Annotated in this window: 44 protein-coding genes and 1 riboswitch; of the genes, 16 read left to right on the forward strand and 28 right to left on the reverse strand. The window is 62.7% G+C overall.

Going from position 1 to position 53716, the window contains the following annotated elements:
- Positions 1 to 70: 70 nt before the first annotated feature.
- A complete protein-coding gene (locus P0D70_RS25920; protein ID WP_408186552.1) occupies positions 71 to 1444 on the reverse strand; it encodes an MFS transporter in 1374 nt (457 codons plus the stop codon).
- 65 nt (positions 1445 to 1509) lie between these two features.
- Positions 1510 to 2682, reverse strand: a complete 1173-nt coding sequence (locus P0D70_RS25925; RefSeq protein WP_408186553.1) for a M20 aminoacylase family protein — start codon at positions 2680 to 2682, stop codon at positions 1510 to 1512.
- Between the two features lie 117 nt (positions 2683 to 2799).
- Here P0D70_RS25925 and P0D70_RS25930 point away from each other — a divergent pair, with 117 nt between their 5' ends.
- On the forward strand, positions 2800 to 3750 hold the full coding sequence (locus P0D70_RS25930; protein WP_091795156.1) for a LysR substrate-binding domain-containing protein: 951 nt from the start codon (positions 2800 to 2802) through the stop codon (positions 3748 to 3750).
- 35 nt (positions 3751 to 3785) lie between these two features.
- Here P0D70_RS25930 and P0D70_RS25935 read toward each other — a convergent pair whose 3' ends face one another.
- Entirely contained in the window at positions 3786 to 5231 is a 1446-nt protein-coding gene (locus P0D70_RS25935; RefSeq protein ID WP_408186554.1) for an aldehyde dehydrogenase family protein, read from the reverse strand.
- Between the two features lie 212 nt (positions 5232 to 5443).
- Here P0D70_RS25935 and P0D70_RS25940 point away from each other — a divergent pair, with 212 nt between their 5' ends.
- Positions 5444 to 5815 carry a cupin domain-containing protein gene (locus tag P0D70_RS25940; RefSeq protein WP_408186555.1) on the forward strand — a complete coding sequence of 124 codons (372 nt, stop codon included), beginning with the start codon at positions 5444 to 5446 and terminating at the stop codon, positions 5813 to 5815.
- Between the two features lie 136 nt (positions 5816 to 5951).
- Here the strand turns inward: P0D70_RS25940 and P0D70_RS25945 are convergent, their stop codons facing one another.
- From P0D70_RS25945 to P0D70_RS25955, 3 genes are all read right to left on the reverse strand, one after another.
- Complete coding sequence (locus P0D70_RS25945) at positions 5952 to 7343, reverse strand: NAD(P)/FAD-dependent oxidoreductase (RefSeq protein WP_408186556.1); 1392 nt, start codon at positions 7341 to 7343, stop codon at positions 5952 to 5954.
- Between the two features lie 68 nt (positions 7344 to 7411).
- Positions 7412 to 9013: a purine-cytosine permease family protein gene (locus P0D70_RS25950; protein WP_408186557.1), complete on the reverse strand. Its 1602-nt coding sequence runs from the start codon at positions 9011 to 9013 to the stop codon at positions 7412 to 7414.
- A gap of 269 nt (positions 9014 to 9282) precedes the next feature.
- The gene (locus P0D70_RS25955; protein ID WP_408186558.1) at positions 9283 to 10254 is read right to left on the reverse strand and encodes a LysR family transcriptional regulator; all 972 of its coding nucleotides are present in this window, start codon (positions 10252 to 10254) and stop codon (positions 9283 to 9285) included.
- Between the two features lie 207 nt (positions 10255 to 10461).
- On the opposite strand from P0D70_RS25955, the gene P0D70_RS25960 reads away from it, so the two are divergent.
- The 4 genes from P0D70_RS25960 (at position 10462) to P0D70_RS25975 (ending at position 14740) form a co-directional block, all read left to right on the forward strand.
- Entirely contained in the window at positions 10462 to 11808 is a 1347-nt protein-coding gene (locus P0D70_RS25960) for an NAD(P)/FAD-dependent oxidoreductase (protein ID WP_408186587.1), read from the forward strand.
- 360 nt (positions 11809 to 12168) lie between these two features.
- The gene (locus P0D70_RS25965; RefSeq protein ID WP_408186559.1) at positions 12169 to 12543 is read left to right on the forward strand and encodes a hypothetical protein; all 375 of its coding nucleotides are present in this window, start codon (positions 12169 to 12171) and stop codon (positions 12541 to 12543) included.
- 23 nt (positions 12544 to 12566) lie between these two features.
- Positions 12567 to 13250 (forward strand): heavy metal response regulator transcription factor IrlR, encoded by a 684-nt coding sequence (gene irlR, locus P0D70_RS25970; protein WP_091800626.1) that lies wholly within the window; start codon positions 12567 to 12569, stop codon positions 13248 to 13250.
- A 47-nt stretch (positions 13251 to 13297) separates the two neighbouring features.
- Entirely contained in the window at positions 13298 to 14740 is a 1443-nt protein-coding gene (locus P0D70_RS25975; RefSeq protein ID WP_408186560.1) for a heavy metal sensor histidine kinase, read from the forward strand.
- Between the two features lie 62 nt (positions 14741 to 14802).
- Here P0D70_RS25975 and P0D70_RS25980 read toward each other — a convergent pair whose 3' ends face one another.
- Positions 14803 to 15696 (reverse strand): LysR family transcriptional regulator ArgP, encoded by an 894-nt coding sequence (locus P0D70_RS25980; protein ID WP_408186561.1) that lies wholly within the window; start codon positions 15694 to 15696, stop codon positions 14803 to 14805.
- Between the two features lie 97 nt (positions 15697 to 15793).
- Here P0D70_RS25980 and P0D70_RS25985 point away from each other — a divergent pair, with 97 nt between their 5' ends.
- On the forward strand, positions 15794 to 16411 hold the full coding sequence (locus P0D70_RS25985) for a LysE/ArgO family amino acid transporter (protein ID WP_408186562.1): 618 nt from the start codon (positions 15794 to 15796) through the stop codon (positions 16409 to 16411).
- 8 nt (positions 16412 to 16419) lie between these two features.
- Here the strand turns inward: P0D70_RS25985 and P0D70_RS25990 are convergent, their stop codons facing one another.
- From P0D70_RS25990 to P0D70_RS26015, 6 genes are all read right to left on the reverse strand, one after another.
- The gene (locus tag P0D70_RS25990; protein WP_091795184.1) at positions 16420 to 16638 is read right to left on the reverse strand and encodes a DUF6566 family protein; all 219 of its coding nucleotides are present in this window, start codon (positions 16636 to 16638) and stop codon (positions 16420 to 16422) included.
- Positions 16638 to 16997 carry a hypothetical protein gene (locus P0D70_RS25995; protein ID WP_091795187.1) on the reverse strand — a complete coding sequence of 120 codons (360 nt, stop codon included), beginning with the start codon at positions 16995 to 16997 and terminating at the stop codon, positions 16638 to 16640. Before P0D70_RS25995 ends, P0D70_RS25990 begins: the two co-directional genes overlap by 1 nt.
- A 170-nt stretch (positions 16998 to 17167) precedes the next feature.
- Positions 17168 to 17992: a hypothetical protein gene (locus P0D70_RS26000; RefSeq protein ID WP_408186563.1), complete on the reverse strand. Its 825-nt coding sequence runs from the start codon at positions 17990 to 17992 to the stop codon at positions 17168 to 17170.
- Between the two features lie 162 nt (positions 17993 to 18154).
- Positions 18155 to 18556, reverse strand: a complete 402-nt coding sequence (locus P0D70_RS26005; RefSeq protein WP_091795193.1) for a hypothetical protein — start codon at positions 18554 to 18556, stop codon at positions 18155 to 18157.
- 359 nt (positions 18557 to 18915) lie between these two features.
- A complete protein-coding gene (locus P0D70_RS26010) occupies positions 18916 to 19902 on the reverse strand; it encodes an autotransporter domain-containing protein (RefSeq protein ID WP_091795196.1) in 987 nt (328 codons plus the stop codon).
- A 682-nt stretch (positions 19903 to 20584) separates the two neighbouring features.
- Entirely contained in the window at positions 20585 to 21616 is a 1032-nt protein-coding gene (locus P0D70_RS26015) for an NAD(P)H-quinone oxidoreductase (RefSeq protein ID WP_408186564.1), read from the reverse strand.
- A 151-nt stretch (positions 21617 to 21767) separates the two neighbouring features.
- On the opposite strand from P0D70_RS26015, the gene P0D70_RS26020 reads away from it, so the two are divergent.
- The 3 genes from P0D70_RS26020 to P0D70_RS26030 all read left to right on the forward strand — a co-directional run bounded on the left by P0D70_RS26020 (position 21768) and on the right by P0D70_RS26030 (position 25049).
- A complete protein-coding gene (locus P0D70_RS26020; RefSeq protein WP_408186565.1) occupies positions 21768 to 22664 on the forward strand; it encodes a LysR family transcriptional regulator in 897 nt (298 codons plus the stop codon).
- A gap of 287 nt (positions 22665 to 22951) precedes the next feature.
- Complete coding sequence (locus P0D70_RS26025) at positions 22952 to 23407, forward strand: hypothetical protein (protein WP_408186566.1); 456 nt, start codon at positions 22952 to 22954, stop codon at positions 23405 to 23407.
- A gap of 496 nt (positions 23408 to 23903) precedes the next feature.
- Entirely contained in the window at positions 23904 to 25049 is a 1146-nt protein-coding gene (locus P0D70_RS26030; RefSeq protein WP_408186567.1) for an aromatic ring-hydroxylating dioxygenase subunit alpha, read from the forward strand.
- A 221-nt stretch (positions 25050 to 25270) separates the two neighbouring features.
- Here P0D70_RS26030 and glmS read toward each other — a convergent pair whose 3' ends face one another.
- The 11 genes from glmS to P0D70_RS26085 all read right to left on the reverse strand — a co-directional run bounded on the left by glmS (position 25271) and on the right by P0D70_RS26085 (position 43468).
- Entirely contained in the window at positions 25271 to 27088 is a 1818-nt protein-coding gene (glmS, locus tag P0D70_RS26035) for a glutamine--fructose-6-phosphate transaminase (isomerizing) (protein ID WP_408186568.1), read from the reverse strand.
- Between the two features lie 63 nt (positions 27089 to 27151).
- The gene (gene galE, locus P0D70_RS26040; protein WP_408186569.1) at positions 27152 to 28174 is read right to left on the reverse strand and encodes a UDP-glucose 4-epimerase GalE; all 1023 of its coding nucleotides are present in this window, start codon (positions 28172 to 28174) and stop codon (positions 27152 to 27154) included.
- 75 nt (positions 28175 to 28249) lie between these two features.
- On the reverse strand, positions 28250 to 29182 hold the full coding sequence (locus tag P0D70_RS26045; RefSeq protein ID WP_408186570.1) for an endo alpha-1,4 polygalactosaminidase: 933 nt from the start codon (positions 29180 to 29182) through the stop codon (positions 28250 to 28252).
- Between the two features lie 38 nt (positions 29183 to 29220).
- Positions 29221 to 30414 carry a glycoside hydrolase family 191 protein gene (locus P0D70_RS26050; protein ID WP_408186571.1) on the reverse strand — a complete coding sequence of 398 codons (1194 nt, stop codon included), beginning with the start codon at positions 30412 to 30414 and terminating at the stop codon, positions 29221 to 29223.
- A 138-nt stretch (positions 30415 to 30552) separates the two neighbouring features.
- Entirely contained in the window at positions 30553 to 31926 is a 1374-nt protein-coding gene (pelG, locus tag P0D70_RS26055) for an exopolysaccharide Pel transporter PelG (RefSeq protein WP_408186572.1), read from the reverse strand.
- Complete coding sequence (gene pelF / locus P0D70_RS26060) at positions 31926 to 33578, reverse strand: GT4 family glycosyltransferase PelF (RefSeq protein ID WP_408186573.1); 1653 nt, start codon at positions 33576 to 33578, stop codon at positions 31926 to 31928. The genes pelG and pelF overlap by 1 nt, the downstream gene beginning before the upstream one ends.
- Positions 33575 to 34585 carry a hypothetical protein gene (locus P0D70_RS26065; protein ID WP_408186574.1) on the reverse strand — a complete coding sequence of 337 codons (1011 nt, stop codon included), beginning with the start codon at positions 34583 to 34585 and terminating at the stop codon, positions 33575 to 33577. The genes pelF and P0D70_RS26065 overlap by 4 nt, the downstream gene beginning before the upstream one ends.
- A complete protein-coding gene (locus P0D70_RS26070; RefSeq protein ID WP_408186575.1) occupies positions 34578 to 35990 on the reverse strand; it encodes a PelD GGDEF domain-containing protein in 1413 nt (470 codons plus the stop codon). Before P0D70_RS26070 ends, P0D70_RS26065 begins: the two co-directional genes overlap by 8 nt.
- A 78-nt stretch (positions 35991 to 36068) precedes the next feature.
- Positions 36069 to 36620 carry an LpoB-related protein gene (locus P0D70_RS26075; RefSeq protein ID WP_408186576.1) on the reverse strand — a complete coding sequence of 184 codons (552 nt, stop codon included), beginning with the start codon at positions 36618 to 36620 and terminating at the stop codon, positions 36069 to 36071.
- Between the two features lie 37 nt (positions 36621 to 36657).
- Complete coding sequence (locus P0D70_RS26080) at positions 36658 to 40695, reverse strand: tetratricopeptide repeat protein (protein ID WP_408186577.1); 4038 nt, start codon at positions 40693 to 40695, stop codon at positions 36658 to 36660.
- Positions 40685 to 43468, reverse strand: a complete 2784-nt coding sequence (locus P0D70_RS26085; RefSeq protein WP_408186578.1) for a polysaccharide deacetylase family protein — start codon at positions 43466 to 43468, stop codon at positions 40685 to 40687. Before P0D70_RS26085 ends, P0D70_RS26080 begins: the two co-directional genes overlap by 11 nt.
- A gap of 617 nt (positions 43469 to 44085) precedes the next feature.
- Positions 44086 to 44165: riboswitch (cyclic di-GMP riboswitch) on the forward strand.
- Between the two features lie 56 nt (positions 44166 to 44221).
- Between P0D70_RS26085 and P0D70_RS26090 the strand changes: the two genes are divergently transcribed.
- Complete coding sequence (locus tag P0D70_RS26090; RefSeq protein WP_408186579.1) at positions 44222 to 45094, forward strand: spherulation-specific family 4 protein; 873 nt, start codon at positions 44222 to 44224, stop codon at positions 45092 to 45094.
- Positions 45095 to 45260: 166 nt separating this feature from the next.
- On the opposite strand, the gene P0D70_RS26095 is transcribed toward P0D70_RS26090, so the two are convergent.
- The 3 genes from P0D70_RS26095 to P0D70_RS26105 all read right to left on the reverse strand — a co-directional run bounded on the left by P0D70_RS26095 (position 45261) and on the right by P0D70_RS26105 (position 48488).
- Entirely contained in the window at positions 45261 to 45554 is a 294-nt protein-coding gene (locus tag P0D70_RS26095) for a GYD domain-containing protein (RefSeq protein WP_408186580.1), read from the reverse strand.
- 248 nt (positions 45555 to 45802) lie between these two features.
- Positions 45803 to 47158 carry a C4-dicarboxylate transporter DctA gene (dctA, locus tag P0D70_RS26100; protein ID WP_408186581.1) on the reverse strand — a complete coding sequence of 452 codons (1356 nt, stop codon included), beginning with the start codon at positions 47156 to 47158 and terminating at the stop codon, positions 45803 to 45805.
- 163 nt (positions 47159 to 47321) lie between these two features.
- Entirely contained in the window at positions 47322 to 48488 is a 1167-nt protein-coding gene (locus P0D70_RS26105; RefSeq protein WP_408186582.1) for a mandelate racemase/muconate lactonizing enzyme family protein, read from the reverse strand.
- Between the two features lie 130 nt (positions 48489 to 48618).
- On the opposite strand from P0D70_RS26105, the gene P0D70_RS26110 reads away from it, so the two are divergent.
- The 5 genes from P0D70_RS26110 (at position 48619) to P0D70_RS26130 (ending at position 53002) form a co-directional block, all read left to right on the forward strand.
- Positions 48619 to 49578: a LysR family transcriptional regulator gene (locus P0D70_RS26110; RefSeq protein ID WP_091795239.1), complete on the forward strand. Its 960-nt coding sequence runs from the start codon at positions 48619 to 48621 to the stop codon at positions 49576 to 49578.
- Between the two features lie 239 nt (positions 49579 to 49817).
- A complete protein-coding gene (locus P0D70_RS26115) occupies positions 49818 to 49979 on the forward strand; it encodes a DUF1328 domain-containing protein (RefSeq protein ID WP_091795242.1) in 162 nt (53 codons plus the stop codon).
- 285 nt (positions 49980 to 50264) lie between these two features.
- Positions 50265 to 51317, forward strand: coding sequence for an aliphatic sulfonate ABC transporter substrate-binding protein (locus P0D70_RS26120; RefSeq protein ID WP_408186583.1), 1053 nt, complete (start codon positions 50265 to 50267; stop codon positions 51315 to 51317).
- Positions 51318 to 51371: 54 nt separating this feature from the next.
- Positions 51372 to 52238, forward strand: a complete 867-nt coding sequence (locus P0D70_RS26125; RefSeq protein WP_408186584.1) for an ABC transporter permease — start codon at positions 51372 to 51374, stop codon at positions 52236 to 52238.
- A complete protein-coding gene (locus tag P0D70_RS26130) occupies positions 52235 to 53002 on the forward strand; it encodes an ABC transporter ATP-binding protein (RefSeq protein ID WP_408186585.1) in 768 nt (255 codons plus the stop codon). The genes P0D70_RS26125 and P0D70_RS26130 overlap by 4 nt, the downstream gene beginning before the upstream one ends.
- A 97-nt stretch (positions 53003 to 53099) precedes the next feature.
- On the opposite strand, the gene P0D70_RS26135 is transcribed toward P0D70_RS26130, so the two are convergent.
- Positions 53100 to 53716 (reverse strand): GNAT family N-acetyltransferase (locus P0D70_RS26135; RefSeq protein ID WP_408186586.1); only part of this gene is annotated, 617 nt, incomplete at its 5' end.

Genomic DNA, 53716 nt, shown 5'->3' on the forward strand with positions numbered 1-53716 from the left:
TAAGAAAGCAAGGAAAGGCCAACAACCAGAAGCCCACAGCCCCGAAAACCAAAACCAAAAGAAAAAACCACTACCCAATATCCCGCCCAGCAGTCTCCCGCATAAACGGCAACGGCAACAAGGAAACCACCCCACACCCAATCAGATACCAAGCCGGCGCGAGATTACTCCCGGAAACCTGAATCAACCAGGTAGCAAAAAACTGCGCAAACCCACCAAAAATAGAAACCCCGAGACAATAAACAATCGACATCCCGGTAGCACGAATCTCACGCGGAAACATTTCCGGCAACATGACGATATTAGGCACCGCGGTAAACGCAACCAGCACACCCAGCACCGCCACCACCGATAACAAAACCGGCACCGTGGGCGAAGCATTGATAATCATGAACGCCGGATAAACAGCCACGATCAGCAACACACGAGAAACCCACAGCACGCGCTTACGCCCAACACGATCCGACAACGCCCCTGCAAAAGGCGAACAGATCACCGTCACTACCGCAGCAGTCCACGCGGCCCAGAGCGCCGACGACATCGGCAAATGCAGAATCCGGATCGCGTACGTGGACAGATAAAACAGCACGATATAGTTCGCCGCCGTACCGCCGATCGTCGTCAGAACGCCCGTCGTAATCACGCCGGAATGCTCGCGAAACAGCTTGCGCACCGGCTGCGAGGCGGGCTGTAAAGCCGCCGCACTCCCGCCTGAGTGCGGCGCCGAGCCGTCTTCGATACCCGGCAGCGTCTCATCCAGATGCCGCCGGATATAGATGCCGATCGGCCCCATCGCCATGCCGATCACGAACGGCACGCGCCAGCCCCAGCTCTCCAGCGCCGCGGTCGAAAGCGCCGCCGCCAACGCGACACCCAGCAGCGATCCGCACACCGTGTTCAAGCCCTGGCTCACGAACTGCCAACTGCCGTAGAAGCCGCGCGTTTTATTGCTACCGTATTCAAGCAGCAGCGACGTCGATGCACCAATCTCACCACCCAGAGCAAAGCCCTGAATCAGCCGCGCGAGAATCACCAGCAGCGGCGCAGCGACACCAATCGCCGCATAAGTCGGCGCGAACGCGATGATCGCGGAACCGAGCGTCATCAGCCACAGGGTGAGGCTCATCGCGGCCTTGCGGCCCGCGCGATCGGCATACGCCCCGAGCACGATGCCGCCCACCGGCCGCATGATGAAACCCACGCCGAACGTGCCGACCGCAAGCATCAGTTGCGCAAGTTGCCCTTCCACCGGGAAATACAGCTTGCCGATGATCGTCGCGAAGAAGCTGTAGATCGTGAAGTCGAAAAACTCGAGACCGTTGCCGAGCGTAATCGCGGCAATCGCTTTAGCGTGGCTCGCGCGCCTCGCCGGTTGCGCTGCCGTCGCACTCTGCATGCTCAACGCTTCGGTGCCCGCGGGTTGCGGTGTGGCGGAATAGTCCATCTGTGTCTCCGTGATGTGCTTCCTGCAGATGCGCGGCTTGACCCGCCCATGCAAACGCTGCTGCGTCAGACCAGAAACGCCTGCGCGAGTCTCACCCAGTAAGCCGCGCCAGTGGCGAGGCAATCGTCGTTGAAGTCGTAGCCGGGGTTGTGGACCATGCAGCCGCCCTCGCCGTCACCATTGCCGATGATGAGGTAGCTGCCGGCGCAACGCTCCAGCAGGAACGCGAAGTCTTCGCTGCCGGTGAGCGGCTGCATATCGGCGATCAGGCCGCCTTCGCCGAGCCAGTCGAGCGCGACTTGCCGCGCAAGACCGGTCATTGCCGCGTCGTTGACGAGAACCGGATAGCGGCGCTGATAGTCCACATGCGCCTGCGCGCCGAACACGGCTGCCTGTCCGCACGCCACCGCCGTGATGCGCTCCTGCAAGTAATCACGTACCTCGGGTTTCAACGCGCGCACCGAAAGACGCATCTCGGCCGTCTCCGGAATCACGTTCGGCGCTTCGCCCGCGTGAATCGCACCGACGGTAATGATCGCCATATCGAGCGGCGCGATGTTGCGCGAGACGATGGACTGCAACGCGAGCACGATTTGCGCGCACACCACCACCGGATCGACCGCCTTATGCGGCACCGCGCCATGACCGCCGCGCCCGGTCACCTTGATGATCACCGTATCCGACGAAGCCATGAAAGACCCGGGCAGGAAGCCGAACTTGCCCGTCGGGAAACCCGGCATGTTGTGCATCGCAAACACGGCGTCGCACGGAAATTTGTCGAACAGGCCGTCTTCGAGCATTTTTTTCGCGCCGGCGAGGCCTTCTTCAGCGGGCTGGAAAATCAGATTCAACGTACCGTCGAAGCACTTTTCCTGAGCCAGATGTTTGGCCGCCGCGAGCAGCATGGCCGTGTGACCGTCATGGCCGCATGCGTGCATCTTGCCGGGCACCTTGCTCGCGTACGGCAGGCCGGTGGTCTCGTGAATCGGCAGCGCATCCATGTCGGCGCGCAGACCCAGTTTGCGCGTGCCGGCGCCAACTTTCAGTTGCCCGACAACACCCGTTTGACCCAGCCCGCGATGCACGGTATAGCCCCAGTCCTGCAAGCGTTCGGCGACCAGGTCGCCGGTGGCGAACTCTTCGTAAGCCAGTTCGGGCTGCGCGTGAATGCGGCGGCGCAGCGCGATCATTTCGTCTTCGAGTTCGGCGATGCCCGCCGGAATGGCCATGGTGTTCACGTCGTGTCTCCATCAATGAAAGCGTGAACCCAGCATAACGACGCCGATTTTCCAGCGGCAGGCGTAGAATCGTTGCGGCAGCAACCGCTGGTTGCCACCCTATTCGCTCATTGTCAGATGAAACTGCATCAACTCAGCACATTAGCGGCGATTGCCGATACTGGAAGTATCCGGGCCGCCGCCCGTTCGCTCGACCTGTCGCCCGCCGCCGTGACCAAGGCCATGCGCGAACTGGAAGCCGATCTACAGGCGCCGCTGGTGGTGCGCAGCGCAAGCGGCGTCGCGTTTACCGAGTTCGGCCGCGCGCTGGTCGTGCATGCGCGCGTGGTGCTCGGGCAATTGCAGCGGGCGCAAGCCGAGATCGAAGCGCTACGCGGCGCCGCCGCGGGCAAACTGTCGATCGGCGTCACGCCGTGGGTCGCGCTGACGTTTCTGCCGCCTACCGTGCAGCGGTTCCGCCAGCGCATGCCGGAAGTGCAACTGGAATTCTTCGAAGGCTTGCTCGCGGTCGTGCAGCCGCGTCTGCGCGACGGCAGCCTCGATTTTTCGATTGGTCGGCCGCCGCCCGCGTCGCCGCAATCGGAGTTTCACAACGTGCCGCTGTTCTCCACGCATTCGGCCGTGGTCGCGCGGCGCGATCATCCGAAAGCCGGTTGCCGCACGCTGCTCGAACTGGAAGACGCGGAGTGGGTATTGAACTGGGACCCGGCAAGCCGCGAGTCGATCTCGGACAATGTGTTCCGCAAGCGCGGCATGCAGGTGCCGCACACCATTCATCTGGCGCACTCGCTGGCGGTCGTGCTGGGTTTGCTCGCGCACACGGACATGCTCAGCATTTTTCCGTGGCCGCTCGTTGAAGTGACGCTCGCGAAGGAGCAGTTGTGGGCGCTGCCGCTGCGAGAGACGGTGGACGAAACCATCGTCAGCATCACGTCACGCCGCGGCGCGCCGACGAGTCCGGCGGCCGCGTGCTTTCTCGAATGCCTGCGTGAAGTCATCGACGAAGGAGCGCGCTCGCAAGATGCCGAGCAGCGCCGGTTGTTTCATTCGATCGAATTGCTGCTTTAGTCGCGGCATGCGTGGGAGCATGCCGCTGCGCACACTCAAGCGCCGTAACCGACCACGCCCTTGATCTCCAGGAAGTCTTCCAGACCGAACTCGCCGTACTCGCGGCCATTGCCCGATTGCTTGAAGCCGCCGAACGGCGCGTCGGGATTGTAGTCCGCGTAGTTCAGATAGATCGTGCCGGTGCGCAGGCGCTTCGCCACCGCGCGGGCGTGCTCGAGCGAGCCGGATTGCACGTAGCCGGCGAGACCGTAGAGGCTGTCGTTGGCCATCGCGATGGCTTCATCTTCAGAGTCGTATGCGAGGATCGACAGGACGGGCCCGAAGATTTCCTCACGCGCGATCGTCATCTCCGGCGTGACCTTGCCGAATACCGTCGGCCGCACGAAGTAGCCGTTCTTCAATCCTTCCGGACGGCCCAAGCCGCCGGCCACCAGCGTGGCGCCCTCTTCCATGCCCACGCCGATCAGCCGCTGGATCTTGTCGAACTGCTGCTCGCTGATCACCGGCCCGAGATCCGTATCCGCCGCATTGGCAGGACCGACGCGCAGCGCTTCGGCGGCCTCTTTCGCATAGGCCAGCGCTTCGGCTTCATGCGCACGCGGCACGAACATGCGCGTGGGCGCATCACACGATTGGCCGCTGTTGTCGAAACAGGCACGCGTGCCGCGCATGACGGCTTCTTTCAGGTCGGCGTCTTCGAGAATCAGGTTGGCCGATTTGCCGCCCAGTTCCTGATGCACGCGCTTGACCGTATCCGCCGCGGCCTTCGCGACCAGCACGCCCGCGCGCGTCGAACCGGTGAACGACATCATGTCGATGTCAGGATGCGACGACATCGCTTCGCCCACAGTGCGGCCCTCGCCGTTCACGAGGTTGAACACGCCGGCCGGCACGCCCGCTTCGTCAAGGATCTCGGCGAAGATGATCCCCGACAGCGGCGCCAGTTCCGACGGCTTGAGCACCATCGTGCAGCCTGCCGCGAGCGCGGGCGCAAGCTTGGTGGTGATCTGCAAAGCCGGCCAGTTCCACGGCGTGATCAGCCCGCACACGCCCACGGCTTCCTTGCGGATCAGAATGCCGTTTTTCAGAGACTCGAACTCGAATGTGTCGAGCGTGCGGATCATCGTTTCCAGATGCGCGACGCCGGTCCAGGCCTGCGCGTCGTTCGCGTACTGGAGCGGCGCGCCCATCTCGCGGCTGATCGCATGCACCATGTCGTCGTAGCGCTTGCGATAGACGTCGAGGATCGCTTGCAGCAGATCGATGCGCTCCGCGATCGTCGTTTCGCTGTAGGCGGGAAACGCGCGCTTCGCGGCCGCGACGGCGCGATCGACATCCGCCGCGCTGCCGAGCGAGATCTGCGCGAACGCGGTGGCGGTGGACGGATCGATAACGTCGAGCGTGGCGGCGTTGGCCTGCTCGATCGACCCGAGCGGCTCGACCCATTGACCGTCGATATAGAACTGCTTGGCGTGTTGCATGAGGCTTGTCCTTTACGTGAATGTTTCAGGTCAGACGGGGGGCCAATCGCACCCGCGGCGGCGTCACCCGCTTTACATCGACGCCGCTCAATCTGAATGTCTTCAAATCGAAATTCATCGCTACGCAGCTTTGGCTCAGACTCCGGCTTCGAATCCATTTTTCGCATCGACTCAACGATAGCGACATCGATCCATTCCACCAGGAGAGACACATGAGCACCATCACTTTCACCCGCATCGACGCTAAAGGCCCAGGCGCATCCGGCCTGAACCCGGCCCTGCACGATCCGGCCGACGTCATTCTCGAAGGCGCCAAGGCGCCGCACGCCCTCAATGCTTACTCCGACGCCACCAACATGTTGTCCGCCGGCGTGTGGCAATGCGATGCGGGCACGCTGAAGCTGGCCGACCTGCCGATCCACGAAGTCTGCGTGCTGATCGAAGGCGAAGTCGTGATCACCAGCGACGACGGCCGCAGCGAACGCTATGCAGCCGGCGACGCCTTCATCCTGCACAAAGGCTTCTCGGGCACGTGGCACATGCCGGTGGCGACCAAGAAGTACAGCATCGTGTACTGCGGTTGATTCACACTGCATCGCTGCATTGCTTCGTTGCTTCACCCGCAACCGCACCCGCACCTGTACCCGCTAAGGTGCGGTTTTTTTATTCCGGCGGCAACACAAAAAAACGCGTCCGCCACCACTGCGCGGAAGCCATGGGCTACATCGGAAAACCCAGCGCCTTGATCGAATTGATCCACAGACGCCGCCAGCCGCCGCGATCGTCCGCGCCGTCGAACGCATTGAAAGTGATCTTCGCGGCGATCCAGCGCACGGGTTCCGGCGGTATATACGACGGCCCCTTGCGCGAGATGTCGAGCGACGTGATCACCGTATCGCGATGCCATAGCATGTCGAGCCCCATCTTCGCGCCGAAGCGGCTGCCCGCCACGCCGAAGCCCGTATAACCGGCGACGAACACGCTCTTGCCGCCGTGATAGCGGCGCGCGAACACGGCTCCGCGCGAGCAGTAGTCGATCGGGCCGCCCCATGCATGCGTGAAACGCACGTCGTCGAGTTGCGGGAAGGTGCGGTAGAACGCTTCGGCGAGTTTGTAATAGGTGCTTTCGTCGCGATCGGCTGCGGGATTCGGATCGCCGCCGAAGTGATAGCTCACCCGGCCGCCAAAGATGATGCGATTGTCTTGGGTGAGCCGGAAATAATTGAGCTGCGTGCGCGTGTCGTAAATGCCCTGGCGATTCTTCCAGCCGATGCGCGCCATCTGTTCTTCGCTCAACGGCGCGGTCGCGATGATGTGATCGCGCACCTGCATCACCCGGCGCTTGATGTCGGTCACGCCGACGTCCGCGGTGCCGGTGCCGAGCAGCACGCGCGGCGTCTCGATGCGGCCCGCCTGCGTGTGCACGATCATCGTCGCGCCGCGGTCTTCGAGGCGCGTGAGCGGCGAATGTTCATGCAGGCGCACGCCGAGTTTCAGCGCCGCGGCCTTCAGCCCCCAAGCGAGCTTGGCCGGATGAATCGTGCCGCTGCGGTTGCGTGACCACATCGCACCCGCGAAGAGCGGCGAATCGAGCTGCTCGCGCGCGCCTTTACTGTCGAGCAACACCACGTCGTGTCCATGCGCGACATGCAGTTCGTAGTCACCCTTCAGGTGACCCAGGTGGCCCGGGTCGACCGCGACGGTCATCTCGCCGTTCCATTCGACATCCGCTTCAATGCCGTAGCGCGTCAACGACGCCTTGAAGCCGTCGAGATTCTCCTGCCCCAGCTTTTCGAGCACGTCGAGGTCTTGCGGAAAGACCCGTGTCGCATTCGGCAGACCGTGCATCACCGAAGTCGAGATGATGCCGCCCGGACGGCCCGAAGCGCCGTAAGCCACCTTGCCCGCCTCGATCAGCACGACGTCGAGCGACGGGTCGGCTTCTTTCGCCTGAATCGCGGCCCATAAACCGGTAAAGCCGCCGCCCACCACGACCAGATCCGCGCAAGTCGGACCGATCAGTTCCCGTTCGACAGCCGGCGCGCGCGGATTGTCCAGCCAGAACGGAAATAGCTTTACCCCTTCAAACGCGCGCTTTACTGACTCGCTCATGCTGTTTGCCTGCCTGATTTGAAAACCATTACTCGTACCGCACGATTCTGCACGCATCGGCGCGCGCTTCAACCTGCGTCCTGCGTGTCCAGCACCGCCTCTTCACGTTCCGCACGCGTGGCGCGCTGCGCTTTCGCCTGCCCTTGCGCGGCTGCTTTGAGCCGGCTCGCCGGGACCACCGGATGCACGTTCATATTGCGCTGCGAACCCGCACGCAACCAGCGTCGGCCTTGCGGACCGTACACGCCGTCCGGCTCCGGGAAACACTGCAGCAACGTGAGGTAGAGCGTGCAGGCCAGCGTCAGCGAAACCGGCATGCTGATGTCGAGGCCGCCGGCGAGCTGCCCGAGCGGGCCCACGAACTGATCCGGCAGATTGACGAAGCACAGGCCGATCACCGCGCTTGGAATCCACGCGCCCATCGCGCGCCAGTTCCAGCCGTGCGTGAACCAGTAGTGGCCGCCACGACCGCCGCGATTGAACACCTGTAAATCGTCGGACAGGTAGAAGCCGCGCCGGGTCACGAAACCGATGATCATGATCATCATCCACGGGGAACTGCAGACGTTGATCAGCACCGAGAACGTCGACACGCTTTCCACCAGATTAAACGCGAAGCGGCCGAGAAAAATGAAGCCGATTGCGAGACTGCCGATCAGCAACGTGGCGCGCACGCGGTTCAGGAATGTCGGAAACATGCTCGACATGTCGAGCCCGGTGCCGTACAGCGCCGTCGTGCCCGTCGACATGCCGCCGATGATCGCAATCAGGCACACCGGCAGAAAGAACCAGTTCGGCGAGATCGCCAGCAAACCGCCCACATAGTTATTCGACGCGATGAAATCCGGCGCCTTGCCGGCGATGATCGTCGCCGTGGCGAGGCCGAAGAAGAACGGCACGAAGGTGGCGAGTTGCGCGAGCATCACGGCGAGAATCGTGTTCTTTTTCGGAGTGTCCCGCGGAATATAGCGGGTCCAGTCGCCAAGCGTCGAGGCGAACGACACGGGATTGCTCATCGCGACCAGCACGGCGCTCACGAACGCCGGCCAGAAACCCGCCGAACCGAGCGCGACCTTGCCGGCATACGCGCTGTCGAATGGGCCGGCGAACGCGGCGATACCGACCACGAACAGCAGGCTCGCGGCCCACACCGCAATCTTGTTGACCCACAGCATGAAGCGAAAACCGTAGATGCACACCGTCAGCACCAGCACCGCGAAAAGACCGTAAGCGAAGCTCAACGTCATCCCGTTGACCGGCAGGCCGAGCAGATGATTCGCGCCGCCCACCAGCGCATCGCCCGAACTCCACACCGCCAGCGAGAAGAACGCGACCGAGGTCAGCAACGCGAGAAACGAGCCGACGATCCGCCCATGAATGCCGAAATGCGCGCCGGAGGAAACCGGGTCACTGGTGCCGTTACGCGGACCGAACAGGCTCATTGGCGCGAGGATGCACGAACCGATCAATACGCCGATCACGATGGAATAGACGCCCGCCTTGAACGACAGGCCGAGCAGCACTGGAAAGCTGCCGAGCACCGAGGTGGAAAAGGTATTGCAGCCGCCGAACAGCAAGCGGAACAGATCGATCGGCCGCGCATATCGCGAGCGATCCGGAATGCGTTCGAAACCAAATGTTTCGACTTGAGTGATGCTGTTGCTGCTCATTGTCTCCGACTCCTGTAACGGCCAGGTCAATCACAATGGCTCGCCACAAGGGTGCGGCGTCCACTTTTCTCAGATGTCTGGACGCCACTGTAAAGACAATCGCCGCGGGCAAAAATATCGTCCGCCCAACCTTTACTTCGATCGCCGGCGATGTAACGGAAAAGCCTTTTCCCATAAGGCTCTACGGGTACGCTGGAAGGTCGCCTCGCGACTCGCCAGGCGGCACGGCCGGCGCAAACGTCGAAGCGAATAGCGAGAATCGATGCGTGTTACGCGCCGCCCGCCTGACGCGCCTGGCGGCGCTTTTTTGCCGCAGCGACGGTTGGCAGCGGCACCGGCACCGCGCCGGACATGCCGTGCTCGATCAAAAAATCGCGGAACAGACCGGCGACGTGCGGCAAGCGTTTGTCCGACATATGCATCACGTACCAGTCGCGTTCGATCGGATTGGCGGGCAGCGGCAGCAACGCGAGCAGGCCCGCCTGAAACTCCAGCGAACAGGCGTGCAGCGACAGGAACGCGATACCCAATCCAGCCTCCACCAGTTGCTTGATAGCCTCGTTGCTCGACAACTCGGAGCCGATGTGCAGCTTGAGCCCGGCGAGGCGAAACAGATTCTCGACGGTCGAGCGCGTGCCCGAACCTCGCTCCCGCACGAAAAGATTCGCGCTTTGCAGGTCGTCGAGCGACAAACGTTTTTTCTTCATCAACGCGTGCGCGGGCGAGGCGACGAATGCCATTGGATGCCTCGCGAACGCGGTCGCCGCCGTGCGCAATTCGCGCGGCGCACTGCCCATCACCGCGAGATCGATCTCATGCGTGGCCAGCATGCGGATGATGTCGGCGCGATTGCCGACCTTGAACTGCACTTTCACTTGCGGACGCGCTTCGGTAAAACGCACGAGAAACGGCGGGATCAGATACTCGGCCGTGGTGATCGCGCCGATGCGCAGCGTGCCGCCCTGCTCGCCGTGCAACGCGGCCAGATCGTCCGCCGCGCCGTTCCACAGGTCGAGGATTTCCAGCGCATAGCGGGCGAGAATCTCGCCGGCCGCGGTCAACTGCACGCCACGTCCCACGCGCTGCAAGAGCGGCGCGCCCGCGGCCTCTTCCAGCAAACGCACCTGGAGCGAAACGGCCGGCTGCGTGAGCCGCAATTCCTCGGCCGCGCGCGACACGCTGCCGAGCTTCGCAACCGTATGCAAGGCCTTCAACTGACGAAACGTGGCGGTTTTTAACATAAGTGAAAACCTATATGTTCTTCATAAACATTAAATTGTGCTGCGGTTTCCGCAGATTTTATACTGGCCTCACAGATCAACCGGAAATCTTCGGTATCGCGCTCCACGCAGCGCCATCACCGGCCCGGCAGAAATAACGTTCGGAGGAAAGCGATCATGGTCGAAATCGATCAGCAGGCAAGCGCAACAACGCAGCGTGCGCAGCATATGCAACACGCGCAGCGGACGGACAACACGGCGGCGCATCGGATCGTCATCGTTGGTGGCGGCGTGGGCGGACTCGGGCTCGCCACGCGTCTGTGCGAATCGCTCGGGCGCGCCGGTCTCGCGCACATCGTGCTGGTCGACCGCTGGCCCACGCACTTCTGGAAGCCGCTGCTGCACGAAGCCGCTTCGGGCCAGCTCGATCCCGCCACGCATCAACTGCAATATGCGGTACAGGCGCAACGGCACGGCTTCGAATTCGAACAGGGCGAGCTCACCGCGCTCGATCGCACACAGCGTCATATCACCCTGAGCGCGCTGCGCGATGCCAACGGCCGCGAAATCCTGCCGTCACGGCAGATCGCCTTCGACACATTGGTGCTGGCCATGGGCAGCGTCACGCAATATTTCGGCGTGCCCGGCGCCGCTGAACATGCATTGCCGCTCGAATCGGTCGCGCATGCCGAAGCCTTCCGCCGCAAGCTGCTCGACGCCTGCCTGCGCGCCAACCACGCACGCCGGGCACGGACCGCGCAAGCGGACACGCCGGTGTCGATCAACATCATCGGTGCTGGCGCGACCGGCGTCGAACTCGCCGCGGCGCTGCGCGACACGGTGCGCTTGCTGAATCGCTACAGCCCGTTTTCGCTCGATCCGGTGCGCGACTTTCGCATCCGCCTGATCGAAAGCAGCGGGCGCGTACTGCCCGCGCTGTCCGAAACGATTTCGGCGCGCGCGCAGCGGATGCTCGACAGCCTCGGCGTGGAAGTGTTGAGCGCGACACGTGTCACCGAAGTACGCGCCGACGCCGTGCTGACTGAAGGCGGTGCGCCGCTCGCCAGCGACATCGCGATCTGGACAGCGGGTATCGCGGGGCCGCCAGTATTGCGCACGCTCGACGGCATCGCGGTGAACCGCAACGCGCAAGTGAACGTGAATCGCACACTGCAGTGCACGAACGACGCGAACGTGTTTGGTCTGGGCGATTGCGCGGCCTGCCCCGCCGACAACCCAGGCGCGTTCCTCGCGCCGCGTGCGCAGGTCGCGCACCAGCAGGCGCTGTTTCTCGCGCGCGCATTGAAGTGCCGCGTGGCGGGTGAAGCGCTGCCGGAGTTCATCTATCGGGACGCCGGTACGCTGGTCGGCTTCGGGCGTGAAGGCGCGATTGGCAGCCTCAGCAGCAGCCTGCTGACGCAGCCGGTGTTCGTCGACGGTTGGCTCGCTACTGCCGTCTACAAGCTCATTTATCGGCGCCACGTCATGACACTGACCGGTTTCGCACGCATGGCGCTCGACACGGCGAGCCACTGGCTGCGCAGACGCGTGCATCCGGTGATCCGTCTGCACTGAGCGAAACGAGGCGACTCACGGGTATCGTGAGTCGCCACAGGCCATCGTCCACCGACACCCTTCACCGTGGCGCAATCCGGCGCCTACCGCGCAAGCCACTCTGCATCCCCGTGCAATTCTCCGTTCGATCGAGTCCTCGTGCTCGCTCCCACGCGGCTCGATAAACGCTAGATAACCATCCGCGTGTCATGCGGAAGCCACCATGCGCGTGAAGTACTGCAACCGAGGATGCATGCGCGATATATGACGAAATTGTCATCTTGCTCTCATCTTGAAATCGAGCAGCAAATCGTACGATGAGGCCGTTTCACTTTCGACTCGTACCGTATGCGGCATTTTCAAAGAATGCGAAGCCTGACAATGCGCATCGCCCATTTCGGCGCGGGCTTCCCGGCGCAATGGGAACGGCTTCAGATCGAACGGCCGGTCTCGCTGGCGGCCGCCCTGGTTGTCATTGCGATCAGCTCCCTGGCGTTCTGGTGGAATCAGCCTGACGGGTTGTTCGACGGCGGCCAGCCGTCCTGCGCATCCTCGTCCGCATCCGCATCATTATCCGGGAAGCCGGGTGGCCAGGACGGCGCGTTGTTCACGCGCGGCCTGCTCTCGCTCGAAGTGTTTTCCGCCATGGCGCGCACGTCGCCCCGCCCGTCGAACCCTCTGCCCGCAGTAGATCAGAGCCTGGAGGCATCCCATGCCTCCCTGTCATGCAGTCCCGTCACGCGCATGGGCCGCTGAAAAGCGTCACCGGAGAAAACACCATGCGTATCCTGATCGTCGAAGACGAAATCAAAACCGGCACGTACCTGCGAAAGGGATTGACCGAGGCGGGCTTTACCGTCGACTGGGTGGAAGACGGCGTGACGGGCCAGCATCGCGCGCTGACGGAAGACTACGACCTGATCATCCTCGACGTCATGCTGCCCGGCCAGGACGGCTGGACGGTGCTGAAAAACCTGCGCCGCACGCATTCGACTTCGGTGCTGCTGCTCACCGCGCGAGACGAGGTGGACGACAAGGTGCGCGGCCTCGAAATGGGCGGCGACGACTATCTCGGCAAACCGTTCGACTTCGCCGAACTGCTGGCCCGTGTCCGCAGCATCCTGCGGCGCGGACAAGCCCGCGACGCCGCCTCGTTGCAAGTGTCGAATCTGGTGCTCGATCTGACGCGCCGCAAGGCCACGCGCCAGGGCGACACGATCCTGCTCACGGCCAAGGAATTTGCGTTGCTGTGGCTGCTGATGCGTCGTCAGGGAGAAATCCTGCCTCGCTCGACCATCGCCTCCCAGGTGTGGGACATGAACTTCGACAGCGACACGAACGTCGTGGACGCCGCGATCCGGCGCCTGCGCGCGAAAGTCGACGACCACTACGAACCGCGGTTGATCCACACCGTACGGGGCATGGGCTACGTACTGGAAGAGCGCTACACGTCCCTGCCATGATGCGAAGTCTATTCGCGGCAATGCGTCCGCGCGCGACAGCGCGGATCATGAAGCCGCCCGTGCGACTCCTGCCACGCACCTTGCGCGGCAGGCTGTCGATCCTGTTCGCCCTGTCGACCTCGGCAGTGCTGGTTTTCAACGGCCTGTTGCTGTACCACGGCCTGAAAACGCGCCTCGAAGCGACGTCGGGTCACGAGATGGCCACCACCCTCGCCACGCTGCAAACGCGCCTGCGCACCATGCCCGATCTCGCGACGGTCAGCGCCGATCGTGCGACCTGGCACAACCAGTTGCACGGTCACAAGAACCTCGATATCGCATTGTTCGACACGCGCAGCGCACCGCTCATCCGCACCAGTGGCTATTGGCCGAATGCGGAAACGATGACCGTGCGCGCCGGCGCCGCTCCCGTACCCGTGTCAGCGAGGACACAGCCGCTGCGCTTTCTGGTGGCGACGGCGCCGCTCGGCGACCTGTCCGGCACCGAGGTGCGCGTGGTCGTGCAATACGATGCGACTAGCGAACACGCGTTATTGCGTGCCTACGCGCTCAACGTGCTGTTTGTCATCGCGACCGGGACGCTTGTGAATGCGCTGCTCGCGTGGTCGATCGCCCGTTTGGGCCTGCGGCCGCTAGCCTGTTTGACGGCGCGTGCCGAACGGATTTCCAGCAGCCATCTTGCGCGGCCGTTGCCCGAGCACGACATGCCGGGTGAACTGAAGGAGTTGAGCCGCGCCTTCAACCGGATGCTGGCCCGCCTGCACGAGTCCTTCACGCGCCTCACGCAGTTTTCTTCGGATCTCGCGCACGACATGCGCACGCCGCTCACCAACTTGCTGGCCGAAGCACAGGTGGCGCTATCGCAACCGCGTTCCGCGGATGAATATCGCGACGTGATCGAATCGAGCGTGGACGAATTCCAGCGGCTCGCGCGTCTGATCGACAGCATGTTGTTTCTCGCGCGCGCGGATAGCGGTCACCACCGGCTGACGCTGCAGTCTGTCGACGCGCGCAGCGAGGCGATGCGGATCGCCGGCTACTACGAAACCATGGCTGCGGATGCCGGCGTCGAGATCGTCGTATCGGGCGATGCACACTTTCAAGGCGATGTGCCGCTGGTGCAACGGGCGCTGAGCAATCTGATTTCAAACGCGTTGAGCCACGCGCCGCGCGGCAGTGTTGTCAACGTGCAGTGCGACGAGCGCCGGCGCTATGCTCTGCTGTCGGTGTCGGATAGCGGGGCGGGTATCGCCAGTCCGCATCTGGAGCGGATCTTCGACCGGTTCTACCGGGTCGATCCATCGCGCCATAACTCGGCGAGCGGCACCGGTCTTGGACTTGCCATCGTCAAGTCGATCATGGACGAACATCAAGGCGAATGCAGCGTGGAAAGCGTGGCGCACGTGCGCACCACCTTCAGTCTGCGCTTTCCGAAGCACCCGCCTCATCCCTTTTATCCCTCTCATCCCCCTCATCCGCCTGGTATTTGAGCGAAACGCAGGTCGGCTTGCGTCGGCGATTCGCCGCGAGTCGGGTTACGCCGGGCGGACTTTCAGTCCAGAAACTCTGCCGCCCGCTTGCGCAGCACCGCGCCGAAGTCGTCGAGCCAACCGATCGACAAACGCCAGCTCTGCCAGTACAGGTCGACATCGATCGGCTTGCCGGGCGCCATTTCCACCAGTTCGCCGTTGGCCAGATGCGGGGCGATCATGCGCTCGGGGCACATGCCCCAGCCGAGGCCCGTCACGCAGGCGCGCAAAAAACCGGCGACATGCGGAATCCAGTGCAACGGCGGATCGAGTTCCGCGCGCGTGATGCGGCGCATGAAGCGCTTTTGCAACTGGTCCTTGGGATTGAAGTCGACGCACGGCGTGTGGCGCAAGCTCTCGCGCGTCACGCCGCCTGCAAAGTGACGTGCGAGAAAGTCCGGTGAACAGACCGCCAGATAACGCATCCGCCCAAGACGCGTGGAGCGGCAACCTTGCACCGGCTCGGCTTGCGTAGTGACCGCGCCTTGCACGCTGCCGTCGCGAATCCGCTCCGCCGTATGGTCCTGATCGTCGATTACCAGATCGAGCAACATCTCCCGCTCTACGCAAAATTGCGCGACCGCATCGATAAACCAGGTGCCGACGCTGTCGTCGTTGACGGCCACGCGCAGCGCCGGCCATGGTTCGACCAGCGCGCCGGGCAGCGCCGGCAGGCGGCCGGTCAACTCCGCTTCCAGCAATTGCACGCGTTCGGTGTGCCGGCACAGCAGCGCGCCCGAAGTGGTCGCGACGCAGGGCTGGCCGCGTTTCACCAGCACGCTGCCCACGCGCTCTTCGAGCAGCTTGACCCGCTGCGACACCGCGGACGGCGTCACGTTCAGTTCGCTGGCGGCGCGGTCGAACGAGCCGTGACGTACCACGGCGGCCAGCGCGTCGAGCAACGCATAATCGAGCATTAGCGTTCCTTAATCGGCGTTAAGTAAATTAGCTTCTCTTATTCCAAGCGAACCCGCAGACTAGCCCCGTTCGCTTCTCCCGTCTACTGGATCGATTATGAACTGGCTGTCTTTTTCCCATGGCGCCGCTTTGTGCGCATCCCTGATCGTCACCATCGGCGCGCAAAACGCCTTCGTACTGCGTCAGGGCATCATGCGTTCGCACGTCGGCAAGATCGTCGCGCTGTGTGCGCTGTCGGACTTCATTCTGATCGGCGCGGGCGTCGGCGGCGCATCGGTGCTGGTCGAGCGTTATCCGGTGTTCGTGCACGCCATGCTGTATGTCGGGCTCGCCTATCTGGCGTGGTTCGGAGTCAACGCATTGCGGCGCGCGGTGCGGCCGGAACACGCGGTGCTGGAAAGCGACGGCGGTGGGGCGGCACCCGTGCAGCGCGCCGTACCGATCATTCTGATGACGCTCGCCTTCACGTGGCTCAATCCGCACGTGTATCTCGACACGTTCCTGCTGATCGGCACGGCCGGCGCACGCGAACCCGAAGGCGCGCGGGTTGCCTTCGCGCTGGGCGCGATGGCGGTCAGCGGAATCTGGTTCATCGGGCTGGGTTACGGCGCGCGCGCCCTCGCGCCGCTCTTCAAGCGGGCGACGGCCTGGCGTGTGCTGGATGGCGCGATCGGCAGCATGGTGTTGCTGCTCGCGGTGACGCAACTGCGGTGAAGGCCGGGTTACCCGTGACTGTCGATCCAGGCGCGCGCCCATTCCAGACCTGCGCGTTGCGCTTCTTCTTCAGTATCGAAGTGGGCGAGAATGCCCGACGCCTCGATCAGCTTGCCGGCTTGCGTAATGGTTCCGCTCGCTCCATACCGCTCGGGCTGCAATATGCCCTCCTGCTGCAGGATGGCATGCCCCCAGACGGTGTAGCCGTGATAAGTCTCGGATTCCATTAGCGCATGACCTCAGCCGTAGCACCGCGGGAATCCACACGCAATACATTGCCCTCCGGCGTTATCTGCCGTGGAATCTCGGTCATGTCCGGTACGTGCACGGGCACGTTTTCTCGCGTATCCGCCTTCGCGGCGAGCTTCGTAACTGCTGCCGGCGCTGCCGGCGAACGCCGCGCATGCACCGCCACGGCATGCGGACCAACGTGTCTGCCCGCTGCCGGCTTGCGTGCTCCAGCCGGGCGGTGCGGCATGCTCGCTCGCGCTTCTGGCGGGTTCCAGATCTCGACGTAGTGCTCCGCGGCGATTCCCGTCGAAGCCACCGTGAGCAGCATTGCGCCCAAGCCGAAAATTCGAAACATGATCTCTCCGTATGCTCTTTCGCGCGGTTCACGCCCGGCGTGAAGAATATCGCGAAATAGTACCTGCTCGCCGTGACGAAACGCACTGCGAGCTACTGTACATCCATACAGGTATTTGCGCAATCGGATGAGTGTGCGAACTTTTCAAGCTTGTGAAAAACGCGTCCGGATCAGATGGGTTTGTCGCTCGCCGGTTTGCCGAAACGGGTCGGCGCTTTCTCGCCGTCTTTTTCGAAGTCGCTATAGGTCCAGTCGAATTTCGCGGTCGACGTCGCGAGCGAACGGCTCACTCCAATACCGTATTCGGTCAGATACGTACGACGCGTCTTGTTCTGGATGATGCCGTCCTTGGTGTCCTCGCAGTCGAAGTCGATCGCCTTGCCGGTAAGCGTGGCATTGACCTGCGAAGCCGGATAGTAGTGGCCCGTGTGACAGCGCGACACGGTCGTGCGGAAGTTGGTGATCTGCACCGTCGTGCCGACCTTGAAGGTTGTCGCGTACGTCGTATCTTCCTTCGGCGCATCGAACGCGAACTGGTTGTTGTCGCTGTCATGCACGACGAACGGAATGAACGCCATTGTCTGCGAGTAGGAAGCCGTCTCCTGTTTCAGGCTGTACACGTTCAGGTACGAAAGGCTGAACGTCGCGCCGCTCGGTACGTCGTTAGACGACGTCTCGAGCACCTGCTGGACCAAACCCGTGTCCTTGGCGTTGATCAGTGTGGCTTTGAAATCGCTCTTCATCGCGACGGCGCCGACGTGCCCTGACAGCGTGCCCGACATCGTCAGAATCTTGAACGGCAGCGTGTGCTCGCCTGGAGCGGGCAGTTTGTCGCGCACCCCGGAAGGCAACGATTCGATGCTGAAATGCGTTGCGAGATACCCCGGCTTGTCCCGGGCTATGTCCTTGACCGGCACGAACTGGGCGCACCCGGACAACAGGGCGATGGACACCAATGACACGCCGGTCAGCACGCTGGTCTTCTTGATCTGCATACTCTTTCAATCCCCTATCGACTTATCGCAACCCGAGTGTTCCCGTGCCCGTCGGCTAACGCGCCGCAAGATGGGCGTGCCGATCTGCATATCGGCGTCCGGGAATGAATCTTTAGCGCGTATTCGGTTCGAGCGTGAGGATTCAGAGAGTCGACGGACAAGCTATCCGACAACCCACGCCCACGCCGCCCGCAGGCGACGCGCGCGGTTTTCGAAGAGATAGGAGGCAATCAACGCCAGGAGACCGGAAATAGCACCCGTCACGATGTGCTCGACATACGGGATGCGGTAATGACTCGCGTGCGAATAAGCGTCGCCTATCGTCGTCAGAACGCCGACGACAAGCGCATTGCCGTATCGATGCGTGTAGAGCTTCGCCGCAGGTGTGAAGGTCAGGAGTACGGCGAGGAGTCCGGTGAGCAGACCAGTATGGAATGCAATTGCCCAGTGGGCAAAACTCATGACATTGCCCCAACTCCCTGGCATGCAGGTCATGCACGCGCTGGTCGGCTGCCAGAAACGCTGGATAAAGAGCCTGGCGCGGCGCTTCCACTCGGTTGACATGATGTTTCCCCACCGATGCCGTTGACATGGCCGACGCCGCCATGCGTTTCGTTGGAGCGGTGTCCAGACCGTTTAACCAGATTGCCGTCAACGTCATGGATGCATGAAATCCGCAAGCCGTCGAGGCCGGGCGAGAACGCCCGCATGGTCGAATACTACACCGCGACTGGACGGCCGGCGTTAGGTCCGGAACCAGAATCCGGCGCTTGCGTTTATCGCTGCGACTCTGCAGCCGGGTTTGGCGACATGGGTTTGGCCACATGCGCTTGGCCACATTTCCTGCTTGGCGGAAAAACAGCCAGGCGCTAGCGCGTGGCTACGCGCAACCAGAATCCGCGCACCGTGCGGTCCGCAAAAAGCTAAAAACTCATTGCAAACCCGAGCGACACACCGTGCACGTTGTGTCCGAACACGTATCGCACCATCGCGCGAGTGCGAGTGATGAAGATCGGATATTTGCTGCTATCGAGTTCCAGTCCGACGCCCAACGACGTGAGGTCGTTGAACCCCAGCACGCCGGCGCTGTCGCCAAAGTAGTGGGAATAAGCGGCTTCCAGCACATAGCGGATCGGCCGGTCCAGTGCATGCCAGCCGGTAGGCGCGCGCCAGCGGGTCCACAGGCTCACTTGCTGCGCCATGGCCGAACCCTGAACGGCCTCCGACGAACCGCCGAAGCTGCGCAGGTAGATGTCGGTGGCACGCAATTCGGCATCGATTTCATAGTTCTCGCGGTAGTGCTCGTAGTCGAGCATGAGTGAGCCACCGTAGCCGTACGCGTCAAGCGAGCCGTTTTCGAGGAATTGCAGGTTGCGGTCAGTGACGTGATTGAAGATGGACTGCCCCACTTTCAGATCGCTTGAAACACGTCCAATCGTGCCATTCAGGATCGGACGGAACACCAGTTCATCCGTGATCCGGAAATCCCAGCCGATGCCCACCGTGCCGCTGAACGTGTTCCATCTTGTCGGCACCGCACGCTGCTCGGCGCCATTCGTAGCGATAAAGATAGGATCGTAACGACTGTAGGCGAGCGTGCCCTCCAGGTACAACGGGACGGATTTGCTGATGGTGAAACCGCCGCCAAACTGCGTCTGACCGAAACCGGGATTGCCGGTGGTGCCGCTATTGACCGACAGGTTACTGGTCGTAACGTCCGGAACCGTTGTGTAGGTCATGATCGCGAGCACGGCGTTGGCATGTTGCTTCACATCGCCGCCGACCACGGTATTGCGCGTCGATTGGCCCGGCCCGGCCTGTGCATTCGACAGACAGGGCAACAGGGTGAAGGCCAGGGCGGCGCACGCCGATGACGCGCCGCAGGACCAATGCATCCGGAGCGCGGGCATGGTCAAACGACCTCGTCATTTGTCTGCGCGATTGCAAGCTGCCACACAGCGTACCGAACGCACATGACCCACTCCTGTCGATCTGATCGCTTTGTTTGTCTTCCACGAGACTGGCATTGCGTGCCAGTACAACACTTCCGGACAACCGATCTGGCGCGAGACGACCGCGCCACCTTTCGCGGCACTTCGAGTGGATTACATTGAGAGCCGCCCAATTGTATCGTTGATACGAGGCGATACTTTTCGGCGAAGTTCTACTGTAGTCGGTGAAGATGGTTGAGCGACAGCGGTGACTGCCGATCTGCGACCGGCGGAAACAGTCAAACTACTTCGTTCTCTCGCCACGAGATAGTGGCAGGGGCCATTTTCAAACTGTATGGACCGCCGGTGCCGGCCTTCGAGTTCAGCCATCGCTTCACGGTCTGCCCGTGGCATGGGCTTGCAGCGGACCCTCATTGGTATCGAATGACTGCGGTCCGTGGCGCCTTGCCAGGAAGAATGCTGGGCGCTTTGTTCTGGTGGCGCTTCAACACTATCTTCTGGAGCCGGCCAGACTTCGTCCTCCTGAAGACCCGTCCGAGTCATTCAGATGCGATCCACCTCCCTCCCGTTACAAACCCTCTTCGGCCGATCGTCGAGGACGATCATGAGACCGACCGCGACCTTTAAAAACAGCGCTCCTTCAGCCAATGAGATCGGCGCCTGTCGTAAGAACAATTTTTCCGAAGTGTGTACCGGAATCGATCAGCTCGTGAGCGCCGCGAGCGTCGGCAAGCGCAAAAGTCTGGTAGACAACCGGCTTGATCCTGCCGCTCTCGATGAGCGGCCAGACCTGCCGCTCCAGTTCATTGATGATGGTCGCCTTGTCCGCGGACGTGCGTGATCGCAAAGTCGAGCCCATATGCGTCAGACGCTTCGTCAACATCGGCACGAGGTTGAGATCCTTCGCCGGCCCCTTGATCACGCCCACCTGGAGGATCCGCCCAACCATCGCCGCGGCGTCATAATTTCTGGCCACGTAGTCACCGGCAATGATGTCGAGGATCACGTCGGCGCCTCGTCCGTCGGTAGACCGCTTCGTTTCGGCGACGAAATCGTCCTCGCGGTAATTGATCGCGACGTCCGCACCCAACGCCAGGCTCGCCTCCCGATGCGCCTCGGAACCCACCGTCGTGATGATTTTCGCAGCGCCGAATGCCTTCGCCAGCATGGTCGCCGTGGCGCCGATACCGGACGCACCGCCATGGATCAGCACCGATTCGCCGGCAACCAGCTTGCCGCGCTGGAACAGGTTCAGCCATACGGTCATAAACGTTTCGGGCATCGCCCCCGCTTCCACCAACGTCAGGCCTTTGGGAATGTGCATCGTGTTGCAGGCGTGCGCGACCGCGTATTCTGCGTAGCCACCACCGGGAATCAATGCACACACCAGTTCGCCGATCTGGAATTGGGACACGTCGGAGCCTAGTGCAACCACCTGACCTGCCACTTCCAGCCCCGGAATGTCCGACGCGCCGGCGGGCGGATCATAAAGCCCCTTGCGCTGGAAAACATCTGGGCCGTTCACGGCCGCCGCGTGGATGCGAATCAGAACCTGATCGGAGGCCGGCATCGGAACCGGGCGCGTAGTCGGCACGAGGACCTCAGGACCTCCGGGCTGTTTGATCTCGATGGCCGTCATCGACGACGGTACGCGAAAAGTTGAAGCAGACATGGATACCACCCCTTCTATGGATGAGGCTCGTTTAATCCGGGAGGATCAGCGAACGAGCAACGCCTGAAATCAGTATAGGCCTCGACATTGATGAATTCGCGCAGCATTATTCACACTGACAGATGCAAATTTGCATCAGGAGAGCAGCACGATGAACTGGGATGACGCGCGAGTGTTTCTCGCGGTGGAGCGCGAAAAAACGCTCCGTGGAGCGGCCAGGACACTCAATCTCGATCAGGCCACGGTCGGCAGACGGATTGCGGCACTGGAGCACGCCCTACGTGCAACGCTCTTCCTGCGCACCTCTGAGGGTTACGCGTTGACCGCCGCAGGGGAGGCAGCGCTGAAATCGGCGGAGAAAATGGAGCACTCCGCACACGAACTCGTCAGACGAACTCAAGGTACGGATACGCGCCTTGCGGGGGATGTAAGAGTCACCAGCACCGACTCGATCGCGCTCGAATTCCTGTTGCCCGCCATCGAACGCCTGCATGCCGCGCATCCCGAAGTGCGCGTCCTGCTCGACACGTCGACGCGCATGCTGAATCTGGCAAAGCGTGAAGCGGATATCGCGGTCCGCTCAGTCAGGCCGGATAATCCCGATCTTGTTGCGCGGCGCCTCGCTCGCTGGCCGATGGCGCTCTTTGCATCGAACGCTTATCTGGAGCAGCACGGCAAGCCGGTTGCCGGCTCCGCATTCGCGGGCCACGATCTTGTCGTCTATCAGGGAAGCTGGACAGGTAGTCGCTCACCGACGCTTGCTGGCGCTCTTGCTGGCGAACCGATACATGCCGGGCGCATTGTATCGACCTTCAATTCCAGCCTGATGCTGCGTACCGCGGTAAAGGCCGGCCTCGGCATCGGTGAGCTTCCGATACATCTGGCTGAACACGACGGCCTCGTCCAGCTATGGCCTGAACCCGCACGTGGGGCGGTCTACGAAATCTGGCTCGTCACGCATCAGGACCTTCGGCATACCGCGCGCATCGCAGCGATGATTGACGGCATCGTCTCCGCATTCGAAGATCACACAACCCACACGAGATAGCCATCCACGACCTGGCTCCGGCTCCGGCGTCGGCGTGTCGCGTTACGTGCCCGAGCGGCCATTTTATGCAAACCGTCAGCCCTTCAATGCACCACCGCGCAACACCGCGGCCGTCGCCGTTTGGCACGACAAAACTCCTTTAGCCGCGGCTCCTTCAAAATACTTTCGTAATTTCCGTCTTGCTTTCGGAAGGGCATCGCGCCGTGGGTCCAGCACCTTCCAGATGGTGCACCTATCACGAGTGCGTCGGAATCGTCGCCCACTTCCGCAGGTAGGAGAGAACGGCAATGAAGCGCTCAAATCGACGTGCCGCAATGATCACGGCCACCCTGGCAGCGTTGATGTCTGCAACGTATGGTCAGATCACTTTCGCCGCCACCGACGGCGAGCCCGCTCATGAAGCAAGCATAGCGACCACGACGGGGTACGACGCGGCGGCGCCCTGTAAAGCGCAGGCGAGCAATGCGAATTCCCCGCTCACCCTGGTCGTCCAGCCTCCCGCAGGCGGCACCATGCGGCTCACGTATGTTCCGGCTGACGGTTGGAAGCTCGACGCCGCAGATGCGGCGCCCAAGGCGGCCAAGGGCCGGGTCACACCAGTGGGAACGTCGCGACGTGAGGATAACCGAGGTACGAGCCAGCCGATCACCGTGTTTATCGACGGCCCGACCGGCTATACCTACATCTGGAGACAGGATCAGGGCTGGACGTTTGCCGGCCGGGTCACGGACCGGATTCAATGAGCGATGCGCAGGATAGAGACTTGATGGGCCACGCCGATGGGACAATCCGGCTAAAGTCTCGCCCTCAGCGGTAGGGCTACCGAGGAATACATATCGCACGAAACCCCGCTGCAATGCGGGGTTTTTCGATTTTGCGATGCGGCATTAGTGTCTGTGCCGGTGCAGCCAGCCCATGTGGTGCGAATCAAGCCAATGGGTCATTCCATCCGCAGGGTGATCACGCCTGTATCGTCGCGCAACCATCAACACAGCCGCCAACACGACCGCCAGGCCGACAACGAAGTAGATCATGGACTGAGTCATGGTAGCCTCCTTATCAGGTCGCGACCATCCTTATATTGTAGGTCAGTGATTACCGAAATGGAGTGCGGTGCAAGCGCACGATTTCACCGCTTGCATCAACACGCGAGCTTGCGTCGATACACGGCGTTGGCTGCCATTCGGAATTCCGACCGACCTCCACGGCACCGTGTGGTGCTCTGACGAAACATTGCTCATGCTCAAGAATCTCTGGTACGTCGTCGCCCCTTCCACGCAACTGACCGACGCGCTGATGCCGGTGCGACTGCTCGGCCAGCCTTTCGTCGCGTTTCGTGACGCTACAGGCCAGCCGCGCCTGCTCTCCGACATCTGCGTGCATCGCGGCGGCTCGCTGTCGGCGGGCGTCAAAGTCGGTGAGACAGTTCAATGTCCCTATCACGGCTGGCGCTTCGGTGGCGACGGCGTCTGCACCCACATCCCCGCGCAGCCCGACTTGCGGATTCCCGCCAAGGCACGTGTCGACGCATATCCCGTGCAGGAACGCTTCGGCTGGATCTGGGCGTTCATCGGCGATCTGCCGGAACATGAACGGCCGCCGCTGCCTGCGCTGGATTGGGTCGATGATCCCGCTGTGCGCGTCGTGCGCGGCCATTTCGACTGGGACGCCAGCTGGGACCGGGTGGTCGAAAACGGTCTGGACTTCGCACACGCGCCATTCGTTCACGGTTCGACGTTCGGCGACCCGGATCACCCGGAGATCGCCGCGTTCGACATTGAAAGCCACGAATGGAGCGCGATCGCGCGAATGACGATGCGCCGCCCGGTTCGCAGCGGCTGGCTGCGCCGCAAGCCGACCGGCGAACATGTCGAGGTCGCGACGACACCCGGCTTCCACCTGTCCGGACCGTGCGCAACGCTCGAACTGAAGCCGCGCGACGGCTGGACGATCCATATCGTCTCGGCACACGTCCCCGTCGACGCGAACCGCACGCGCACCTGGTGGATGATGGGTCGCACCTTCCTGCGCTCGCCGCTGTTCGACCGGAACACCATCGCGCGCAATCTGCGGATTTTCGAACAGGATCACGAAGTCCTGAAGCGCGTGCGTCCCGAGCGCGTGCCGGATACGTGGCAGCAGGAAGTGTCGGTCAAATCCGACGCCTTGCAGATCGCGTTTCGAAAGCGCGTGAAAGAACTCGAAGCGCGCGGCTGGCGGATCGACGAAGAACGGCTGGCGCGCGAGTACACGGGGCGCGTCGCGTGCGCGGTGCCCGGTCCGGCGCGCCGCGAGGTGGTCAGCTGGGCAATCGATGCGATTCCGTTGCGCCCCGCTTCATCGCGCGACGCGGATAGCCAGAACCGTCAAACGGAAACCGCCTGAAGGCGGGTGCGGCATTGAACGAATTTCGTGAGCCAAACCGAACCCGTTGACCGCGCGCCGTGCGTCAGTCGAAACGAAAAAGGCAACTGGGCTACAGGAGTTGCGGACACGCGCCATTTGGCAGAAGTCGAAGCAGTTCGCAGCAGCCCGATCCAGACCGGGACAAGCTCCGTGCTCCAATGATTCAGAAGCAACAGAACCCCGCCCCGGTCAACGGCGCCCTACTCCACCGTAACGGACTTCGCCAGATTTCTCGGCTTGTCGACATCGGTCCCACGCGCGCACGCCGTATGGTAAGCAAGCAACTGCAACGGCACCACATGCAGAAGCGGTGACAACGGCCCATAGTGCTCCGGCATTCTGATGACGTGAATGCCGGGTTCACTGCCGATGCGCGTGTCGGCGTCGGCGAACACATACAGTTCGCCCCCACGCGCCTTCACTTCCTGAAGATTCGACTTCAGCTTTTCGAGCAGCGTGTCGTTCGGTGCGATCGTCACGACCGGCATCGCATCCGTAACAAGCGCCAATGGCCCATGCTTCAACTCACCGGCCGGATAAGCCTCCGCATGAATGTACGAAATCTCCTTGAGCTTGAGCGCTCCTTCCAACGCGATCGGATAGTGCGAACCGCGTCCGAGGAACAGCGCGCTTTCCTTCCCGGAAAACTTCTCCGACCACGCGATGATCTGCGGCTCCAGCGCCAGCACGGCGTTCAACGCAGCCGGCAGATGGCGCAACTGGCGCACATAGTCGGCTTCCTGCGCGGCGCTCACCGTGCCGCGGATCTTGCCCAACGTCGCGGCAAGCACGAACAGGCCGACCAGCTGCGTGGTGAACGCCTTCGTGGATGCCACACCGATCTCGCGGCCCGCGTGCGTATGAAACGACAGTGACGTGAGTCGCACCATCGCGCTAGTCGCCACGTTGCAAACCGACAGCGTATGGGTATGCCCCAGCGACTGCGCATGCTTCAAGGCTGCGAGCGTGTCGGCCGTTTCGCCGGATTGGGAAATCACCACCACCAGCGCCTTCGGATTGGGCACCGAATCCCGGTAGCGGTATTCGCTGGCGATTTCGACCTGCGTCGGAATCTTCGCGATCGATTCGAGCCAGTACTTGGCCGTCAGTCCCGAGTAATAGCTCGTACCGCAAGCGAGAATCAACAGGCTGTCGATATTCGCAAACACGTCCGCCGCCTGTTCGCCGAATAGCGAGGCATCGAGCGACTCGCCTTGCGGCACCGTGTCGGCGATCGCGCGCGGCTGCTCGAAAATTTCCTTCTGCATGAAATGCCGGTACGGCCCGAGTTCCACGCCGCCGCCATAGGCTGCGACCGTGCGCACTTCACGCCGCACGTCGGCGCCTTCGCGGCTCACGACCCGCACGCCTTCAAGCGTCAACTCGCACACGTCGCCCTCTTCCAGGAAGATGAAGCGCTCGGTCTCGCCGGCCAAAGCCAATGCGTCGGAAGCGAGAAAATTCTCGCCTTCACCGAGGCCGACGACCAGCGGCGAACCTTGCCGCGCGCCCACCACGAGATGCGGATGAGCCTTGTGCTCGACCGCGATCGCATACGCGCCGTCCAGCTGCTTCACCGCTTCGCGAACCGCCTCGAACAGATTGCCGCGATACAGGCTATGCACGAGGTGCGCGACCACTTCGGTGTCGGTCTGCGAAACGAACACATAGCCCTTGGCGCGCAGCATCTCGCGCAACGGCTCGTAGTTTTCGATGATGCCGTTGTGCACCAGCGCCAGTTCGTCCTTGGAAAAGATCGGATGCGCGTTGTCCGTGACCGGCGCGCCGTGCGTCGCCCAACGGGTGTGCGCGACGCCCGTGCCGCCTTCGAGATGCGTCTCGCGCGCCTGCGTATCGAGGTCCGCGACCCGCGCGGTGCTGCGCGCGCGGCGCGGACCGGCCGCGGCCAGCACGGCGACGCCGCACGAGTCGTAGCCGCGATACTCCAGACGACGCAGTCCTTCGATCAGAACCGGGACGATGTTGCGTTGCGCTACCGCGCCGACAATGCCACACATAAAATTGCTTTCCCACGAGATGTTGTATCGGATGGGGCGAGCCGCCCCGGATCGAGCTGAGCCTCAGGCGTAACCGGCAGGATTGGTCGACTGCCAGCGCCAGTGGTCCGCGCACATACGTTCGATGCCGTACTGCACGCGCCAGCCGAGCAGCTTTTCAGCGGCGGCCGGGTCGGCGAAACAGGACGCCACGTCGCCTGGACGGCGCGCCACGATTTCATAAGGCACCGGTCGCGCCGACGCCTTTTCGAACGAACGCACCACGTCCAGCACGCTATAGCCCTGCCCCGTGCCGAGATTCACGACGAAGCTCGCATCGCGTTCGACCAGCGCGTCGAGCGCGGCCAGGTGTCCGCGCGCGAGATCCACCACGTGGATGTAATCACGCACGCCGGTGCCGTCCGGAGTGTCGTAATCGCCGCCGAACACCCGCAGCTTCTCCAGCTTGCCCACCGCCACTTGCGCGACATACGGCATGAGGTTGTTCGGAACGCCGCCCGGATCTTCGCCGATCAGACCGCTTTCGTGCGCACCAACCGGATTGAAATAGCGCAACGTGGCGATACGCCACGACGGATCCGACACTTCCAGATCGCGCAGCACCTGTTCGGCAATCAGCTTGGTCTGGCCGTACGGATTGGTGGCCGACAGCGGAAACGATTCGTCGATCGGCGAGGTCTTCGGCACGCCGTACACGGTGGCCGACGAACTGAACACGAACTGCTTCACATTGCGTGCACGCATGACCGCGAGCAGCGTCAGCAGACTGCCGAGATTGTTGTCGTAATACTCGATCGGTTTCGAGACCGACTCACCCACCGCTTTGAGCGCCGCGAAGTGAATCGCGCCGGTCACGGGATGGGCGTCGAAAATGCGTTGCAACGCGGCTTCATCGCGCGAATCCGTTTCGTAGAACGCCACGCGCTTGCCGGTGATCTGCTCGACGCGCTGGAGCGATTCGCGGTTGCTATTGACGAGGTTATCGACCACGACCACGTCGTAGCCGCCGTTCAGCAATTCGACACAGGTATGCGAGCCGATAAAGCCGGCGCCGCCGGTTACCAGAATCGTGCCTTTCAAAGCCATGCGAAAATCCCCTTTATATCGATTCAACTCGAGCGGCTCGACCGCTCAGTGCCGCTCATTGCCGCTCATTGCCGCTCATTGCCGTTCGGCCGGACCCACGCCGACGGTTGCGAGTCCGCCGTCCGTCACGTAAGGCACGATCCCGGCTTCGGTAATACGCGCGGCAGTGGCGGCCGCGCATGATTCGTCGGCGGGATCGCAGTAGTCGATGGCGAGCACCGGCAGCCTGTACTGATCGCGGATGATCGCGGCCTGCTTCAACAGCCAGTCGCGATCGGCCTGCGGCACGTCCGTATAGCGCTGCTTGCCTGCGTCCCAACCGCGATACAGCGATTCGAACGCCACCACGTAGGCGAGATCATGGACCTGAGGCAACACCTCGAAGCCGCGGTTGAAGATCAGCTTCGCGCGCGGATAACGCGTCTTGATCGCACGGATGACCCGCACTAGCCCCGCTTCCTGCGCGGCTCGCGTGGCGTCGGTTTTGGCAATCAGGTGGTAGGAGTCGAGCGTATCGAGGAAAAAGCCGCGATAGCCTTTTTTCCATAGCGGCGCGATTACCTTGTCCACGAAGAACGCCGGCCAATCGGCCGCCGTCTGATCGACCACATGCGAAGCCCACGCCTCATTGACACCCGGCATCCACGCTGACGGCATCGCGCTGTAATACGAGCGATGCGGGTTCACCTCACCCACGCTCACATAGGCGAACCACGCCGGATGCGCCTTCGCATGCGCACGTGGATCGAAGCGCGCGTCGGGTTCGATCACCACGACGTCGAATGGCGCCAGGTCTTCGACGGGCGGATTCGCGCCGTAGTACAGCGCCACCGAAGGCCCCACTGGCGCGTTCGCCGCGCCCTGCGCGTGCGCCACCGAAGCCAGCGCGCCGAGCGCGGCCATGCGCGCGAGCCGGCTCACACGCCGCAGCAATGCGCGCAAGGGAGAACAACGTCGGTCGTGGTCGTGGTCGTGATCGTGCTCAGGCAAAGCCAGGTCCTCTTTCATGTTGTATGGGCGAAGCCGCCCGCATCAGACCGCGGGCGCTAACTGCCTGACGGCAGGAACGACCACCAGCAGATGCTGTCGAGCGACACCGTCGAGATCGACGGACTGAATCCCGCCTGCTGCGCGGCCGTCCACGCGGTTTGCGCGGTCGAACTCGCCGTGCATGACGACGTGTAGTCGAGCGATCCCGCAAAGAACCCGCTGCGCCCAAGGTTCTGCTCGGTGCTTTGCCACGACTTCAACTGTTGCACCACGGACGTGCTCGTCGACGGCAGGAAGACCTGCTCGGCGATCACGCCGTCGATCAGCCACGGAAACGATACGCCTCCCGTGGTCCCGCCGATAGCCTCTACCGGCGCGGCGTTGGGCACCAGCGCGAGATCCGGAAAACGGTCACGCAGTTGCTTGACGAGATCGAGCCCGCCCTGCGCACACGTCGCATCGCATGGAGCGGCGGACGAACTGGCGCCGTGTCCGACGATCTCGAAGTTATCCAGCATGAACCCGTCGACACCGGTTGCCGCAAGACGCGCCGCCACGTAGTTGACGATCAGATTCTGATAGTCGGCGTTGGCGGGGTTCATCCAGTATTCCTGGTAGCCCTGATATTTGCTGATTTGCGCCGAGGTATTCGCGCCGCACGACACGAAGCCCGAGGGCACCGTGTTCCAGTAAGTCCGCGATTTCTCGCAAGCGCCGAAATTCAGATAGCTGAGGACTTTCGCGCCATTCGCCTTCAACGCCGCGATCTGCGCGGCGGAAAAGGCAGGCGTGCCCGTGCCCGGATCCGCGTCGATCACGATCAGCTTGAACATGGCCGCGGCCTGCCCGATGTCGATCGCGCTGCCCCACCCGTAATAGACCGCCCAAACCGGCGAGACCGGCAACGCGCGGGCGGACGAGATCACCGGCGCGGGACTCATCGGTTGGGTGGTGGTGCCGGTATTGGTATTCGCGTTCGTCGAACCTGTTGAACCGATCGAGTTGGTCGAGTTGGTCGAGTTGGCGGCGTTAGTCCCACTGCCGCTCGCCGGCGACGCCGATGCCGCAGTCGAGCCACCCGAGCCGGACGCACCGCCCCCGCCTCCGCCGCAAGCGGCCATCAAGCCGGAAGCGGCGACGACGGCAGCCGTGCTGATCCATCGGCGCGCTACACGATCGCTAGAATGGGCATGGAAGGCAAGGCGCGCGCGGGCGGCCCGCAAAAGCGGGCCAAGGTGATACTGATGCATGGTGGAATCCGGAGTCGAACGGTGTCAGCCTGAGGGTTCGGGCGCGCCGGCTCGACTCGCGAAGCGCGCCACGTTCTCACCGTTTTGCAACAGCAGGCCGAGCGCGAGGCTGAGTCGAAAACAGCAACGCCTTTTTCTTCAACCCCGCAACATATACGTTTCGTATTCCAAAGACATGAATTTGCGGTCGAGCACCTTCACGGCTGCCACCACCACGACCAGCAACGCCAGTGCAAATCCGTAGCCGTAGAAGTCCGGCCCGAGTCGCAGCGTAATGCCCGTGAACAGTCCGTTCAGCACGACGAATGCGCCGGTGAGCCGCAGCACGACGCGCCGCCCGTCGAGATAGAAGAACACGTTGAGCAGGCCCAGCAGCAGCACCTGCAAGCTCGCCGACACCACGTCGACGACCAGCAGCGGCATATACAGCGGCGAAATGCCGAGCGAGCCCAGCACGCGCTCGCCGAAGGCGATGATCAGCAACAGCACGACTGCCTGCACCTTGATGATTTCGTACAGACCGGCACGCACGCTGCCCACCATCATGTCGCGCATTTCGTTGATATGGCGCAGGGTCGCGCCGCTGCGCACCGCGTCGTAGAAGGCGTCGTAGTACTCGACGAAATCCGCCTCGATACGCACGAGGAACGTCGCCATGCCGGGCATCACGCACACGTAGGCGATAAAAATCGGAATGTCGTAAATCACCGAGGCGCGCAGCGGCCCGATGACCGCGGCGCCCGTACCCGGCGCATACCAGAACATGAACTTGTCGAGCCACACGCCGATGTTGAACAACAAGCCGACCAGCGCCAGGCTCGGATAGGCGAAGCGCCGCTCGAACACTTCAAACGAAACGAAACGCTCGCTGCGGTAATTGCGGTAGATGAGGCCGGACAATCCGGCGAGCAGAACGATGTGTCCCGCCACGAAGCCGCCGAGCAGACCAACGAGTCCATAGCCGTTCAACGCGAGCGCGAGGCACACCACGCACGCATAGCCCACGGCGAACACCAGCAGGATTTGCCGATACTGCTTCACGCTCGACAGGAAAATCACGGCGATCCAGATATTGCTGACCACGACAAAACCCGTGATCATCAGCAAGCGGTAGATCAGCGGCTCCGCGCGGAAGCCCACCAGCATCGCGATCACCGCGACCACGCTGGCGAGAATCGACGACACCAGCACCACGCCGTTATAGTTCGACAGCACGAGGTCATCGCGCTTTTCGAACAGGCGATCGGAAATGAACCGCGTGAACGACAGTTGCAGCGGCCCGGTCAGAATCAGACTGAGCGCGATCAGATACGTGACCGACACCTGAAACTGCACGATCGCGAAGGTCGGAATCACCGAGGTGAGACTGATCAAGCCGATGATCAGGATGCCGAAGATCGACAGGATCAGCGGTCCGGAACTGATCAGGCCCGCGTACGCATAAGCGCGCGCCACGCCCGCGAGCGTGTCGCGGCGCATGATCTTGCGCAATTCGAAGCCAATACCCGCCATCAGCGTGTCTCCTGCGATTGAACGGGCTGCACCGGCTGCACGCGCGGCTCGGCCTTGGATTGATTGCCATGGTGCATCGGGCAGCGCGCCGCGTCGGCGGCCTTGCCGTTGCGCTCGCGATCCGGCATGGCGGCAAGGCGCTCATACAGCGTGCGATAGCGGTCGATCATCTGCTTCTTGGTGTAATAACGGCGCACGCGCGCCAGTCCTGCCTGCTGCGCGGCATGCCAGCGGGTCTCGTCGGCGAGCAGCGACAGCACCGCCTGGGCGAATGCCGCCGGATCCGCGAGTTGAACCACCATGCCGGCCGAACCCAGCGCGCGATCTTCCGGATCCATGCCTTCGATCAGTTGACGGCACGAACCCACATCCGTCGTGATGGCCGGCACGCCGGCCGCGAAACCCTCCAGCACCACCAGCGGCAGCGCCTCGCTGATCGAGGTCAGCGCGATCACGTCGACTTGCGGCAGCATGTCGTCGATACGCTGAAAGCCGAGGAACTTCACATTGCGGCCGAGCCCGAGACTCTCCACGAGCGCACGGCATTCGAGCGCATACGCGGGATCCTCTTCTTCCGGTCCGATGATCCAGCCTTCGAGATCCGGCATGGTGCGCGACGCAATGAAGATCGCGCGAATGAAAGTCTTGATGTCCTTGATCGGCACGACGCGCCCGATCAGCGCCACCACGCGGTGCGAACGCGGCTTGCGTTGCGCGACCAGCGGGCCCAGCGCGTCGACGTCGATCCCGTTCGGAATGCATTGCGTACGCTCGGCGCGCGCGCCGTCGGTGACCTGGCGCAAACGGTTCGCTTCGTACAGCGCAACGATGTCGTCCGCGGCGTCGTACGCGAGCTTGCCGATCGCTTCGAAGAAACGCACCCACAGTTCGCGGAAATAGCTGACGCGTGAAATATCGCGTTCGAACACACCCCGGTTATCGCGAATCCACTGGCTTTGCAGCAAGTCGATCTTGCGTTCCTTCGTATAGATGCCGTGTTCGGAGATCAGCAACGGACGGCCCGTGCGGTAATGCATCAGCGCGCCGAGAAAACCGCCATATCCTGTCGATACGGTGTGATAGACACGCGCGGGCAGCAACTGCTCGGCGACGCGCGCGAGTTGCCACAACGGCTTGTGCATGATCCGCACGGTCCAGAAGTAGTCGGTAAACGACGGATCCGTACAGTACTTCTGATACTGATCGACGATGGTGTCCCATGCCGCGCGGCTCGACAGGAACTGTTCCTCGTTCAGCGCGCCGTGCGCGCCGAGCATCGGGATCATGCTCGCCATCAGTTCGCCGGCGTCGTGGGCCTTGCGCGGATCGCGCAGGGCGTCGTGCAAGGCCTGCGAGCGCGCGAACGCGGCGGCGTCGCCAGCCACCGCGCGCGGTTGAAAGTCCGCCACGGCCTGCTCGTACAGGTAGTGCGTTTCGAGATGCACGACGTTGTCCGGCAGCGCATACGCCACGCCGTTGTAGTCCTGTTCCCGGCTGCCGATAAAGACAATCGCGAAGCGCGTCTCGGGATACGAGCGGATCATTTCATTGACCCAGCTCGACACGCCGCCCCGCACGAACGGGAACGTGCCTTCGAGCAGCAGGCAGACATCGGCATCGGCGGCACGCCGGATCGGGAGTTCTTTCATCATGACCAGTACTTCACAACCGGTTTGAGTGTGGGCAACGCGGCAGCATTGCCCAGCGATGCGAGAAGCTGCGAGACACGCGCGTAGTCGCCGCGCAGGAAGTCGGCTTCCGCGAGCCACGGCACCAGCCGTTCACGCGGAAAGCCGAGTTCGAGCGCATGCGCGATGTATTCGTGCGCGGCATTGGGCAACGCGTTCGCCAATGCGAGACGGCCGCGGATCAGCCACAGCGCGGCATCGGTCGGATCGGTTTCTAGCGCCGTCTGCGCATAGCGGTCGGCCTGTTGCAGCGTGTGGCGGTAGACCGCGCCCTGCACCAGGTTCTGGTACACGAGTTCGAAATAGAGCTCGGCCAGCATGCGGTTGAGCGCGTGGCGCTCGGTGTCGTTGCCGGTCACCTCCAGCGCTTTGCTGGTGCGGAAGATCTTCTGCATGATTTCGTTTTCGGCGTGATCCAGCGTGCCGTAAGCGATCAGGCGAATGTCTTCGAGCGGGTCGGCCAGCAACTCACGCAACAGCGTGCCGGTGGTGCGGGTCGGCATGCTCTGGATCGCCACGAGGGCGGACAGGCGGTCGGTCGGCGAGACCTGGGTATTCGCGAGGCGCGCCTGCAGCCGCGCGCCGCCGCCATGCGACACGCGCGACACCAGGTACGTGACGAATTCCGGGCGCGGCACGTCGGTGAGTTGATCGCTCTCCTTGCCGGCCGGAAAGAGCGCCGCCCAGATGCAACTGGTCAGCACCACGAGGCCGCCGAACAGCGGCACGAACGTGCAGGCGAACCACAGGAACAGCAACGACAGCGCCCGCGGCTCGCGATAATTCAGCGGCAACCACAAGCGGAACGCGACCGCCTCGGCGAGTCCGGCCACCGCCTGCAGCGCCAGAAAGCGCAGCAGCGGATCGATCGCGCCGGCCGGTTGCAGCAGGCTCGCGATCGCCAGGTATTGCACGATCACGGCCACCACGGCCGCCAGCACGCTGACGATGAGAGAAAGTGTCTTAGACATCGAGGCCGCTTCGTTTGAGAAGACGCACCAGCGCCGCGCCCGGATCGTCGCCCTCGAGGTGGAGCGTATGAACGCCCACGCGCGCGCGTTCCAGGTCGGTGTTGAACTGTGCCGTCAGGCTGGCTTCGATACGGGCCAGATAGCCGTCGATACCGGTCGTGTCGGTGGCGGGCATCAGATTCACCAGCACCGACTGCCTGGCTGTTTGCACCGGCCACATCACGTCGAGCGAACGACGGCGGCGCATGACGTGCTCGAACAGCGAGTCGCCCTCTTCATCGCGCGGGAACGCCAGCGCGACGAGCGACGACGCCACGCCCGCCTTTTGCTGCAGACGTGCGAGACGGCTCAGATCGAGCGCGAATTCATACGGGCAGTTCGGCACACGGTCGAGAATGCGCTGCACGAATGCCGAATGCTCGACGCCGTCCGCGTAATAGCCGAGCAGCACCAGCAACAGTTGCAGATTGTCGAAATTGAGCGACAGGAACGGCATGCGCTTGACCACCAGCAGCGCGCGCAGCTCGCCGTCCGCCGACACCAGCGGCGCGCAGACCAGGTACTGGCTGACCGGCACGACCGTGTCTTCGTTCTTCAGGTGCGCGACGCTCAGCGTGTTGAGCGCGTGCATCACGAGTTCGTCGTGCATTTCGAGTTCGAATGCGTCGCCGATCCGTGCGATCGCCTCGGCGCCGAGCTTGCCGTCACGCACCGGATACAGCGCCGCGACCTCGATCTGGCAGGCCTGCGCGACGAATTCGAGCAACCCGCTCGCGCCGCCCAGCGGGTGGCCTTCCTTGGCGACCGCCGGCACGGCGAGCGCCGTATCGTTGGAGACGGACAGGCGGCGCAGTTCGGTAATCGAGTCGCGCAGCGTGGTCGGGCGCGAAAGCAGGTCCTTTTCGAGCCGCTCGTGGGACAGCCGCATCAGATAGTGGCTGTTGGTCAATGCGACGAGACGGTCGTTCAGGTAATCGTTCAGCGAGGACGCGCGCTCGGCGCGGCTGCCCCACGTATCGCCGAAGTGCCCGGCGAGAATCGTCTGGATCAGGCCGCCCGCGAAATACAACGCGGGGAACGGGCCGCCATGCGGGTAAAAGAGCGCCCATGCGCCGAGCATAAAAGCCCCGGTCAGCAGGCCGAGCAGGCTGCCGTAGCGCAGCGCTACCAGCAGCGACACCAGCCACAGCCACGGAAAACCGGAGTGCAGCAGCAACGGGTCTTCCGGATGAAGCCAGCGGGCCACGGCCAGTACGACCAGCACGAGCACGACAGTCTCCACGATCGCGAACGGCCGCGCCACCGCGGGCGCCAGAAAGCGGCGCACGCGTCCGAGATTGCCGAACGGATGCGCATGGCGCGGCTTGGATGCGCCCGGGTTGTTTTCCACGGCTGCGGTATTCACGGCCATTTCCTTTTATACAGGTCGGGTTTCAGCTTGCGGCCTGCATGTCAGGCGCAAGCCGAAACCTTGGGAATAAGCTTACTGACGCGCTTGCAACGGCGACAGAACCTTGGCGATCAGCGAGGTCGCCACGCTCGAGAGACCCGAGCGGCTCCAGCCCGTACGCGTGCCCGTCGCGCTCCACACCACGGCGCCGTTCGACACATCGATCAGTTCGAAAGTCACGCCGACCACCGGCTCGCCATCCACGCCGGTCTTGTAGCGCCATTCTTCGACCGCGCCCGAGAGGACATAGCGGGCGTTCTGCGAACGCGCCCATTCCAGCGACTTGTCGCTGTCGGCACGCTGCGTCGTGTCGAACAGCGAATTGCGGTTCGCGTCGGCCGGCGCGATGCGCACGTCGGCGATACCGCCCGCGCGCAGCGTGTTGGCCGCGATCGATTCGGCGCTATGTCCGGCATCCGGCGTTTCAGTGTAGTTGGCGATCGACACCACCGCCACCTTGTCGCCGCGCGCGAGCGCGGGGCCCGAGGTCTGATGCACCGAGCCGCATGCGCTCACCAGCACCGCCAGCGCGGTTGCCGCGACACACCAGGCGCTCGCACGAGCCAATCGTTTAATGCCGTACATGAAGAATTCTCCTTGGGATATTTATGCGAAATCCGGGTCAATAAAACCAGCTATAGCGAGCGCCGATCTGGGTCACCGGCGTACCGAGACGCGAGACGCGCTGATGCGAGAAAAAGAGCGCCGCATGATCGCCGCCGAACACCGTGCCCGCGAGGCCCAGACTGAGCGACGGCCCCCAGCCCTGGAACGAGTCGTGCAATACGCCGACGTCGAGGAACGGCCGCCATGCCCGCGTGTACTGGTCGATCAGATCGTTGCCGAAGCCGAAGAAGACCCCGTATTGCGAGTACGTCTGCGGGATGAACGTCGACGCGCTGACCGGACCGGCGCTCACGGGAATCAGCCGCGAAATCAGGCCGTCGGCCTCGCCGCTTGCGCTGTAGTCGCCATGCGCACCGATCAGCCGCAGCGTGTAGTCGGGATAATTCGTGCGGATGCGATAACCGATTTCACCGGTCGAGAGCACGCCGCTGCCCAGATAGTTGCGCGCCTGGCTATAGAAGCGATCGGCTTCGACCGTGCCCGTGGCATACAGACTCTGCGTCGCGCGGTACGTGATCGTGCCGACCACGTTGTCCTTCATGCCGCCCACCTGCAACGCCTGCGACTCGCGCGCCGTCTGGTTGCGGCCTGCCTTCAAGGCCACCGACAGCGGCGAATTCCTGCCCCACTCCGCAGCCACCGCCACGCTATAGAAACTGTCGAGCGCTTCGCGGCGGCCCACGGTGACCATGAAGGCCGTGTCGTAGGTTTGACGCCGCGCGAAAAATTCCACAGAACGGTCCACCGACGGCACGTTGGTGAGCTGCCCCTGATCCGTGGAGTGCTGGAAGCGCTGCACACCGTTCACGCCGACCATGTACAGATCGGCGATCTTGATGCTGCCCGCCAACGTCTGTTCGATGTAATCGAGCGGATGCTCGACGTAACTGGTTACGGTCGCGTCGAGCGATTGCGGCCACGTCAGCGCGGTCTGCTCCAGACGGCTATGCAACTCCGAATCATAGGGCGCGCCTTCCAGACCCTGGAACGCGAGGTTTTCAGCCGCGCCCGGACGGTCCACCGCGATCGACGCGTCGATACGGTTGTAGATCGGCAAACGCGCGCCTTGCTGGTCGAGCAGACGCTCCATGGCGGGCTTATCGTTCTCGGCGAGCGCGATCGCAATCAGTTGCTCCGAAGGCTGCACGAGGACGTTGGCGTACTGGCGAGCCAGCCAGCGCTTGGCCAACGGATTCGCTTCGTGCGACATCGCCCAGGCGAGCGCCACGTCGCGCGCCACTGACGAGCTCAGCGTCGCCTGATCCGGCGACGCCACGGCGGCGTGCGCTTTCACCGGCTGCGCGGGCGGCAGGCCGGCCGCGTCGCCGAGCAGCGTACGGCGTGCTTCGGCGTTGTCGTTGCGGCCCGCGTCGCTCGCGAGCAGATCGATCAGGAACGCCTTGGACACGTCCGCGTTTTCGAAGATCGATGCGAGCGTGACGCGACGGCCGAGCATCTGCTCACGCACTTCGCTGCCCTGCGAGGCGCGCGTGCGCAGCACGATCTGGCCTTGCGCGCTGTTGGCGCGCACCTCGGCCTCCTCCTGCTGCATCTGGCGCCAGACGTTGCGGCGGATCGACCACGCGAGATCGCTGCGCCCCGCCATTTCCTGCGCTTCGGCATAAGTCAGCTGCCAGAGCGGGTCGCGTGACATGGCCGCCGATTGCAGACGCAAATACTTGAGCGCCGCTTCCGGCCGGTTCAGACGCATCTGCGCGGCGGCCAGCGGCCCCCACAAAGAGGGTGCCTGCGCGGGCGTGTCACGCCATTCGGCGACTGCCTCGCGCAACTGCGCTTCGCTGCCGTAGTCCACCAGCGTCCAGAGCAGCGCGGCGCGCAAGTCGAGCGTCGCGCCCGGCAGCGCCACCGCGTGTTGCAGGTCGTGCAGCGCGTCGAGCGGACGGTCGATCTGCCGATAGTATTCGGCGCGCACGCGCAGAAACGCCGGGTCGGCTTCGGCGGCCGCCAGTTGCTCGGGCGTCAGGCTTTTCAGCAACGCGTCGACACGATCGTATTGCTCCGCCTCGGTGTAATAGTGAATCGCGCTTTGCAGCGCGCGCTGCGACTGGTCGCGGCGGAACTGCAGTTCGGACGTGCGAGCCGCGTCGACGGGATAGGCGTCGTAGAAATACGTCATCGCGCTCAGGTCTTCGGGCGCGGCCTTGCCGCTCGCCAGCAGATGCTTGTAGGCGTCGTTCGCGATGTCGTCACGCTGCAACAGACGCGCGAGTTGCGCGGCATTGCGCCAGAACAGCGTGTCGTCGTCCTTGGCGCCCTTACGCGCGGCGAGCAGCGTGCCGAGCGCGCCCTTGTAGTCGCCGTGGCGATACAGCAGGCTCGCCGTGCGCATCGCGTATTGGGTGTTCGACGGGTACAGCTGGTTCAGCTTGCGGTAGTAGGTCAGCGCTTCGTCGTCGTGACCCGAGCGCTCGGCGAGCTGACCCAGACGCGAGTCGATCGCTTCAGCCGGCGAATTGCGTTGGCGGCTGCGCAGGAACGCGAGCGCGTCGTCCGGGCGGCCCAGACGTTCGTAGGCTGCCACCACCGAGTCGATCAGCTTGAGATCGCCGGGCGCCGCATTCGACGCCTGGATCAACGCGGCCAGATAGGCGTTGTCGTCGTTGAGCATCGGCGCGAGACGCATCACGTTTTTCCAGCCTTCCGGGTCGTGCGTGGCCTGGGCGTAAGTGAGCCACATCTGCAAGGCGAGCGGCGACGCGTGGTTCCATTCAGCAACCTGAGCGAGGCGCTTGGTCCAGACCGGCGAGCCCGGATTCTTGCTGACCTGCTCGGTCGCTACGCGCTGTGCATTCGGCAGATCGCTCGATTCGAGGAACGATTGATAGAGCAGGCTCGGAACATCGTTCGACGCGGCTGCGGCGTTCGATCCGGCTGCGGGGCTCGACGCGCCCGTCGGTGCGGCTGCCGCGGCCGTATTGGCTGCGGGGCTCGACGCCGCTGCGGCGGCTGCGGCAGATGCAGCAGATGCGGCACGCCCCGCTGCCACGGTGGATGCCGCGACGCGTACGAGATGCACGTCACCCGCGCCATGCGTGCGGGCGCGCAACGCACGCGCCGCGCCGGCTTGCGGGCCGTCCATATAAGCGTACTGCGCCGGCAAACCGCCTTCGTGCGCGCGTTCGCGGATGAAGTCGACAAGACGCAGCGCGCCGTCTTCGTCCGGCTGTGCCTGCGCATAGCCGGCCAGCGCCTTCGCGTAACGGTCGACCAGATCCGGACGATGCGCGGCGCGCGCCAGGTTCAGCAAGACGACGAGCGTCTCGTGATCGTGAGCAAACGCGGCGCCGTGTTCGTTGGCGGCGGCCAGCGCTTCGTCGAGCAGATTGCCCGATTGCAAGGCCCGAATGCCGGCGATGAAGCACTGACGCTGCGCATCGAAGGTCGCTGCGGCCGCTTGCAGGCGGAACCAGGCGTTCGCCGCGCCGCGATAGTCGCCGCCGTACATGGCGAAGCGCACCACTTCTCGGTTCCAGCGCGTTTGCTGCGCCGGATCCTGCGCGGCGAGGCGCGCATAGAGTTGGCCGGCGAGTTGTTGCGCGTTCACCGAGGCGGCTGCCTCAGCCAGCATCTGCAGATCGGCATTCGACCACGACAGGGCCGCCGCATTCGTGAGCTGGGTACGCAAGCGCGCGAGCGCGGCCTCGCGGCCCGGATCATTAGCGGGCAGCGCGAACGTCTCGCGCGTGTCGACGCTCAGGCGCAGCAACTGCGCCGCGCGGTGCATCTGTTCGCTGGGAATCGCCTCCATGCGGGCGGCGATACGGCGCGCGTCCTCGTTGCGCCCCAGACGCACATATTGCGTGCCGAGCACCGAGAGGATTTCCGTGTTGTCGGGCTGCACGCGCAGCCATGCTTCGAGATAGGCAATGCTGAGATCGCTCGGCGCGTCGGTCGACGTCATCCGGCTGCGCAGTCCGCCGCGCGGATGCACGAGGTACAGCGTGATCAACACCACACCGGCGAGCAGCAGAACGAGCCACGTGGGCGCGATACGAGGACGATTATCGGCCACAGGCGACCTCGACTGACTTGTAGTTCAGCTTGTGGCCGATATCGGCCTGCGTATCGAAACGCAGGAAATCACCGTCGCGACGCGTGGCGACAGCCTGGTTGTTGACACTGACCTTGCACTGCTGCGCGTTGGCCAGCTTGACGAACGGCTGGTAATGGCCGGCGAATTCGAAACGCATGCCCTGCGGCGTGCGCCGGAAGTTGCGCACGAAACCGTTGGCTTCGCCGATATACGGCGACGCGCTCTGGGTCGCGGCGCCGCCGATCGCAAAGCGGGCGCTGCCGCCGTCGATATGGATATAGGTGCCGTCGGGGCCGTTCGCGAAACCGGTCACGCCCGAAGCGTTATCCAGCGACGGTTTGGCCGCCTGCGGCCAGTGCAGCTCGCGCACTTCGCCGTTGCCGCGCACGATCCAGTCGCCCGCCTGCGGGCCCACCTCTTTCGCCACCGCGAACGTGTGCCAGTCGAGCACCTTGCGGATGTACTCGCTCACGTAGACCGGCATGACCGGCTGCTTGAGCACCGTCGAAAAGATCTGGTCGAGCGCGCGCAACGAGGCCACCTTGGTGCCGCTGTACATGTGGTAATAGATGTCGATCGGCTTGAAGCGCAGCGGCCGGTCGGTCATCGAGAAAGTTTCGAGCACGCGCGTGAAGCCATAGAACGGGCCTTGCCAGTCGTTCGTGTAGACGTTCTCGTCCTGGTTCGGCGCATACACCTGATAGGCGCCAGGTCCCTTGTCCACGCCGATCGGCGCGATATTGGTCCAGCTATTAGCCGACTTCGTGATGACCGTGTCGCCGCCGTTGAAGTTGTAGACGCCCGCCTCGTACACCTTGCGCACCACGAAGCCCGGCGGCCGGCAATCGCCCGACCACTGCAGAATCACCGTCTTCTTGCCGGCCGGCGCGAGACGCGTGTTGATATAGTCGATCGAACCGGTGATCTCACGGTCGATATTGAAGTGATAACCCGGAATGTTCAGCGAGAACGCCGCGTCGCCGCCTCCGCGGTCCACTTGCGCGCCGGTCTTGCTGTCCACCTGCTCCCATTGGAACGGATGCGAATACGTGTGCGTGCCGATCTCGACGTGCGGCAGCGCGAACATCTTGCGGGCGATCTCTTCCAGACGCGGCGAGATCTCCGGATGCAGGCCCTTCGGACCGACCTCGCCTTCGATCACCGAGAGTGTCATCGGCACCTGGTAGCGGGTGAAGATCTGCTGATACAGCGCTTCGCCCGAATAGTCGGGGCCGGGGAACTCGGCGCGCGAGGCGAAACCGTCGCCGTCCACGTGCGACATGAACAGACGCCGGCCGTTTTCGGTCGTGACGCTCGGCGACGGCATGTCCTGCAAATGCAGCGCCGCTTTCATGAACGCCATCGGTTGAATGGCCCAACGCTCCTGCTCGATGCTGTCGAGCGAGGTCACCGTGTAGGGACTCAGCGCATAGCCGCCCCACGGCGTGAGCGCGACCTGATCGAGCAGCACGCCGTTGGCCGACACGCGCAGCAACGGCTGGCTGCGTGAACCCACGCGCACGCCTTGCAGATCGCGCGGCTCCGGCTTCGGGCTGATTTCGAAGCCGACCATCGGGTCGCTCTTGACCACCGTGACCGGCGCGGCCAGCGTGCCGCCCACCGCTTGCAGATCGAGCGCCGCGCCGGCCGAACCGGCGGCGTCGAAGCCGAACTGGCCGAGGAAAGCGACCGGAATGTGATCCGCCATGCGGGCGGCGACCCAGCGTTGCCACGCCTCGGGATCGGGCACCGCGCCGCGCTGGATCCACGCGACCACGCCCGCATAACGGTCTGGCGTGATGGCGTCCGGCAGACGCGACGAGAAGTCGGCGTACTCGACGTCGTAGCCCATATAGTTGAGCGGCGTGGCCAGATCGCGCACGCCGGCGCTCAGGTCGAGCGGGTCTTTGGTGTCGCGGTCCTGCACGACGAGAATCTTGCGCGGCAGCACTTCGATCTTGCCGATGCCGACCACGTCGCGGGCCTTGCTCGTGACATACGGCAGCATGCCGGCCGACACGACGCGCGCGGCCGTATCACGGGCGCATTGCCGGTCGTTGCGGGCGCAATACTCCAGCGACACGACAGGCACGCTGGTTTGCTGCGTGAACGCGCGGGCCGCCGCAATGCGTTGCGCGCGCAACGATTCCGCGACTTCGAGAAGCTGGCCGCTGTCGTCCACGCCGCGAATCAGCGAATCGCCGACCACCGCGTAGAGCGACTTCGCATACGGCAGCGCGTTGCGCATGACGTCGGCGCCGCCCGCCACGAGCCGCGCGTCCGGATGCGCATCATGAATACGCCCGGCGGCGGCGATGGCCGCGGGCGTGTCGAGCAGGAAGCCGCGATAGCCGCGCTGCCACAGCGGCTCAATCTGACTGGAGAGGAAAGCCTCGGCCGAACCGGCGGACTCCGCACCGTTAGTGCGCGCGATCCACGTGGTATGAGCCAGCGGATGGGCCGCCGGATCAAAGCCGGTAGCCGGATCGACCACGACCGAGTCGAATGCCTGTAATTCGCCGACTGGCGGATTGGCCGCGTAAAAGAAAGCCAGGTTGGGCTGAGAGGAAGCAGAACTGGCGGCCGCGGCAGCGGACTGCAACGGCGCAACCTCAGCATGCGTCACGAGCGGTGCGATACCGGCCGTGCCGAGCATGACCGCAATCAAGGTGCGTGTAAGAAATCGTTCGCCCGCACTTTCGACAACCCCGCAAGAGTCCCAGCCGGCGCGCGCCCGGGTCCGCTTCTTCATCGCCAAAATCTTTTCCCCGTTCAGTCTGAACGCGAGCGGCGTTAACTCCGTATGGAGAAAATTTCCGCTAGCTGATTTTAAAGCCGGCCCAATCTGCATTATTTACACGACGCAAATTCGACGTTGCGACGGATGCGAAACCGACTCTTTGTTTGTTTCCTGCTAAGGCCGAGGAAGATAGCACATCAGATAGGACCGTCTCAAGCTCGCATACGCCAATGTCTGACGCTGGACAGTTAAACAATGAAAAACGCATCCACTTGAATTGAAAGGCAAACGATTGCGCGCCGAAGTGCGAACGCTATTGCCCGACCCGCTCCTCCAAAATCGATTCGTCAAGCGATTCGTGAATGTGTTGGTAAATCGCTGCAGCAAGTCCGATCGATACTCCGCCGAACTTCAATCCTCTGATCAATAATCGTAAAAAATTTGAACTGGCGTGCTTTTTCGTAAAGCGTTCGATTCATTTAAATGATTTGGACAACGCACGTGTGGTACAAAAATACCGAAAAGCAAATTCCCAAAAACGATATCGGAACATCGGTCACACGCCTCTCGCTTCAAACGCGGCAAAAAAAATCGAACGGCGCCCTAAAGAAATCCGAAGGGATGCCGTTAGCGCAGTTGGGCAAACCCGGAGCGATCCGGCGACGCAAAACTATAGGGACTCCCCTGCGGGAGTTCGCCAGTTGCCCGCCGTATCCACGGCGGGCCAATCGACAGCGGTTTCAAAAGACCGCGTCAGGAGGCTACATGCAAAAAAATCGGGGAATGGGTGCGGTTGAATTTGCATTTGCATTTGCTGCTTCGGAATCGGCGGAGAAAACCCGCCTCCTGGGCCGAACCGGCAAATGTTTGAAACGGGCCGGACTGATCGCGGGCCTGTTAGTGGGATGCCTGAACGGCACTGCCTTCGCGGCCACCACCACAACCACCAGCGTCGTCGTCCCCTCCTACTTCAACGCCACCAGTAGCGTCGCGAACTGGAACAGTCTCACGACCACGGCGCGCAAAGTGCCGACCACCGCCATTCTGAATCCGAACAGCGGCCCCGGCGTCAAGGAAGATCCGAACTATGCCGCCGCCGTCGCCAAACTGCGCGCCGCGGGCGGCAAGGTACTGGGCTATGTGTCCACGTCTTACGGCAAGCGCTCGCTGTCGGCGGTCGTGACCGACATCAACACCTATGTGGCGCTGTATAAGGTGGACGGCTTCTTCATCGACGAGATGACGTCCGACAGCCAGATGTCGCACATCCAGTTCTACCAGTCGATCTACAACTACATCAAAGGGCTGAACGCCACCTATTCGGTAACGGCCAATCCGGGCACCAACATTCCTGAGTTGTACGCGAGCCTGCCGACGGCCGACCAGTTCGTCGTGTTCGAGAGCACCGCCAAGAGCTACGCGAAATACCAGCCGATGAGCTGGCAGGCCGCCTATCCGAAGAGCCGCTTCGTGCACATGGTGTACGGCGCGACCGCCGCGCAACTGCCGGGCGTCGTGCAATACGCGAAGGCGCACGGCGCGGGCGGCGTGTATGTGACGTCGCTGTCCGGTGGCAATCCGTATAAAGCACTGCCGCCCTACTGGAGCGATGAGGTGACGGACGCCGCCAAGCCTTGATGCGTCAACTCATGGCGGCATGACTCATGCCGCCATGATGCCGGCCGCGGCGGGCGCGGTGCGATTCGTTTCAATGTCCGTCGGTTGAGAACTGTATGTGTTGAGCGCTTTGCCCTGCCGACGGTTTTCGTCTGCAGGGCTTTTGCGTTGCGCGCGGGGGCGCGTTTTATGGAAGTTTGCCGATAATCGCGCTGCACTCGTCCTTCGTAAAAGCGCGCAGCGTTCGTGTGCGGACGTTGCCGGCCGAGCCCAGCGCGTATCCGAATGACACAAAGCTTTGCTCGTCGGGTGCTTCGATCAGCGTGACAATGTCATATTCGCCCAACGTCCAGTAGATCTCTTTCATTTCACAGCCAAAGGTCTTGGCTAATTCCGCCGCTTGACCCGCACGCTGCGGGCTGTTTTTGATGTTACGGATTCCCTGATCGGTGAATTGTGCAAGTACCACATACGTCGCCATGACGATTCCCCTTACGATTGACACGAGACGGGATTCAGACGCGCAAGTCGGATCGCGAACGCTATTGCGCCGTTGATGCGCGAAAGCGTTCTGCGCGCAATCCAAGTGTAGGTAATGGCAACGCGCGCCACCGGATGTTTGCTGTGATGCGCGCGACAATCATCTCTCGTGCCGATTCCTCACACGCGAATGCAACGCCCGGTGAAGCCATCGGCGCGAGGTCGCGCCGGTTGATCACGGAGGTCGATTCAATGCGTGCGGGGCCGGATAACGATGTCATCTGGAGGCGTCCGATCCGTCGGCGCCTGCGCGGGTAACTCCAGCGCATCGAGGCTCGTGTCGACCCTGTCGAGCATGGCGCGGGCGCGGTGCATATCGAGCGCACCTTCCCATCGCGCCACCACGATGGTCGCCACTCCGTTGCCGATCAGGTTCGTGACCGCTCGCGCCTCGTTGAGAAAGCGGTCGACACCTAACAGCAGCACCAGTCCGGACACGGGGATCTTGTGCATCGAGGCCAGCGTGGCGGCCAGTGCGACGAACCCGGCTCCGGCTACGCCCGCCGACCCTTTGGATGTCAGCAGCAGCACGCCGAGAAGCAGAAGCTGGTCCCAGATCGTCAGGTGGATGTTCAGCGCTTGCGCAACGAACATCGAAGCCATGGTCAGGTAAATCGCCGTACCGTCGGCATTGAACGTATAGCCTGTGGGCAGCACCATCCCGACCACAGGGCGCGAACAACCCAGCTTCTCCATTTTGATCATCATCTGCGGCAGCACTGCTTCGGTCGAAGCCGTACCGAGCGTAATGAAGATTTCGTCCTTGATGTAGCGGAGATACTTCCACAGCGACAATCCGATCATTCGCATGACCAGTCCAAGCACGACGACCACGAAGAAAATCGAGGTCAGGTAAAGGCACAGCATCAACTGACCGAACGATGCCAGCGTGCCGATTCCGTACTTCGCGATGGTAAATGCCATGCCGCCAAACGCGCCGACAGGCGCGACATACATCACGATTCGCACGACGCCGAACATGCCCTGAAGGAACATGTCGAGCATGTCGACGAACGGCGCGGTACGTGGACCCAGTTTGGCGAGAGCAATCGCGAACAGCAGCGAAAAGAAAATGATCGGCAGGATATCGCCATTCGCAAACGCGCCGACAACGCTGTTCGGCACGATGCTCATGAAGAACTCGAGCATGCCGTGCTGTTGCGCCGTATGGGTGTAGGTGGAAATCGACGAACTGTCGATATGGGCGGGATCGATATTCATACCGCTGCCCGGCTTGATGACGTTCACGACGACGAGGCCAACGGCGAGAGCAATCGTCGAGGCAACCTCGAAGTACACGAGCGCCTTGACGCCCACGCGGCCGGCCTCATGAAGGTCGTTCATACGGGCAATGCCGACGACAACGGATGCGAAGATGATCGGCGCAAGCAGCATCCGGATCAGTTTGATGAACAGATCGCCCAGTGGTTTGAGTTGAGAACCGATGTCAGGGTAGAAATGGCCGACGAGCACACCGGCAACAATGCCAATCAGAACCTGTACGTAGAGCCTGGAAAGCGATTTTCCAATCTTTGAAACCCGCATGACTGTCTCCTATGCGTGGCATCTTCTAATGAAATTCAGGGTGAGCACTCGCAGCGGCATCCACCACCGCGGTGTGCACGGACCGAATTCTCCGGCGTTCTCTTTGTCTGTTTTTGTGAACGCCACGCCGACACACGTGCCGGCGTGTAGGGTTGCTAATGACTTATGCGGACAGCTTTTGCATCTCGGCAAAGAGATCGGCCTTTCCTTCGAAGCCGATGCCCGGCAGATCGGGCATGGTGATATAGCCGTTGTCCACTTTCACGCCGTCGGGGAAACCGCCGTAGGGCTGGAAAAGGTCCGGATACGATTCGTTGCCGCCCAGCCCGAGGCCGGCGGCGATGTTCAACGACATCTGGTGTCCGCCGTGCGGAATGCAGCGGCTCGGCGACCAGCCGTGCTGATGCAGCATGTCGAGCGTGCGCAGATATTCGACGAGGCCATAGCTCAACGCGCAATCGAACTGCAGCCAGTCACGATCAGGACGCATGCCGCCGTAGCGAATGAGGTTGCGGGCATCCTGCATCGAGAACAGGTCTTCGCCGGTCGCCATGGGCTTGTCGTAGTAATTGCGAAGCGTGGCCTGCAATTCGTAGTCGAGCGGATCGCCCGGTTCTTCGTACCAGAACAGGTCGTATTGCGAGAGCGCTTTGGCGTACTGGATCGCCGTGTCGAGATCGAAGCGGCCATTGGCGTCGACAGCAAGTTTCTGTCCGTCACCCAGCACGCTCAGAATCGAGTCGATGCGGCGCAGATCTTCATCGAGCGAAGCACCGCCGATTTTCTTCTTCACGACCGTATAGCCCCGGTCAATGTAGCTGCGCATTTCGTCTTTCAGCTTTCCATGGTCCTGGCCGGGATAGTAGTAACCGCCCGCCGCATAAACGAAAATCTTGCGGTCCGGTTGCCCATTACCGTAGCGGTCAGCCAGCAACTGAAACAGCGGCTTGCCTTCGATCTTCGCCACCGCGTCCCAGATTGCCATGTCGATGGTGCCGATCGCCACCGAGCGTTCGCCATGGCCGCCCGGCTTTTCATTCTGGAACATGGTGGCCCAGATCCTGTGCGGATCGAGGTTGTCGCCGGCGTCGTTGACGAGCGTGGTGGGATCGGCTTCGAGAATGCGCGGAATGAAGCGCTCGCGCATCAGCTTGCCCTGGCCATAGCGGCCATTGGAATTGAAGCCGTAACCGACTACCGGCTTTCCGTCGCGCATGACATCCGTCACCACGGCGACGAGGCTCAGCGTCATCTTGCTGAAGTCGATGTAGGCATTGCGGATCGGGGAACTGATCGGAACGGTTTTTTCGCGGATTTCAACGATTCTCATCGCGGGGTCTCCTGAGTTTTGGGCACGTATTGCATGCGTCAGGCTGCAATGGAAACTAGCTTATCCGCGAAACGCCGCGCTAGAATTCGCCTAAATTCATTTCATTTTTTACTTTAGGCGAATAACCAGAGTGGCCACTGACCCGGCATCCGATTTCGAGTTTTTCATCCTCCTTGCCAGACTGAAAAGCCTGTCGGGCGCGGCGCGCGCTCTCGACCTCACCCCGCCGGCGGCAACCAAACGTCTGGGGCTGATCGAACAGAAACTGGGCGCGCGGCTGGTCAACAGAACCACGCGCAGCGTCAGCCTGACGCCGGAAGGCGAGACCTATCTGCACTATGCCGCGCAAATTGTCGGGCAGATCCGGCAGATGGAAGACGAGATATCCGGGACTCGGTCGGACCCTCATGGCCTGTTACGGATCAATGCCACGCTGGGTTTCGGGCGTACGACCATCGCGCCGCTCGTGTCTGACTTCGCGAAGCGCTTTCCGAATGTCGAAATTCAGTTTGAAGTCACCGACCGGCCCATCGACCTCGTGGAAGAAGCATTCGACATGGCGATCCGCTTCGGCGAGCTTCCCGACAGCCGGCTTAGCGCGCGGCGCATCATGAGCAATCGCCGTTTTCTTTGCGCCTCGCCCAAATACCTCGAACGCTTTGGGACACCGGAACGCGTGGAGGACCTCGTTCGGCACCGTTGCATCATTCATCGGCAGAACGACGATGCCTATGGCGTCTGGCGATATATGCAGGGCGACCACACCGAAGCGCTGAAAGTCAAAGGAGCGCTGTCGAGCAATGACGGCGATATCGTGCTGCGGTGGGCGCTCGACGGGCACGGCATATTGATCCGCTCCGAATGGGATCTGGCGAAGTACGTTCAGAGCGGCAGATTAAAACTCGTCTTGCCGGAAACGGTACTGCCGTCGGCCGATCTGTTTGTCTACTATCCCAGCCAGCGGAACCAGACCGCGCGCGCACGCGCATTCATCGACTTTCTGATCGATCACTTTCAGGCGCCGTTTATCCCCGTCGAAACTGGCGCTTTGATCTACGCTCAAAAGAAGAAAACAGGCCGTAAGCCATGAGCCGTGCGCCGCAGCGGTGTGACTTTGTCTTTCAGAAAGGCTGAGGCACACGGAAGGCATGATGGGCTCGAACGCGCAACGCACCCACCCGCGATCCAGGGCAACGCACGAGATGCCCGGTCTGGGCACACCTATTGCTCTATTCCGCTCGCCGGCAAATAACCCGTCAAGGCACGCAGTGCCCACAACGAGTCGCCGTTTCTCATGATCAATCCAGCAATCCACCGGTGGGAGGCCCCATGCTTCGATACGCTGCAATCTTCTTCATTATCGCAATCATCGCCGCAGTATTCGGCTTTGGCGGCATTGCCGCAGGCGCGACGGAAATCGCCAAGATCCTGTTCTTCATCTTCGTGGTGATCTTCCTCGTCACCTTGCTGATGGGCGTGATGCGACGCTGATGAGCGCCTAGTCCGTTTAGGCGGAAACACCCCTATCCCGGCGCGAGAATCAGCACTACGTTGCAATACTTGCCACACGGTATTGCAATTATTGCTGCCCGTGCCGGGGTTCTTCCCCGGGTTTCTTCCCCGGGTTTGGTCCCTCCTCGCTCCGCCCCACTGCCTACCGCACCTGCTCTGCAATAGCGCCAGAACTGCTTTGATTCTGAACTTTAATTGGTTCGCTTGCGTGAGCGCTTTCGCTACATTGAACGTCCAGATCAAGATCGATCACAAGGACAATCAATGGCACTGGTTCGGGGTTTTGCATTCTTCGCGGCGGCACACCAATCGCCCGCTCGCCGCGCGCGCGTTCTGCGCAAGTTCATGACGACAGCAGCGGCCGCGCTCGCGCTGTGCTTCGTTGGCAGCACGCAGGCTGCGCCGCTTGCCGAACTGAAGCTCGACTACGCGTACTACTCGCCGGAAAGCCTCGTCATCAAGCGCAACGGCTGGCTGGAACAGGAGTTCGCCGCCGACCATACCCCGGTCAAATGGGTGCTCAGCCTCGGCAGCAACCGCGCGCTCGAGTATCTGAACAGCGGCGCGATCGATATCGGCTCGACGGCAGGGCTGGCCGCCGTTCTCGGCAAGGCGAACGGCAATCCGATCCGCGCCGTCTATATTTTTTCGCGCCCCGAGTGGACCGCGCTCGTCGTGCGCAAGGACTCTTCGATCAAGAGTCTCGCCGACCTGAAAGGCAAGAAGATCGCCGCAACCAAGGGCACCGACCCGTTCCTCTTCACGTTGCGCGCGCTGCATACGGCGGGACTGTCGCGCGACGACGTCGAACTCGTGAATCTCCAGCATCCGGATGGCCGCACCGCCCTTGCCAATGGACAGGTCGACGCATGGGCCGGTCTCGATCCGCACATGGCCGCCGCGCAGGTGGACGACGGCGCGCGCCTCTTGTACCGCAACGTCGACTTCAATACGTGGGGCTTCCTGAACGCGCGCGAGGACTTCATCCGCGAGCATGCGGACGCGCTCGCCCGCGTGCTGAAGGTGTATGAGAAGGCGCGCGTGTGGATCGCCGCGCATCCCGACGATACGGCGAAGATCGTCTCCGAAGAATCGAAGGTGTCGCTCGCGGTCGCGAAGCTGCAACTCAGCCGTAACGACTTCAGCCACCCGCAGCCCGGCGCGCAGCAGATCGCCGCGCTCAAAGCCGCGGCGCCGATTCTCGTCGATGAGCAACTGGTGAAGAGCGGCACGGATCTCAATCAGGTCATCGACGCGTTGATCGATCCGAAAATCGCCCAACCGGTCATCGCGTCCGCTAACACCAACGCGAAATAATGCGCTCAATACGAATCTCGCAAGCAGTCAGTGCATGCACCGGCGGTGGCAACCATGGCCGCCACTGAAGAAACGCTCGCGCTTGCGAGCCGCGCGTCGCAACGGCTGTCCGCGAACGAGCCAGTGCTGGATCAGCGCACCCGCGACCCGTTGCGCCCCTGGCGCTATGCCGGGCTTGCGCTGCCGGTTCTGTTTCTCGCAGCGATCGAAGCGCTGGTCCGGTCGTCCGTGTTGCCGGCGCATCTCGTGCCCGCGCCGAGTTCTATCGTAGAAACGCTGTGGGAACTCGGCGGCACACGCCTCGCGCGGCATGTCGGCGCGAGCGTCGCGCGCGTGTGCGCAGGCTTTGCACTCGGCTCCGTGTTTGCATTGCTGATCGGCGCGGCCATGGGGCTGAGTCGCCGCGTCGATGCACTGCTCGACCCCGCGTTTCAGGCGCTGCGCGCGATTCCTTCGCTCGCCTGGGTGCCGATCCTTTTGCTCTGGATGGGTATCGACGAAGCCCCCAAAATCACGCTGATCGCGATCGGCGCATTCTTTCCGGTGCAGCTTGGCGTCGTGGCCGGCATACAGGGCGTCGACCGCAAGCTGATCGAGTTCGGTGAAGTCAACCGGCTGACGCGACGCGCGCTGTTCACACGCATCCTCCTGCCCGCGTCGATGCCGCAGATTTTCACGGGCTTGCGTACCGGCCTGAGCCTTGCGTGGATGTTCATGGTTGCCGCGGAGCTGATCGCCGCGACGCGCGGACTCGGCTATCTGCTGAGCGACGGGCGCGAGACCGGCCGGCCGGATCTCGTCTTCGGCGCGATCCTGCTGCTCGCGCTGCTCGGCAAACTGAGCGACGGCGCCTTCAAGGCGATCGAGACGCGCATGCTGTCTTGGCGCGACGCACGCAATGGGCCGGGAGACGCACAATGAGCCACGCTCCCGCCCCCATGCTCGAAGTGCGCGGGCTGACCCGGCGCTTCGGGCAACGCACGGTGTTCGAACAGGTATCGTTTGAAGTGGCTCGCGGTGAGATCGTCAGTCTGGTCGGCCCCAGCGGATGTGGAAAAAGCACGCTGCTGCGCGCGATTGCAGGCCTCGATCGGGACACCGCCGGTTCGGTGCTGCTCGAGAAGCAACCGCAGCGCGGACCTTCCGGGAAGATCGGCGTGATCTTTCAGGAACCCCGGCTGCTGCCGTGGCTAAGCGTTGCCGACAATATCGCGTTCGCCGCCGGACCGCGACAGGGACACGATCCACGCGTCGATGCGCTGCTCGCCGAGGTCGGCTTGCCAGGCATTCGCGATGCGCTGCCCAAGCGGCTGTCGGGCGGCATGGCGCAACGTGTGGCGCTGGCGCGCGGCCTGTTCGCGGAGCCCGACCTGCTGCTGCTCGACGAGCCGTTCAGCGCCGTCGACGCGATCACGCGCTCACGCTTGCAACACGTCCTGCTTTCGTTGACGCATGCACACAGGACAGCCGCGCTGCTGGTCACGCACGATCTCGACGAAGCGCTTTATCTCTCCGACCGCGTGCTGTTGTTGTCGCCGCCTGGTGATGGGTGCCCGAGCCGCATCGCGCGTGAGATCCACATCGCTGCGCCGCGCCCTCGAAACTTGCGCGATCCTGCGCTGGACGCGCTGCGCGATGATTTGCTCGAAGGAATCGCGCACAGTGGGCTGACAGTCGACGATTAAAGCCCGATCAAATTGACGATTCATCGCGCCGATACATTTAGATCGTTGTGAGCTGCGCCTCGCCAGCCATTGACTCACGCTCGGCGCGTCCCAGTGTTCACGCCGCTCGCGCAATCTGCGCTCGCGCGCTCAATCGATGCGACCAGTTGGCGAGCGTGCGCGTCGCCACCGGCGGCTTGCTCAGGATCGCGCTGTCGTAACGCTTGCCGTCGAAGCGCACGAAATCGACGATACGAAACCCCTGGCAACGGTAAAACGCGATCAGATGCGCGGCCGGTTGCGGCGTATCGAGCGCAAGCTCGGCATAACCTCGCGTCGCGGCCCAATGGTCGGCGAATGCGATCAGCAAGGTGCCGATCCCGCGCGCCTGCCACACCGGCTCGACCGCGAACTGCCGCAAGCTGGCGATATCGTCGCGACGGTAAAGCTCGCAGGCCGACTCACGGTCCGGGGCATAGAGCGTCATCGTACCCACGATGCGTCCGGCGCATACCGCCACATAGCAATCGCCGCGCGTTGCGCGCAGGCGTGTCGTCTCGACGGTCTGATCGACGCAAGTGCAATTGAGGCCCATCGCGCCGAGCGGCGTGAAGGCGCGATGCAACATTGCCGTCAGCGCAACGAACGAATCGCGCGCCGGATCGAAGCGGCGCAATTCGACACGGCCCACGCCGTGACACACGTAATCGATACGAACGGATTGTTGCGTCGTTG

The organism is Paraburkholderia sp. RL17-381-BIF-C (genome assembly GCF_046026435.1).
Taxonomy (GTDB): Bacteria; Pseudomonadota; Gammaproteobacteria; order Burkholderiales; family Burkholderiaceae; genus Paraburkholderia.

What these genes read in the sequence shown, in the direction of transcription:
- P0D70_RS25995 (WP_091795187.1), bottom strand. Translation starts at nt 16,997, where the DNA reads ATGTTTCGAATTTTCGGCTTGGGCGCAATGCTGCTCACGGTGGCTTCG.
- P0D70_RS25960 (WP_408186587.1), top strand. Translation starts at nt 10,462, where the DNA reads ATGCAACACGCGCAGCGGACGGACAACACGGCGGCGCATCGGATCGTC.
- P0D70_RS26095 (WP_408186580.1), bottom strand. Translation starts at nt 45,554, where the DNA reads ATGGCGACGTATGTGGTACTTGCACAATTCACCGATCAGGGAATCCGT.
- P0D70_RS25950 (WP_408186557.1), bottom strand. Translation starts at nt 9,013, where the DNA reads ATGAGCAGCAACAGCATCACTCAAGTCGAAACATTTGGTTTCGAACGC.
- P0D70_RS25990 (WP_091795184.1), bottom strand. Translation starts at nt 16,638, where the DNA reads ATGGAATCCGAGACTTATCACGGCTACACCGTCTGGGGGCATGCCATC.
- glmS (WP_408186568.1), bottom strand. Translation starts at nt 27,088, where the DNA reads ATGTGTGGCATTGTCGGCGCGGTAGCGCAACGCAACATCGTCCCGGTT.
- P0D70_RS26015 (WP_408186564.1), bottom strand. Translation starts at nt 21,616, where the DNA reads ATGTCTGCTTCAACTTTTCGCGTACCGTCGTCGATGACGGCCATCGAG.
- P0D70_RS25985 (WP_408186562.1), top strand. Translation starts at nt 15,794, where the DNA reads ATGAACTGGCTGTCTTTTTCCCATGGCGCCGCTTTGTGCGCATCCCTG.
- P0D70_RS26025 (WP_408186566.1), top strand. Translation starts at nt 22,952, where the DNA reads ATGAAGCGCTCAAATCGACGTGCCGCAATGATCACGGCCACCCTGGCA.
- P0D70_RS25965 (WP_408186559.1), top strand. Translation starts at nt 12,169, where the DNA reads ATGCGCATCGCCCATTTCGGCGCGGGCTTCCCGGCGCAATGGGAACGG.
- irlR (WP_091800626.1), top strand. Translation starts at nt 12,567, where the DNA reads ATGCGTATCCTGATCGTCGAAGACGAAATCAAAACCGGCACGTACCTG.
- P0D70_RS25940 (WP_408186555.1), top strand. Translation starts at nt 5,444, where the DNA reads ATGAGCACCATCACTTTCACCCGCATCGACGCTAAAGGCCCAGGCGCA.
- galE (WP_408186569.1), bottom strand. Translation starts at nt 28,174, where the DNA reads ATGGCTTTGAAAGGCACGATTCTGGTAACCGGCGGCGCCGGCTTTATC.
- P0D70_RS25955 (WP_408186558.1), bottom strand. Translation starts at nt 10,254, where the DNA reads ATGTTAAAAACCGCCACGTTTCGTCAGTTGAAGGCCTTGCATACGGTT.
- pelG (WP_408186572.1), bottom strand. Translation starts at nt 31,926, where the DNA reads ATGGCGGGTATTGGCTTCGAATTGCGCAAGATCATGCGCCGCGACACG.
- P0D70_RS26120 (WP_408186583.1), top strand. Translation starts at nt 50,265, where the DNA reads ATGGCACTGGTTCGGGGTTTTGCATTCTTCGCGGCGGCACACCAATCG.
- P0D70_RS26000 (WP_408186563.1), bottom strand. Translation starts at nt 17,992, where the DNA reads ATGCAGATCAAGAAGACCAGCGTGCTGACCGGCGTGTCATTGGTGTCC.
- dctA (WP_408186581.1), bottom strand. Translation starts at nt 47,158, where the DNA reads ATGCGGGTTTCAAAGATTGGAAAATCGCTTTCCAGGCTCTACGTACAG.
- P0D70_RS26125 (WP_408186584.1), top strand. Translation starts at nt 51,372, where the DNA reads ATGGCCGCCACTGAAGAAACGCTCGCGCTTGCGAGCCGCGCGTCGCAA.
- P0D70_RS26045 (WP_408186570.1), bottom strand. Translation starts at nt 29,182, where the DNA reads ATGAAAGAGGACCTGGCTTTGCCTGAGCACGATCACGACCACGACCAC.
- P0D70_RS26010 (WP_091795196.1), bottom strand. Translation starts at nt 19,902, where the DNA reads ATGCCCGCGCTCCGGATGCATTGGTCCTGCGGCGCGTCATCGGCGTGC.
- pelF (WP_408186573.1), bottom strand. Translation starts at nt 33,578, where the DNA reads ATGATGAAAGAACTCCCGATCCGGCGTGCCGCCGATGCCGATGTCTGC.
- P0D70_RS26005 (WP_091795193.1), bottom strand. Translation starts at nt 18,556, where the DNA reads ATGTCAACCGAGTGGAAGCGCCGCGCCAGGCTCTTTATCCAGCGTTTC.
- P0D70_RS25975 (WP_408186560.1), top strand. Translation starts at nt 13,298, where the DNA reads ATGAAGCCGCCCGTGCGACTCCTGCCACGCACCTTGCGCGGCAGGCTG.
- P0D70_RS26130 (WP_408186585.1), top strand. Translation starts at nt 52,235, where the DNA reads ATGAGCCACGCTCCCGCCCCCATGCTCGAAGTGCGCGGGCTGACCCGG.
- P0D70_RS25930 (WP_091795156.1), top strand. Translation starts at nt 2,800, where the DNA reads ATGAAACTGCATCAACTCAGCACATTAGCGGCGATTGCCGATACTGGA.
- P0D70_RS26115 (WP_091795242.1), top strand. Translation starts at nt 49,818, where the DNA reads ATGCTTCGATACGCTGCAATCTTCTTCATTATCGCAATCATCGCCGCA.
- P0D70_RS26075 (WP_408186576.1), bottom strand. Translation starts at nt 36,620, where the DNA reads ATGTACGGCATTAAACGATTGGCTCGTGCGAGCGCCTGGTGTGTCGCG.
- P0D70_RS25945 (WP_408186556.1), bottom strand. Translation starts at nt 7,343, where the DNA reads ATGAGCGAGTCAGTAAAGCGCGCGTTTGAAGGGGTAAAGCTATTTCCG.
- P0D70_RS26030 (WP_408186567.1), top strand. Translation starts at nt 23,904, where the DNA reads ATGCTCAAGAATCTCTGGTACGTCGTCGCCCCTTCCACGCAACTGACC.
- P0D70_RS25935 (WP_408186554.1), bottom strand. Translation starts at nt 5,231, where the DNA reads ATGCAACACGCCAAGCAGTTCTATATCGACGGTCAATGGGTCGAGCCG.
- P0D70_RS26105 (WP_408186582.1), bottom strand. Translation starts at nt 48,488, where the DNA reads ATGAGAATCGTTGAAATCCGCGAAAAAACCGTTCCGATCAGTTCCCCG.
- P0D70_RS26065 (WP_408186574.1), bottom strand. Translation starts at nt 34,585, where the DNA reads ATGTCTAAGACACTTTCTCTCATCGTCAGCGTGCTGGCGGCCGTGGTG.
- P0D70_RS26085 (WP_408186578.1), bottom strand. Translation starts at nt 43,468, where the DNA reads ATGAAGAAGCGGACCCGGGCGCGCGCCGGCTGGGACTCTTGCGGGGTT.
- P0D70_RS26050 (WP_408186571.1), bottom strand. Translation starts at nt 30,414, where the DNA reads ATGCATCAGTATCACCTTGGCCCGCTTTTGCGGGCCGCCCGCGCGCGC.
- P0D70_RS26090 (WP_408186579.1), top strand. Translation starts at nt 44,222, where the DNA reads ATGCAAAAAAATCGGGGAATGGGTGCGGTTGAATTTGCATTTGCATTT.
- P0D70_RS25920 (WP_408186552.1), bottom strand. Translation starts at nt 1,444, where the DNA reads ATGGACTATTCCGCCACACCGCAACCCGCGGGCACCGAAGCGTTGAGC.
- P0D70_RS25980 (WP_408186561.1), bottom strand. Translation starts at nt 15,696, where the DNA reads ATGCTCGATTATGCGTTGCTCGACGCGCTGGCCGCCGTGGTACGTCAC.
- P0D70_RS26020 (WP_408186565.1), top strand. Translation starts at nt 21,768, where the DNA reads ATGAACTGGGATGACGCGCGAGTGTTTCTCGCGGTGGAGCGCGAAAAA.